Here is a 42,631-nt window from a genome sequence, read left to right as displayed (position 1 = left end):
CAATCTGGTCCCACATGAGGCCGGGAAGCACTGCGGCTTTCCGCACCTTTGGGGTACGTATAGATACATTACGGTCCCCACGCCCACCCGTCAAAACGCCACCCACCCGGGCGTGTCGCCAGCCAGCATCTGCCACGGCGACCGGGCCCACCCTATGAACGTGGGCCCGGTTTAGAAACTGCGCCCACGTTCCGGGCCAAGGCCCCGTCCATGAATGCGGGGGCTAGTAGCGGTAGTGGTCTACTTTGTACGGGCCCTCAGCGGGAATGCCGAGGTACGCGGCCTGCTCGGGGGTCAGCACGGTGAGCTCGACGCCGAGGGCGTCGAGGTGCAGACGGGCCACCTTCTCGTCGAGCAGCTTCGGCAACACGTACACACCGACCGGGTACTTCTCCGGTGAGACGAACAGCTCGATCTGTGCGAGCACCTGGTTGGTGAAGGAGTTGCTCATCACGAACGAAGGGTGCCCGGTGGCGTTGCCGAGGTTCATCAGGCGCCCCTCCGACAACACGAGCACACTGCGCCCGCTTGGCAGACGCCACTCGTCGACCTGCGGTTTGATCTCCACCTTGACGGCGCCCGGCAGCGACTCGAGCGCGGCCATGTCGATCTCGTTGTCAAAGTGACCGACGTTGGCGACGATGGCGAGGTGCTTCATGCGCAGCATGTGGTCGACGCCGATGACGTTGAAGTTCCCGGTGCCGCTGACGAAGATGTCAACCTGTTCGACGACGGAGTCGAGGCGCGCGACCTGGAATCCGTCCATCGCGGCCTGCAGCGCGTTGATCGGGTCGATCTCACTCACGATCACGCGAGCACCCTGTCCGCGCATCGCCTCGGCGGCGCCCTTGCCGACATCGCCGTAACCGGCGACGAAGACAACCTTGCCGCCGATCAGCACGTCTGTGGCCCGGTTAAGGCCGTCGGGCAGCGAGTGGCGAATGCCGTACTTGTTGTCGAACTTGCTCTTGGTGACCGAGTCGTTCACGTTGATGGCCGGGAAGAGCAGTTCCTTGCTCGCGGCGAGCTCGTAGAGGCGGTGCACCCCGGTGGTGGTCTCTTCGGTTACGCCCATCAGGTCGGCCGCGACCAGGGTCCAGCGCTCAGTCGACTCCGCGAGCGACCGACGCAGGGCGGCGAGAATGACGCCGTATTCGTGACTGTCACCGGCGGCATCCGCTGGAACGGCGCCAGCCAATTCGAACTCGCGCCCCATGTGAACGAGCATTGTGGCGTCACCGCCGTCGTCGAGGATCATGTTCGGGCCGGTCCAGCTGGCTCCGGCGGCAGCGGCTTCGGCACTCCAGTCAAAGATCTGCGCGGTGCACCACCAGTATTCCTCGAGGGTCTCCCCCTTCCAGGCGAACACGGGAACGCCCGCGGGGGCATCCGCTGTGCCGGTGGGGCCGACCGCGATAGCGGCCGCCGCGTCGTCCTGCGTGGAGAAGATGTTGCAGCTCGCCCACCGCACTTGAGCGCCGAGGTCCACGAGGGTCTCGATCAGCACGGCGGTCTGAACGGTCATGTGCAGGGATCCCGCGATGCGGGCGCCGGCGAGTGGCTTGGACGCACCGAATTCGGTGCGCAGGGCCATGAGTCCGGGCATCTCGTTCTCGGCCAGGCGCAGCTGGTGGCGTCCAGCCTCGGCGAGCGACAGATCGGCGATCTTATAGGTGAAGGTGGAGGGCGCGGTGGCCGAAGCGACAGTCATGGTGCTATCTTGCCAGTCCCGTCTGGACAACCTCCACATTGTTTCGTTCGCGGGTCGAGTATGCAAAACAGCGGATACCGCTGGCCGGCCGGGATCGGTCGACGATCAGCGGACCGAGTCGGGGTCGTCGGCCAGGAGACGGTGGCGCATCAGCTGCCAGCCCTGGGGAGCGCGCGTGCGTTCCGCGTGCCGTGAACACAGGTCGAAGCTGTGCGGTTCTTTGCGACCGGAGAGCGGGCCGAGCACTGCAAGGGACTCCCCGTAGTCAAAGGTGAGCGTGGCAACCGAGGGTTCGAGGCAGGCGACGCGAGAACACGGGCGGAATGTCATTGCCTCCAAGGGTACCGGCTGCCGGCCCGCCGTAGGATGGCAGCATGTCTCGATCCCGTCGTTCCGCAGCGCCCGAACCGACCGTGCGCGGGCGCGGACGGGACCGCCACGGCCGCGGCATCCGCAGTTCGGCGACCGGCCCGTTTCTGCCGCCGCTGCGCACCCGCATCGACCTGTTCGAAATGACGATCGCCTCGACGATCGAGTATCTGCGCGGCGTCTGGCCCGAAGAGCTGGGCAAGGCCGTGTTCGAGGTCGCCTCCGGGCCCTCCGCAGTCATACCCGGAGTCGGGGTCGAACGCTGGATGGTGACGCCGGCGACGAATCGGGTGGTGTTCTACCGCCTGCCGATCCAGCGCCTGTCGCGCCTGCACGAAGACGATGAGATGCACCAGCGCATGATGATCGAGACCTGTGTGTTTCGCGGCGTCGCCGAACTGCTCGGCAAAGATCCCTGGGATCTCGCGCCGGATCGCTTTCGCCACTTCTAAAGTTGCCGCGCGGGCATCGTGGCACGCGTTCGAACCAGGGCCGACCTGCGCAACACGTGCGGTGAGCATGCGCTGATCAACGGCGTCGATCCCTGTGCTCGAGCGCGATCGAAGGATATTCGGCGCGCCAGCTTGTCTGAACGTTTGCTGTATTGAGTAACAGAACGGTAACGGATTGGGGCAATTCCAAACCATTTCAGGGGTGGAACCGAACACCATGCAGACCCCAACACCACCTGTTCGATCTACAGAAAAGGATTCGTCCCATGCGCACATTCACCAAGGCCACCATCGGTTTCGCCTCTGCTGGAATTCTCATCGCCGGTCTCGCCGGATGCTCGACCCCAGCAGCGACTCCGGCCCCGGCGCCCGCCGCAAGCTCGTCCAGCTCGGCTGAAGCCGAGCCGACGCCTCTCGCCTCGATCCCCAGCCTGTCGGGTGTCGACACCGCCGTATTGCTCGACGCCGACTTTGGCGCTGCCCTCACGAGCCTCGGCCTCGCCGCCGGAACCGTGGGAACGGCCACCCTTGAGGAGGGCAGCCTGCACTTCCCGATCACCGGTGGGAACGTTGATTACTACGACCCGCAGGAAGACTACCGCCCCTACGTTCAGGGCTCCATTGAGCACGAGGGATCGGGCTTCTCGCTGACGGCCGGCGACATCGTTGTCGAGCTGACCAACTTCACCATCAACCCGGGTACCTCGGAGCTCTTCGGTGACGTCTCGGTCAATGGTGAGTCCGCCGCGACCCAGGCCCTGCTGTTCAACCTCTACGGCGGAACCCTCGAGCCCCTCCAGATGGACGGCGACAACGCCATCCTCACCGGCACCACGGTTCACATCTCCTCCGTCGCCGCCGGCCTGCTGAACTCCACGTTCAGCACCGACGCCGTCGCTGACCAGATGCTCGTTGGTATCGCGACCATCACCGCCGCGACCAAGTAGTCGATCGGAAGGTAATCAGTCGGCTCTTCAGAAGAGGGCCAACTTCACAACACAAATCGGGGCCCGCCGCACGGCGGGCCCCGATTTTTCGCGTGCCCGGCGGGCTCGCGGAACGTTCTGTACCTGGCCGGTATCCGCTCAGCGCCTCAAACAAATGCCCCCAGCCGGCTGCGCCGGTCGTCCCGCACGATGCCGGCGAGGTCGGGGTGGTCGACGAAGACCCCGTCGATGCCGTTGCCCATGACGGCGGCGAACTCGCCGCACCAAGTCCCGCAGTTTCAGGCCGCCCTCGGCGAGTTCGGCGATGCTAGTGCCGGGCAGGTTCTGCTGCTCGGGCAGGTTCTGCTGCTCGGGCACGTTCTGCTGCTCGGGGTAGCCGGGCAGCTGCCGGTAGCCGCAATCGAGGGTCTGAATCTGAGCCAGGGACGGTGCACGCACTCTTGCGCCAGCGTAAGGGAATGCCGGGTCGGTGCGGGACGCGGCATCCGCGGCATTTGCTTTTGGTGAGGTGGCCGACACCCGCTGGGCAGCCGTCCGGTGGATGAGCGCTGTGCTAGCACACGCCTCGTGGCACGGCTCAGGCGGGGCGGGAGCGCAGCGGGTGCAGCATCCGCTCGAGGTTGCCGTGGCCGGCGCGGTGCAGCGAGACGGCAACGATGACGATGACCGCGATCGCGATCGACGCCCGGGTGAGCGGCACGCTCGGCACGAGCAGCCGCAGGGTCAGCGCCATCGGCACGAGCAGCCATTCCCAGCGGCCGCTGAGCGCCACGAACGGCAGCAGCAGCAGCGCATACCAGGGGTAGCGGGGGCTGAGCACGAGCAGAGTCGCGCCGATCATGACGAGCTGGCCCACCCAGGGCTGGTTCTGGTCGGTCTTAAGAATGACGAGCACTGCGACGATCGCCAAAATGAGGCCGGCGACGATCACAGCGGATGCCCCCGGTGCGACCAGGGACACCAGCGCGAATCGGGAGCCGTCCTGGTAGCCCTCCTCGCTGAGGTACCCGGGCAGGTAGCCGAGCACCCCGATGCCGGTGGCCAGCACATAGGGCACGTAGAGCACGGTGAAACTCAGAACGGATGCCGCCACCATGCGCCACCCGCCGCGCCGAAGCAGAGCCGGCGCCGCCAGCACCGGGATGAGCTTGGTGCCGATCGCGATGCCGAGCATGATGCCGCCGCGCCAGACCTGCTTCGACGACACCAGGAACACGGCGGCGACGACGAAGATGACGCCGAGCATGTCCACGTGGGAGTTGGTGATGGCCTCGGTCGCCACGAGCGGGCACCAGGCCCAGAGCGCCGCGTTTCGTTCGTCGAGGCCGCGGCGGCGCATGCCGACCAGCAGCATGGCCGTCGTGCCGAGACTCAGCAGCAGCCCGACGACCTGCAACGGCCAGTAGGTCGGCTCGGGGCCGGTGAGAAAACGAACGCCGGCAAAGAGAATTTCACTGGCCGGCGGGTAGATCGTCGGCACGGTCGTGCGGTTGAGCGCCGAGCAGAGACGGTCGCCGTCGGTCGATCGGGTGGTGGCGATGCGTTCGCCAACGCACACCTCGTTGCCTGCGGCCGTGGTCTCGGGGGCGGGAAAAAGCCAGTCGGGTCTCAGGGAATCGAGGCGGTCATCCGCTGGGGTGAGGGCGTAGGGGCTGAGGCCGGCATTTTGCACGATACCGTCCCAGGCGTAGCGGGCGGAGTCGGTGCTCGTGTTGGGCGGGCCGATCAGCGCCGCGCCGCCGATGAGGGCCGAGCCGGCAAGGACCAGGGCGATGACGGCGCGGCCGTTGACCCGGCGCAGCAGCCAGTACGCGAGGCCGAACAGCAGCCAGAGCGCACTCGTGACGAGCACGAGTTGCACCTCGTCGCGGTCGGGTTCGAACAGGTCGAGGGCGCTGACGCTGAACGCCGTGAGGGCAGCGCTGAGCGCCAGCAGGGCCGCGATGATCATTGTGCGCACGATTCAGTCTGTCTCATGGTGCTGTGTCGCAAGGAATCCGCCGCCGAGACACCCGCACACTGTAAGGAGTTTCGTTCGGTTGTGACCGCGTTGCGGTGGTGCAATAGAGGTATGCGGAGATTAATGTACGAGGCCCAGCGGGCGCTGGCGTCGCCGGTGCGCAATCCGCGCATGGCGACAGTGATCGGCCGGCTGCTCGGCGCCGCCTTTCTGATCTGTTTCGGCACCGGCCTGTACAGCCATTTTCTGCAGGAACCGCTCGGCTGGATGCGCTTTGCGACCCGACCGGAGTTTCTCTACCAGGTCACCCAGGGCACGCATATCGTGGCCGGCATCGCCTGTCTTCCGCTGCTGCTGGCCAAGCTGTACATCGTTTTTCCCGAACTATTCGCGTTTCCGCCGGTGCGCGGCCTGGTCCATTTTCTCGAACGCGCGTCGATCGCCCTATTCGTGGGCGCTTCGCTCGTGCAGATCACGATCGGACTGCTCAACACCTACCAGTGGTATCCGTGGCCGTTTCCGTTTCGGCAGGTGCACTTCGCGCTCGGCTGGGTGCTGATCGGATTGCTGGTCATTCACATCGGGGTGAAGCTGCCGGTGATCACGCGCTACTGGAGCAAATCTGCTCCGAATATTGGGAACGGTTCGGGTTCTTCGGGGGACGGCATGGGTTCGGGCGACGCGGACCATCTGGTCGCCGCTGTGTCGGGCAACCGGGCTTTTAATGCGGAAGCGGTGCGGCTGTGGGGTTCGACGCGGCCGAGCGGCGTGACCGGGCGGGTTCTCGACTACATCGATGCAACACCGCGCGTTGCCAACGGTGTCAGCCGCCGCGGCTTTCTCACGACGGTCGGCGTGGCCACCACGGCGGTCGTGGGGCTGACCGCCGGTCAGACTTTCACCCCGCTGAACGCGGTCAACCTGTTCGGGCCGCGCAAGAAGGGCGTAGGCCAGCAGGGCGTTCCGGTGAACCGCACGAGCGAGCAGGCCCAGGTAGCGGATGCCGCCCTCGCGCCGGCGTGGGCCCTCACCCTCGTGGTCGCCGGCACCGAACGCGCCTTCACCCGGGCTGAGCTGCTCGCGCTGCCGCAGACGTCCGTGCGGTTGCCGATCGCTTGCGTCGAGGGCTGGAGCCAGATGGCTTCGTGGCGCGGGGTGCGGTTGCGGGACCTCGCCGATCTGATGGACGCCGACCCGGAAACCTCGTTTCGCTTGATCAGCCTCGAAGAGCGCGGCAGCTTCAGCAAAACCCAGATGGGCCGGGAATATGTGCGCGACCCGCTGACGCTGGTGGCGCTCGAGCTCAACGGCGAAACGCTCGACCTCGAGCACGGGTATCCGGCGCGGATGATCGCGCCCGGGCGTCCCGGCGTGCTGCAAACCAAATGGCTGAGCCGAATCGAGGCGATCTGATGGGCGCGGATACGAATGGGTCGCTTGGGCCTGCTTTCGGCGGGCCTGCTTTCGGCCGACCTGGCAATGTGGGAGTGGGTGGCGCCGGGATCAGCCTGCTGAATCCACCGCCGGCAGGAATTGCGGCGTCGACCAGCCAACGGATGCGCGGCATTCGCTTGGTGCTGGTGAGCATCGGACTGCTGCTGCTCGCTTGGGGCACGTTTGTGATGTTCGATTCGGTGCGACTTACTCGCATACCGGGAGTGGCGCTGTGGATCGCGGCCGCGATCGCGCTGCACGACGCGATCCTGGCGCCGATCGTGTTCGCGTTCGGGATCGCGCTGCGGCGGGTGGGTCGCCGGGCGACCGGAACGGTGATTGCGATCATACAAAGCGGCATCGTCGTCGGGTCGATCGTGTCACTCGTGGCAGTGCCCCTGATCGTGGCGAAGAACTTCGCGCCCGCGAATGCGACGGTGCTGCCGCTGAACTACGGCCTGAACCTGGGGCTCTTCTGGGTCGTACTCGCTCTGGTCACCGTGGGGCTGTCGGTATTGGCGTTCGTGCGCTGGCGACAGCCGGTCGAGGCTTTCCCGGACGACTCCGGGCGGTGAAGTTCTGACGCGGTCCTCGTCGGAACTGCGGTGCGTGTCGTACCCGCAGCCCGGGCGGTAGGGGGGTTAGGCGCGGGTCAGTCGGGCGAAGGAACGGCCGCCGCAGGTCCACTCGGCGACCAGTACGAGTCCTGATCTCTCGGCCCGACGGCGCAGCGCGCCGCCCCCGATTTCAGCCCACGGGAATGCGTCGCTCGTGTGTCCGGCTGCGTCGTGCAGCGTACCCTCGTAGACAAGGTCATGCTCGGGGTCACGGTGTACCTCGACGACAAGCACACCGTCGGCGGCGAGCAGCGACACGCAGCGCTCCAGCAGCGCGTCGGGGTCACCTCCGATGCCAATGTTGCCGTCGACAAGCAGCAGGGTGGCCCAGGTTCCCTCTCGCGGAATAGAGTCGAACACGGAGCGGTGCAGCACGGCAAGTCCGGCCGCGAGCGCGATCCGCACGGCGGTCGGCGAGACGTCCACTCCGAGCGCGTCGAGTCCCTCGTCGATCGCGGCCTGGATCATGCGACCCGGACCGCAGCCGATGTCGAGCACCGGCCCGGCGACGCCGGCGACCAGGGATCGGTCGATCGCATCGGCACCGGCACTCCAGCGCCCGGCATGCATGGTCGACACGCGCGCCGGCGTTCCCGGATCCGCGTCGGCCCGATGACCGTGCAGGTACAGTACGTTGTCATCGCTCTGCAGGGCCTGGGCGTATGGTTCGGATCCGCCCGCGCCGAACGTGGTCGCGTGGCGAAAGCGTTCCACTGACTGGCCGACGAAGTCAGGCGTGAAAGTGTCTGCGGTTGCGTCGCCGTTCGCCCAATCCGCAGGCTGATCCCACAACCGCGGCGACACGAGGGTCATGAGCGTTCCCCACTCAGGGCGCGAATCTCGGCAGCGTGCAGATCGGCGGGATCGCGCAGAGCGGATGCCCGCACGTCAGCGAAAGCACGCGCGAAGCGCGTGTGGGGGGCAATGGAGGCGACGGTGCGGGCATCCGCTATGGTGTCGATGTCCGTGAGCGAGGGCAGCAAACCGACGGTGAGGCCGGCCCGGTCGAGGCGTTGCAGCTGGTGCGCGCCGGTGTCGGAACGGCTCATTGGGATGCCGCGGAGCAGCGCGCCGGTCGGTTTTTTCAGGGCGAGCGCCCAGAAACCGCCGTCGTCTGCGGGACCGAACCAGGCGTCCGTTTCCTCACCCCAGCCGGTGAAAACGGGCGCAAGCGCTGCGGCGCTGACCTGCGGGGTGTCCATCCCGAGCAGCAAAGTCGGTTCGTCCTGATGGTCGAAGATGGCAGCGAGGCGCTCGTCGAGGCCGCCGCCGGTCTGTGGCAGAATCTCCCAATCGGCAGCCTCGAGCGGCGGCGTCATGCCGTCGAACGCGAGGATGTGGTGGGTGGCGGGCAGCCGTGACGCGACCGTGAGGGTGTCGGCGAGGCTGGCGGCGGCGAGATTGGCGGCTTGCTCGAGCGAGAGCGGCGGGTGTAGGCGGGTCTTGACTTTGCCGGGCAGGCATTCCTTGGCGATGACGACGATCGCGGTCATGCGCGTGCCTCGCTGACGCTGTCTGCTGTTCCGACGGTGCCCGGTGCAGCATTACGGCTTGCGCGGTCGGTGGCGAGCAGGGCGGACATGTCCTTGATGGCGGTGAGGGTGCCGCGCATGGTTCCGGTTACCTTGCTACGGCCGACCCGCGGCGCGTAGCTTGTGTCGACTTCGAGGATGCGCCAATTGGCCGCGGCCGCGCCGAGAAACATCTCGAGCGGGTAGCCGCTACGGCGATCGATCAGGTCGAGGGCAAGGAGGTGGTCGCGGCGGGCCGCTCGCATGGGACCGAGGTCATGAATGTTCACACCTGTTATTCGGCGCAGTCGCCAAGAAAGATAGGTATTTGCCAAACGGGCGTGCGGAGGCCAGGCGTTGCGAGTGGTTGGGCGACGGCGGCCGAGCACGAGATCGGCCGTGTCGTCGCTGATCGGGTCAACCACCCGGGGCAAGTCACGGGGGTCCATCGAGGCGTCGGCGTCGCAGAAGGCCACGATCGGAGCGGTCGCGGCGAGGAGCCCGGCGTGGGCGGCGGCGCCAAAACCGCGACGGCTTTCATGCACGACCTGCGCGCCGAGGGCTCGGGCGATGTCGGCGGACCCGTCGGTCGACCCGTTGTCGACGACGATCGCGCGGTATCCCATGGGCAGGCGTTCAAGGATCCACGGAAGTGCCTGCGCCTCGTTCAGGCAGGGCAACACCACGTCTACCCGAATGTTCATCATGAATCGACCCTAAGCGGGGGGTCTGGGCCTTCGGGGCGAAAGAGGTTACAAACCACTGAAAGAAGCTGGGAGGTCGGTGTGAGTCATCGTCGTGCGAGACGGATACCGGCGGTCGTGGGGAATCGGGGTGGTCGGGGTTTCTTCGCGGTGCCGGGGTCGCGCACCTAGTCTGAGGGGGTGTCCCCCTCCCAATATTTTGCGCCGCCCCGAGCGGATGCCCTCGCCGGCCGCCGCGTGCTCGTGATCGAGGACGATCCGATGGTGTCCGAGGTGGTCGGGCAATACCTGCGCGCCGCCGGTTTCATCGTCGACGAAGCCGTTGACGGGCTCGCCGGACTGCGCCAGGCCGAAATCGCACAGCCCGACCTCGTCGTGCTCGACCGCATGCTTCCACTGCTCGACGGCATCGAGGTGTGCCGACGTATCCGCGTGAACTGGGGCGCGCTGCCGGTGATCATGCTGACGGCGCTCGGTGAGGAGGAACACCGCATCGAGGGTCTCGAGGCGGGGGCCGACGACTACCTGGTGAAACCGTTCTCGCCGCGGGAACTCGTGCTGCGGGTGCAGTCGGTACTGCGGCGAAGCGGCACCGAGTCCATTCCGGAAGGGATTCTCGACGCTGGCGAGTTCTCGCTCAACCTCGCCGCGCATGAAATTCGACTGCGCGGCAAGCCGCTCGTGCTCACCGCGCGGGAGTTCGACCTGCTCGCCTATCTGATCTGGCGCCCGTCGAAGGTGCTCACCCGCGAAGAACTGCTGCGATCGGTCTGGGGGTGGGAATTCGGCGACCTCTCGACGGTCACCGTGCACGTGCGGCGGTTGCGGGAGAAGATCGAGGCCGACCCGGCACATCCGCTGCTCGTGAACACGGTCTGGGGCGTCGGGTACCGGTTCGATCCGGTTCCGCTCGGGGCCGGTGCAGATTCCTCAGCGGTCGGCGCGGAATGAGTGCGGCCGTGTTTGCGACCGTTGCCGGTATCGCGCTCGGCTGTGCGCTCGTCGCAGGAGCGCTGGGTTTGCTTGCGCTGCGTCTGCTGTCGCGGGGATCGCTCGCGGCGCAGCTCATCGTCGTCGCCTTCGCGACGGTAGTGTCGGTGGTCAGCGGCACGGCAGTTGTCGTTTCGCTCATGTACTTGTCAGCGCACGACCTGACCGTGTTCTACTCCGTTGCGGTCGTGGCCGGAATCGTGTCGCTCGTCATGGCATCGTTGCTGGTGCGCTCGCTGGTGCACCACAACCACTATTTTCGGGCTGCGACGGCGAGAATCGGTCGGGGCGAATCGGTCATATCCCCGGATCGGCATACGAGTACGGAATTCGCCACCCTCGCCGGGGAGCTGGCAGCGACGACCGACCGGCTCACCGAATCCCGTGAGCGGGAGGAGCGCATCGAGACGTCCCGGCGCGAGATCGTGGCGTGGATCTCGCACGACCTGCGCACGCCCCTCGCTGGCATTCGGGCCATGGCCGAGGCCCTCGAAGACGGCATGACGCCCGACCCTGAGCGGTATTACGTGCAGATTCGTGGGCAGGTCGACCGGCTCAGCGGCATGGTCGACGACCTGTTCGAGCTGTCCAAGATCCACGCCGGGGCGCTAAAGCTTAGCTTTGAGCGAGTGGCCCTATACGACCTGATCAGCGATATCGTCGCCAACCTCGCGCCGGTTGCGCTCGCCAAATCGCTCGACCTGCGGTTCGAGGGTGAGCGCGGCCTCACCCTGCAAGCGGATGCCCGCGAGCTTGCCCGCGCGGTCGGCAACCTGGTCATGAACGCCATTCAGCATTCCCCGGCCGGGAGCGTCATCGTCGTCTCGGTCACCCGGCACGACGACGGGCGGGCGGTGATCTCGGTCGTCGATGCGGCCGGGGGGATTCCCGCGCAGGACCTCGGCCGGGTGTTCGAGGCCGGGTGGCGGGCGAGCGAGCCGCGCACCGCGTCCACCTGGGGAACCGGGGCCGGTCAAAGCGGCGGCGCCGGGTTGGGGCTCGCGATCGTCGAGGGAATCGTGCGGGCCCATGCTGGGCAGGTGACCGTGACCAATGTGGGGGACGGCTGCCGGTTTGAGTTGCTGCTGCCGCAGCATCCACTGGGGTGATCGCTACCTGGCGGCCGCCAGCGTGCGCCCGATAGCCAGGGCGTTACTCAGAACTGCGCAGTTTTTCGTTCAAATCCGCTGAGATTGGTTGCGGTGACCCGTCGTTTTCGGATAGTGAATTTCACACTCTTCTTCTGAAATCTGCGCAGTTATGCACGCCGGGTCACGGCGGCGCGCAGGGGTGCCGTGGCGAACTCGACCATGCCTTGCTCGAAGGATACCTGGGCCGACCAGCCGAGTTCGTGGCGCAGGCGCTCCGAGGATGCGGTGATATGCCGCACATCGCCGAGTCGGTATTGTCCGGTCACGATCGGATCCAGGCCGCCGGACGCCTCGGCGAGGGCTCTCGCCATGTCGCCGATGGTGTGCACGATTCCGCTGCCGACGTTGAACGGGCGGAATACTCCCGAATGGGAATGCGCGGTCTGCGGGGGTGAAGCAGGATCCGGCGTAGCAGGGGCGGCAGCATCCGTCATAGCCGGTCGCCTGACCGATCGCGGCACCCAGTCGAACGCGGTGAACTCGAGCGCGGCGATGTTGGCAGCGGCCACATCACGTACGTGCACGAAGTCGCGGCGCTGCCCGCCGTCCTCGTAGACACGCGGAGCCTCACCGCGCTCGATCGCCGAGCGAAACAACGAGGCCACCCCCGCATACGGCGTGTTCTGCGGCATGCCCGGGCCATACACATTGTGGTATCGCAGCGCGGCGACGCGCCCACCGGTCGAGCGGGCCCACGCCGTGGCGAGGTATTCCTGGCCGAGTTTGCTGCTCGCGTAAACGTTGCGCGGGTCGAGCGGATCCGTTTCGCTCACCAGAACAGGCTCGAGCGGCTGCCCGGTCGCCGGGTCGAGCGGGTCGAACTGCCCGGAGTCGAGGTCGCTCACGAGCCGCGGTCCCGGCCGGGTGAATCCGCTCGGGCCGCGGTAACTGCCCTCGCCGTAGACGACCATGGACGACGCCAAAACCAGGCGACGGATGCCCCGCTCCGCCATCGCGGCCAGCAACACCGCGGTTCCCACCTCGTTGCTGTGCACGTAGTCGGGGGCATCGGCGAAGTCGACGCCGAGTCCTACCTTGGCGGCTTGGTGGCAGACCACGTCGATGTCTTCGAGGGCGCGGGCGACCGTCTGCGGGTCGGTGACGTCGCCGAGCACGAACTCGACCCGTAAGTCGAGCCCCGCCGGAGCATTGTTCCGGGCCCGGAATGTGGGCCCATGTTCTAACCCGAGCCCGGTTTCCGGGCTTGCGCCCGGGCCCGGAACGGTTTGGGGTACCGGCGCAGAGCCGTGCACGTCGGCGCGCAAGGAATCGAGCACCCGCACGTTATAGCCTCGTGCGAGCGCGGCGTCGACGATCGCGGATCCGATGAAGCCGGCACCCCCGGTGACGAGGAGATGTTCGCCGGTCATGAGATGTCTGACACCACGGCGCGCGCGAGCACGGCGTCTACCTGGGCCGGGTCGATCAGCTCGCGCGAGGCAAAGTCGGTCGGCAGGGCACGCAGGATCCCGTCGATCGCGGCCAGGATGCGCGGCTGGGCGTCGCTGAGGCGACGGAACACGGACGAGGCGGTGACGGCATCCGTTTCGCGGGTCGTGCCGCCAGGCACCGACGCGAGACCGGCGTCCGCGTCGGTCACGAAAGAGACGTTGACCGTGCCCATGTTGAGCTCGCCGGCCAGCACGATCTCGGGATAGGCGGTCATATTGACGATGTGCGCGCCGATCGACCGGAACCAGACCGACTCTGCCCGGGTCGAGAACCGCGGTCCCTGGATGACGACAACGGTTCCGGTGGGCGCGAAATTCTCGCCGAGGTCCTCGAGCGCGCCCAGGGCGTACCCGCGCAGCGCCGGGTCGAACGGGTCGGCGGCGGAGAGATGCTGCACCGATTCCCGGTCGTAGAAGGTGTCGGGCCGGCCATTGGTGCGATCGATGAACTGATCGGTGACGACGAGCACGCCCGGCGGATACTCCGGAGTGACGCCGCCCACCGCCGAGGATGAGATGATCGCGCGCACACCGATCGAGGCGAGCGCCCAGATATTGGCGCGATAATTGATCAGGTGTGGGGCCACGCTGTGTCCGCTGCCGTGTCGGGGAAGGAACGCGACACGGCGACCGGCGCGCAGGCCGATCGTGACCGGGGCGGTTCCATACGGCGTCGGTACCTGGTGCGTCACGGCGCCGGCTGGGTCGAGGAGCTCGTAGAGTCCGGAGCCGCCGATCACGGCGATCTCCGCGCGCGCGGTCGGGTCGACCAACGAGGCAGTCGGGTCAGGTGTCACAAGCGGCTCCCAGCGGGTTACAAATCGAATATTCAGTGTGCCATCGAAACCTGCGTACCCCCGGACACCCGCCCGCGGACCCCCTCACGCGTTCCGGGCCCGGGCCCCATATAAGAAGAGGGACTAGTGCGTGTAGACCTGAATCGACGAAGCCAGCGGCCCGGGCGGGTTCAGCGCGAACGACGACAGCACTCCATCGCCGGAGTAGTCGACGAGCGCCCATAGTTGCGCGCCTCCGCTCACGACGTAGACGGCTCCGCTCGACAGTGGCACCGTGGCGCTGGCCCCGGCGCTAACCCGAAGTTCCACCGAGGTGCCGTTGGACGGCGTGAGGGTGAGCAAGGCATCCGCTGCCCGGCTGTTGACGAGGTGCAGGGTCGGCGACGGGCCGTCGGCCACTGCGACCGCAAACGATCCTTCGAGCGGCGCCGACGCCGAGAACCAGCCGAAGTCCTTGCCGCCCGCGCTGTCGGTGGCCGTGCGGGCAGCCGCGACGATCGGCTCGTCGGAGCGCAGCTGCACCGAGAAGCTGCCAACGGCCAACGGCGCGAGCGGAATCTCCGTGGCGATCCCGGGCTCAACCTCCACCTGCGATGACGTTCCCTCAGCGGTTCCGTCGGCGCTCGTCACGCCGATCTGCACGGTCGCCGCGACGGAACCCGGTACGAATACCCGAATCGACGGGGTGTCGGCGTTGAAGCCCTCGCCCGTTGTCACGGTCTCCTCGGTCACGGCCGCCATGACGCGAACCCCGGCAATGATCTGGTTCGTGGCGGGGGTCGCGGTCGTGCCGATAATCTCGACCCCGCCCGGTTCAATGCCGCGGATGCTGCTCTGCTCGAGCGACGCCGCCACCTGCCCGCCGCGCGACTGCACGTGCAGCACCGGTGACTTCAGGTTCGGGGCGAGGCCGGCGAGCGAGATGACCCGCTGCTCGCCCGGCTGCACCAGAATGCCCGTCGCGCCGGGCGCGTCGACGAGGCCGCTCTCACCGGAGACGGTCACGTCCACCGTCGCGAGCACGGTGGTCGGGTTGCTCAGCAGCAGCAGGCTCGTGCGCCCGATGTCGGTGGAGCCGCCGACGATCCAGCTGTCGCTGACCGCCTCGGCGCACGCGGCGACGGCGAGCCCGCCGATGGTGTCGGTCGCGGCGACCTGCGACTGGCTGCCGGCCACGAGCGGCGGCAGCGAAGCGCCATCCTCCACGGGCACGGTCAGCAGCAGCGGCGGCTGCCGGCTGTTCGAATCGTCGACCGCGCTGATCTCGGTCACCTGCGGCCGAATCTGCTCCAGTGCGAGAGCGTCGACCGCACCATACACAGCGGATGCCGCCCCCACACTCGACGCCGCCTGCGCCTGCGTCGAATCCTCGGCCAGGGTCATCACCGGTCCGGGGCAGACCCGCTGCTGCTCGCTCGGTAGCGGCTCGATCTCGCTCGATTGCGGGTCACGTTCAATGCTCGGCAGCGTCACCAGGGCGGCCGCGCCAAGAGTCGCGACAACGACGGCGATGCCGACAAGGCCAAGCACACCGCGTCCGGCCCGGCCGCCGATGCGGGCGAGTTGTCTTCTATCGGGCATTGTCGTCCTCCACGGGCTCCGCGGCAGCGGGGTTGGCAGACCTGGGCTCGGCGCCCGCGGTCTCGACTGCACCGGACTCCGCCGGCTCGGCAGCAACGTCATCGGTGGACCCGTCGGTGGATTCCAGCCCGGTGCCGACACCGCTTTTCCGGTCGATGGCGAGGTCTGCTTCGAGGTCGGTGCCGAGCGGCACGTCCAGATCGGCATCGAGGTCAGAGACAACCTTCGACCGCCGCACGCGTTTCGGCTTCTGTCTCGCGTCGGCGCGGGCCGCCCGGCGAATCGCATCGCGGTTGGCCTGCCGCACGGCTTCGCGTCCGGCGCCGATCGGAAGCGACAGCAGCACGGCGCTGCCCACCACGGCAAGGACGATCAGCAGGGTCACGAGACCGAAAACGCCGCCGGCGCGAGCCGGAATCGGGGTGGAGGCGGCAGCATCCGTTTCACCGAACTGCCACAGCCGGCCGAACTCGGTGTCGCCGACCGGGGCCAGTGCCGCGTTGCCGTCGAGGGCCGTTTCGGTGCGCAGGGCAGTGTCGGCAGCATCAACGCTGGTTTCGGCCGGCTGCAGCACGATGAAGCGGATGCCGAACTCGGCCAGATCCGCGCTGGTCTCGAGCCCGCTGCGTGAGGCCAGGTTGCCGGCGAGCTCCGCGAGCGCTTTCTCACGGGCGCTGACAGTCTGGTCGGTGCTGTCGAGGGTGGATTGCTGGTTTAGGGTGGCGCCGATGCCACGCTCGATCGTGGCGAGCAGGCCGCCGTCAGCCTGCGGAACGAGTTGCAGGGTGCCGACCCGGGGGTCGATCTGGGCTTCAGCGGCGACGAAAGCCGGCTGGGTCTGCCCGGTGCCCTTGCGCACGGCGGCGGTGCCGAGGTGCAGCGACGCGAGGAGGGGCAGCACGACGACGGTCAGGGCGAGGGCAGCGACCACTCCGGGCGTCGACGCGAAACGGTGCAGGGAGCGCAGGCCGATGACGAGGGCACCGACCAGGCCGAGCCAGTACAGGCTGAGGCCGGCGCCGGTCCAGACGCGCACCGGTTCGGCACCGATCGCGGCGAGCACGAGCTGGTTGGCGGCGAGGGCGGTGCCGAATCCGAGCAGCGCCACGAGCCAGGCGCCGCCTGCGAGGCGCGCGCCGGGCAGCAGCAGCGCGAGCAGGGCGAGCACGGCGAACGGTGCGAGCAGAATGGGCACAAACAGCTGCGGGTCGAGGCCGACGACCCCGAACCGGTCGAGTACCCCGGCCCAGCCGTCGGAGCCTGGCAGACCGAGCAGCAGTTGCAGGCTGGGAGCGTGGGCGCTTGGCACGGGCAGGCCCGGGTCGGCGATGAGGTCCAGCCAGCTTCCGCGCAGGCCCTGGTCGGCAATAAGGGGCAGCGCGAGCGCGAGCGCCGGCAGCGGGATGCCGATGAAGCGCATCACGCGGCGGCCGGCGACGGCCACGCTGAGCGCCCAGACCACGAGCAGGGCCGGGGCCAGCGACGGCGCGCAGGCCACGACCGCCGCGAACAGCAGGGCAGCGGATGCCGACGCCGACCAGGTGCGCGCGGCGGCAAACCAGGCGAAGAACAGCCACGGCAGCAGCAGGTGCACGAGGATCGCGGCCGGGCGACCGTCGGCGAGGGCAATCAGGAAGGTCGGGGCGAGCACCCAGAGGACGGCCACCAGGGCTCGCAGGCTGCCGCGGTCGGTCAGGCGGGACGCGCCCATCCACGCGCCGACGGCAGCGAGCGGAAAAGCGAGCGCGTAGACCAGCACAAGGGCGAACGACGGCGACCAGAACGCGATCGAGCCGAGCACGGCGACGACCGCGCCGAACGGATCAGCCGCGCCGACGAAGCCGAGCCCCAGGTCGCGCCAGCCGTAGCCGACGCTCGCCCACAGTTCGGGCAGGCTCGGCGAAAGCGGCAGCACTCCGCCGCCGGTGAGGGTGTCGGCGCCGAGCAGCGGCACCATCATGATGATGCCCACGACGGCAGCGGCCAACATGGTCCAGGCGCCGCCGCCGGAGAAGAAGCGAATTTCGGGGCGTTCGCCGTGCAGGCCGAACAGGCTCGCTTCCCGCTTGAGCGAGTGGCGTCGACGCACTTCGGCCGAGGGAACCCGCAGGGTGGAGATAGCATCCCAGCCGAGCGTGCGGGTCTTGGCGAAGGCGCGGCGAGCGTTGCCGACGCGCATGCCGTTGAAGGCTGCGCCGAACGCGGCCGAGAATTCCCCAACGATCGCGCCGGGTTCCTTGCGCAGCAGTTGGCCGATTGAGCGCAGGAAGGCGAGTGGCAGCAGCGACAGCCAGTGAAAGACCAGGGCCCCGGCAGGCGCGTAGACCAGGCGTCGATGCAATTGCGCTGAGCGTTCGGCCCGCACCCGGCGGCGGCGCAGCCGGCCCCGGGAAGACTGGTTCGGCCCGGCGACACCGTCACCGGCCGACGCGACGCGGGCGGCCGGAACGACCGACACGCGATGGCCGGCCAGGCGCACGCGCACGCAGAAGTCAAGTGAGTCGTCAACGACCGAAAGGGCCGGGTCGAACCCGCCAAGCTGTTCCCAGACGGTGTGGCGCACGAGCATGCCACCGGCGCTGACGGCGAGCACGTCGCTCAGGCCGTCGTGCTGGCCCTGGTCGAGTTCACTTTCGACCAGGGTGACGGTGGCGCCACTCGGCGTCATCGATTCGCCGAAGTTGTGGATGTATTCGCCGGCGATCCACTCCATCACCTTGGGTCCGGCGACGGCCACAGATGGAGCGATCTCGAGCGCGTCGACGAGTATTTCGAGGGCGTTCGGTTCGGGCGCGCTGTCCTGTGCGAGCAGCCAGAGCAGCTCGCGATCGTGCGTGGGCGGTGTCGTCACGCGCACGGCGGCGGTAATCGCCTGCCCGAAGTTCAGGTCTGCGTCCGAGGCGATGAACTGCGTCGGTCCGAAGTCGGCGAGCATCTTCGCGGTCGCATCGCTCGAGCCGCAGTCCACGGTAATGACAATGTCGGGTTGGCGGGTCTGCAGCGATAGCGCCCTGAGAGTTCGCTCAAGGTGTTTCGCGCCGTTTCGGGCGACAAGGATGGCGGTGACTCTCGGTTGCATAACAGCCCCAGCCTAGGTCGGTATCGGCCGGGGGCCCTGAACCGAGAGGGCGCGCCCCCGATATTGGGCCGGCAATAAGCGGATGTCACGGGATCCGCTCCGGGAAACGACCCCGTCAAGCGGATGCGTCAGTATTCTCGCGAAGGCAGCGTCGTATTATGCGCGAGCATCCGCTCAGAGGGGCGGCACGTTGAGAGGCGGCGCAGGCATGCGCTCACGCCGTCGCATGCGATCTACGCGCGCTTGCGTAATTTGCGGCGCTCGCGCTCGGAGAGTCCGCCCCAAATGCCGAACCGCTCGTCGTTGCCGAGCGCGTATTCGAGGCATCGGTTGCGCACCTCGCAGCCGGAGCAAATCTTCTTGGCGTCACGGGTGGAGCCGCCTTTTTCGGGAAAGAACGCCTCGGGGTCGGTCTGCGCGCAGAGCGAGTCGGCCTGCCAGGCCAGAAGGTTCTCGTCGCCGAGATCTTGTCGTACTCCCGGAACACCGAGGGTGACGGGGTCAACGAACCAGTCCTCTGGTACTCCGGAACGATAGTCAGGTATAGCCACATCGTCTCCCAGCGCCCGCTTACGCACCGTTTGGTGCCTCAGCTAATTACACCGGTGTAATTCAATATCGTCAAGTCGCAGATCGTAAACCCTCAATACGGGCTGGAGAGTTGCGACGCGCCGATGGCGACAAAGTCGGCCATTTGGGGGGTTGTCCCGCGTGCGTGCCAACGTTGCAAACGTAGCTCGATCGCCGTACGCGACGGCGTGTCGCGCGCTCATTTTGCGGCGGCGCGTGACGAATCCCAGGCGCTCTGCACCATCTGCTCGAGCGTGTGGCGCATGCTCCAGCGAAGGTCGCGGGCCGCGAGCGCGCCCGAAGCCACAATGCGATCGGGGTCGCCGACCCGGCGCGGGCCGATTTCGGGCGTGAAGTCGATGCCGGTGACGCGGCGCACGGTCGCCATGATCTCCCCGACCGAGACGCCGTCGCCGCTGCCGAGGTTGTAGACCGGTTCGATCGATTCACCGGCGTCGAGGCGGCGGGCCGCGGCGACGTGCGAGAGCGCGAGGTCGGCCACGTGAATGTAGTCACGCACGCAGGTACCGTCGGGCGTGGCATAGTCGTCGCCGTTGATGCGCGGGGTGCGACCGTCGAGCAGCGCGGCAAAAACCAGGGGAAACAGGTTGTGCGGGCTCGTATCGCTCAGGGCGAGGTCGCCGGCGCCGACGACATTGAAGTACCGCAGCGAGGTGTGCCGGAGCCCGGTCGCCACGGCCTGGTCGCGCAGCAGCCATTCGCCGATCAGCTTGGATTCGCCGTAGGGCGATTCCGGGCTCTTCGCGGTGGTTTCGGTCACGAGGTCGGTGCGTGGAGTTCCATAGACGGCGGCGCTCGACGAGAAAACGATGCGGTCGATCTCGGCCGTGTTCATGGCGGCGAGCAGCGTGGCCGTGGCCGTCACGTTCTGTTCGTAGGTGTGCAGTGGGCGCTGCACCGAGACACCGGCGTACTTGAATCCGGCCACGTGCACGACGCCGTGCACCGCGTGCTCGTCAAAGGCATGCACCAGCAGGCTACCGTCGAGCACGCTGCCGCGCACGAACGCAACGTCTGCCGGCACGAACGATTCGTGGCCGCTCGAGAGGTCATCAAGCACGACCACGTCGAGGCCCTCGGCCTGGAATGCCCGCACCACATGCGAGCCGATGTAGCCCGCTCCGCCGGTTACCAACCACGCCATAACGTCCCGCTCGTTTGCGCGGCACGTTCTGCGCCACCGCTACAGGCTAGCGCCAGCGAATGAGCGAGTCATGGTCGTGGGTGACCCGGGCGGGCTGACGACGGTAGCCGTCGCACCGAGTGGCGCGAATGGTGGCGACAATACCGGCAACGGCGAGGACGGTGAGAAGAATCATCAAGATGGTCATGGCAGAAACTCTATGTATTGTGCTTTTCTGCCGCGAGTGGCAGAATCGGCATTGTTCGACACATTCCTGCCAAATTCGTACACCACCAGCAGAGCGGATGCCCATGCTCCAGAAAATCGTCTGCGTCACCCTCCCCGGTCTGGCGCCGTTCGAATTCGGCGTCATCTGCGAGGTCTTCGGCATCGACCGCAGTGCCCACGGCGGGCCCGCCTTCGACTTTCACGTCGTCGCCGCCGAACCCGGCCCGATCCGCACCAAGATCGGATTCGACATCGTCGTGCACGACGACCTATCGGCTGCGGCCGATGCCGACCTCATCGCCATTCCCGCCTACGAGGCGGGCGCGGCGATCGACCCGCGGGTGCTGCAGGTCGTGCGCGACGCCGAAGCCCGCGGAGCCTGGGTGCTCAGCGTCTGCAGCGGCGCGTTCGTGCTGGCCGAGGCTGGCATCCTCGATGGGCGCCGCAGCACCACCCACTGGATGTACACGGACGCCCTCGCCCGGGCCTACCCCGACACGACCGTCGACCCCGACGTTCTGTTCGTCGACGACCGCCACGTCGTCACCGGCGCCGGCACCGCCGCCGGCATCGACGCTGCGCTGCACATCGTGCGTAAGGAGCTCGGCGTGACCGCCGCCAATGTCATGGCCCGCCGCATGGTCGTGCCGCCCCAGCGCGACGGCGGCCAGTCGCAGTACATCGAGGCACCGGTCGTCGACTGCCAGGACGAATCCTTCGCCGCCGTCACCGAGTGGATGCTGCGCCACCTCGACCAGGACCTGCCGGTCGACCTGCTCGCCCGCAAGTCGCTCATGTCATCGCGCACCTTCGCTCGCCGGTTTCGCGCCGAGCTCGGCACGACGCCGACCCGCTGGCTCAATCGTCAGCGCCTGCTCCGAGCGCAGGAACTGCTCGAGGACTCCGCGCGCAGCCTCGAGGAGATCGCCGCGGACACCGGCTTCGGCGGGGCCGCGGTCATGCGTCACCACTTTTTGCAAGTTCTGCAGACCACGCCAACGGCCTACCGCCGGGCCTTCGGCCCCCGCAAGGTCGGCTAGCCTCCGCGTGACCCGGCTCCCGCTTGGCTGCCGCCAGCCGCAGGAAGCGGGCGACACCACGGGACGTGCCGAAAGCTAGGCGCCGGTCGTCGCCAGAAAGACCTCGCCGGTGCCGGCGAAGGTCAGCGTGCCCTCGTCGGGAGTGACGAACACGGCCTGCCCACGCTTGAGTGGCCGCGACGACGAGCCTCCGGCCACGAGAAATCCGCCCGCCGTGCAGATGGCGATGGCCGGACCGGTCAGGGTGATCTGTCGCATCGGGACGGGCGTCGAAGACTCAGCGTCGGCATCCGCTTCGATGTGCACGAGCTCGAAGTCGGTCACGCCGGGGCGATATCGCGAGACGCCATCCGCGAGACTGACCGGCGCGAGGTACGGCGCCACGCCGGCGGTGAAGTCGAGCACCGAGAGCAGCTCGTCGATGTCGATGTGTTTGGGGGTCAGCCCGCCGCGCAGCACGTTGTCGGAGGCGGCCATCAGCTCAACGCCGTGCCCTGACAGATACGCGTGGATGTTGCCGGCCGGCAGATACAACACCTCACCACGCCGCAGCGAGACCCGGTTGAGGAGCAGGGCGATCACGATTCCCGGGTCGCCCGGGTATTCAGCGGCGAGCGCGCGCACCGTCGCCAACTCCAGCGCATAGCCGATGCCTGCTCCCCCGCCGGCTAAGAACTCGGCGTGCTCGGCGAGCGCGACCACCCGCTCGACCAGCCATTCCACTTCGCCGGAGTCGTCGCCGCGGCCATCGCGCAGCAACCAGTCGACGGTGTCGCGCAGGCCCTGGGCAAGGTGATTCTCAAGCAGGTCGAGTGCGGCCGCCTGTGGGTTCTCTGTCGCGAAATCGAGCAGGCGCAGTTCGGCGATGATTCCGCGCACCTCGGCAAGTGGGCGGAATCCGCATAGCGCTTCAAAGGTGTCGCTTAGCGCGAAGATGAGCTCGGGCTTGTGGAACGGGTCGCGGTAGTTGCGGTTGCCTGCATCGATGGCGATGCCGGCCTCGTTCTCAAGCTCGAATCCGGCGCGGGCCTGCTCGGTCGTCGGGTGCGCCTGCAGTGACAGCGGGCGGCCGGCGGCCAGAATCTTCAACAGAAACGGCAGACGCGGTGCCGGGCTCGCCGCGGCCGAAACCACGCCGCCGTTCCCCTGACCGGCCGGCGAGGTCGCCGATGCAGCAGCCGAGCCGCCAGCATCCGCCTCGCGCGCGGCCCACCCATTACCGAGCGCCAGCTCCGGCACCGCCGCGATCCATTCGGCGAGGTTCGAAAAACCGCCAACCTGCGCCGTATCCTCGATCACCGACGGCGAGCCGGCGTGGGCGCCCAGCCACAACTCGGCCTCAGGTCCACCCGACGGCGCGCGTCCGAGCAGGTCGGCGATAGAGTGCGTGGACCCCCAAGCGTAATTGCGCGGCGTGTTGGTGATGCCCACAAACATTTTCGGCTCCCTCTTCAACTGTTTAGACCAAACTACCAACCGACTTCGAGCGTTACGCCAACGACCCTAGGCTGGCGGCCAGCCCGGTCGCGTACCGATCGCCCAATCTGCAACGGAGCATCCATGACCTTTGAACTACTCGGCAGCGACTTCTTCGGCTACGAAAACCTCCTCACCACGCCCGAGCAGGCGGCCATCGTGAAGCTGCGCTCCTACCTCGAAGACGAGGTGCGGCCGATCGCAAACGAATGCTGGGACCGCGCCGAATTCCCCACCCAGATCATCAAGCCGCTCGCCGAGCTCGGCATGTACTCGTTCGGCTGGGACGAGACGAAACCGTTCGCGAATTCGGCCGTGTTCCGCGGGTTCGTGGCGTTGGAACTGGCGCGAGTGGACGCATCCGTCGCCACCTTCGTCGGTGTGCAGAACGGACTGTCGGCCGGGTCGCTCGCCGCCTGCGGCTCCGCCGAGCAGCGCGCCGAGTGGATTCCGCGACTCGCCTCGGGCGAAATCGTCGGGGCGTTCGGGCTGACCGAGCCGCTAAGCGGCTCCGACGCAGCGCAGGGCCTGCGCACCACCGCCACCCGCAGCGGCGACACCTGGACCCTGAACGGCGCCAAACGCTGGATCGGCAACGCCACCTTCAGCGACATGACCATCATCTGGGCCAAGGACACCGCCGACAACCAGGTGAAGGGCTTCATCGTTCCCACCGACACCGCCGGGTACTCCGCCACCAAGATCGAGGGCAAGATCAGCCTCCGCGCGGTGCAGAACGCGGATATCACCCTGACCGACGTGGTGGTGCCCGAGCGCCTGCGCCTGCAGAACGCCAACTCGTTCAAAGACACCGCCAAGGTGCTGCGGGCCACGCGCGCCGAGGTGTCGTGGGCGGCCGTCGGCAACGCCATCGGCGCCTATGACGCGGCCGTCGCCTACGCGAAACGGCGCGAGCAGTTCGGCAAGGCCATCGGCGGGCACCAGCTCGTGCAGGACCTGCTGGTAAAAAGCCTCGGCAACATCACCGCGAGCCTCGGCATGGTCGTGCGGGTGTCGCAGTTGCAGGACGAGGGCGTGCAGCGCGACGAGCACTCCGCGCTGACCAAGGCTTACACGACGAGCCGCATGCGCGAAAGCGTGGCCTGGTGCCGCGAGCTGTTCGGCGGCAACGGCGTCACCCTCGAGTACAACGTGGCGCGCCACTTTGCCGACGCCGAGGCCATCTACTCCTACGAGGGAACCCAGGAGATGAACACCCTCATCGTGGGCCGCACCATCACCGGCCAGGCCGCTTTCGTCTGACCGGCGCCAGCGATGCCAGCGGATGCCCCCCCCTTGCCTCCAAAACACCGCTGGCGCCGCCTCTGAAACTGCCCCGCTGGCTGCGCGCAGCCCCGCCCCGGGATACGGTGTCGAAATGACATCCCATCGCTTCGGCCCGGTCACCGCGTGACGACCGAGCAGGGGCTCGACGCGATCGTCGTCGGATCCGGCCCGAACGGCCTTGCCGCCGCCGTCACCCTCGCCCGCGCCGGCCTCAGCGTGCGCGTCTACGAGCGCAACCCGGCCATCGGCGGCGGGGCGGCGACCGCCGAACTCACCCTGCCCGGGTTCCGCCACGACGTGGGGTCGGCCGTGCATCCGCTCGCGCTCGCCTCAGAATTCTTTCAAAAGTTCGGCCTCAAGGACCGCATCGAACTCAGAGTTCCCGAGATCTCCTTCGGGCATCCCCTGCCCGGCGGCGGGGCCGGCGTGGCCTGGCACGACATCGAACGCACGGCCGCGGGCCTCGACCGTGACGGCCCGGCCTGGTTGCGATTGCTCGGGCCGCTCGTCGACAACATCCAAGCCATCGCCGAGGTCACCGGGGATACGCTGCTGCGCGTGCCGCGACATCCGCTCACGCTGGCCCGCTTCGGGCTGCGCACCCTCGAGCAGGGCAGCCCGGCCTGGAACTGGCGATTCACCGGCGAGACCGCGCCGGCGTTGCTCACCGGAACGTTCGCCCACTCGATCGGGCGGCTGCCGAGCCCCTCGACCGCCGGTGCCGGGCTCACCCTCGCCGCGCACGCGCACGCTCGGGGCTGGCCCATTCCGATCGGCGGAAGCGGCGCCATCGTGCGGGCTCTCGCCGACGACCTGCTCGCGCACGGCGGTGAAATCGTGACGGATGCCGACATCACCAGCCTGAAAGAGCTGCCGTCGGCCCGCATCGTGCTGCTCGACGTGACGCCGCGCGCACTCGTCGACCTCGCCGACGGAGCGTTGCCGGACCGCTATGCGGCATCGCTCAAAAGTTTTCACTATGGCAACGCGGTCGCCAAGGTGGATTTCGCGCTCTCCGAACCGGTTCCCTTCACCGCGACCGAGCTGCGGCGAGCGCCGACCCTACACGTGGGCGGCACCCGCGCCGACCAGGCCCGCGCCGAGAACGCCGTCGCCCGCGGGCGGCACGCTGACTCCCCCTATGTGCTCGCCGCGCAGCCGAGCATTCTCGACTCCACTCGCGCTCCTGCCGGAAAACACACGCTCTGGGCCTACACGCACGTGCCGGCGGGCTCCACCCGCGACCAGACCGAGCAGATCACCCGGCAGATCGAACGCTTCGCCCCGGGATTTCGCGACACCATTCTCGCCTCCTACAGCCAGACCGCCGCGCAGATGCAGAACCACAACCCCAATCACGTGGGGGGCGATATCGCGGCCGGAGCGATCAGCATGGCTCAGCTCGTGCGCCGCCCGGTGTTCTCCAACGACCCGTGGCGCACCCCCCTCGACGGTGTCTACCTGTGCTCCTCGTCGACCGCGCCCGGCCCAGGCGTGCACGGAATGTGCGGCTACCGCGCCGCCCTCAGCGCTCTCCGCCACGAATACAACATCGTTGAGCCGCCCGACCTCTCTCCCCTGCAATAACCCACCCGGCCGCGAGAGCGCAAAAAGTGCCCGATTGCGAGGTCCAAATGGGCACTTTGTGCGCTCTCGCGAAACCCATCAGATCAACACCGGTAATCTGAAGCCATGCCCGCCGTTCAGAGTCGCCTCGTCATTCGACTCTTCGCGACCTTCGTCTGGTTCACCGTTCTGGCCGGCCAGTTCTGGCGCAACCTCGGCGGCTGGTGGGGTTTCGGCGCCATCGCCGTGATCGTCGTCGTCGGCAGCATCATCGGCCTGAGCACCCAGCGCACCAATGCCCGCAACCGGGCCGCCGCTGAAGCGCAAGCGTCTGTCCCGGCACACGCAGGCGCCGCAACCACGAACACACACGCCACCGCACCACCGCCTTCCGACGACACGCCCACCGACCGCGATGTCGCCCGCGGCCACACCTATCGCGCCGCCCTCGCCCCGCCGCTGAACTGGCGTAAGTTTCCCAAGACCATCACCGCGTTCCTGCTGCTGTCCACCCTGTCGATCGCGTGGTCGTATTACCCGGGGGCATCCGCTCTGGGAATCACCCTGCAGCTCATCACCACCCTCGCCGCCCTGTTTTTGGCCGTCACGCTTACCTGGTCGGAACTGCTGCGCACCCTGGCGGGCGCGCTGCGCTGGGTGCTCGCGCTCAGCCTCGTGTTCGAGCTGTTCGTGGCCGTCATCATCCAGCATGAAGTGCTGCCGTTCTTCGTCGACTACGGTACGAGCGACGTGCCCGGTGCCTTCTACTGGTCGCGGGGGCTGCTGCTGTCCGGCGGCCCGATCGAGGGCATCGTCGCCAACCGCAACCTGCTCGGATTCGTGGCCCTTCTCGCCATCATCGTCTTCATCGTGCAGTTGCGAGCCAATACCGTCAAGCGCAACGCCGGTCTGGTCTGGTTCGCGCTGGCCGTGGGGATGCTGCTGCTCACCCGCTCCGCCACGGTCACCGTGTCGCTCGTCGCGGTCGTTGCCGCCCTGCTGTTCGCGCTCTGGGCCAGGCGGGTGCACGACCAGCACCGGCGTCCGCTGTATGCGGTGGCGGCGGCATCCGTTTTAGCGGTAGGAGTAGCGCTCGCTCTGTTCTCCTCGCAGCTGTTCGGGCTGCTCGGCCGCAGCGATGATCTCACCGGGCGCTTCGACATTTGGGCCAGCGTCACCGAGCTCGCCCGGGAACGCCCGGTGTTCGGCTGGGGCTGGGTGAGCTACTGGGTGCCGTGGGTGGAACCGTTCAACGATCTCGCTGTGCGCAAGGGCGTCACCTACCTGCAGGCGCACAACGCCTGGCTCGACGTGTGGCTGCAGCTCGGCATTGTCGGCGTCGTCCTGTTCGCCGCCCTGGTCTTCTCGACCCTGTGGCGGGCCTGGTTTCTCGCCGTGGACCGCCCCCGTCTTGCCGTGCACGACACCGAACCGTTGGCCGTCTCGGCGCTGCTGCCGCTGCTGCTGATCGCCGCGCTGATCGCACAGAGCGTGGCCGAAAGCCGCCTGCTGATCGAGAGCGGCTGGGTGATTCTCATCGTGCTCGCCGTCGTCACCAAACGTCAGCAACACGCGCCTCGACCAATGCCCTAGGCCCGGCGCGGTAAATTAGAGGATGCCCACCCTGCACGACGCCCTGCGCCGCGTGCTCGCGTCGCCGAAATTCGCGGCCGCGCTCACGCTCGCCATTCTGGCCACCGCGTTCAGCACCCACCTGCTGCGCAGCGTCATGGGCTGGCCCGGCCTCATCGGTATCCTCGGCGGCCTCGTCGTGCTCGCGGTGCTCTCGCTGCTGGCCCGCCGCCCGATCGTGGAATGGCACGGTCTACTGCCCATCTCGATTATCGTGTTCGTGGCCTGGTGCGCGCTCTCCGGCGTGTGGAGCGGCTACGTCACCGAGACCATCGTCGGAGTCAGCTACCAAGTCACCGTCGGATTCCTCGCCATCTACGTGGCCCTCGTGCGCGACACGTTCCAGGTCGTGCGCGCCATCGGCGACGTGCTGCGGGTGTTGCTCGGCCTCTCCATCGTGCTCGAGGTGCTCTCCGGGCTACTGCTCGACCTGCCGATCGCGTTCCTCGGCGTGGTCGGCGGCATCGACCAGCTCGGCCCCATCCAGGGCGTGTTCGGCTCGCGCAACGTCTTCGGGCTGATCGCCCTCATCGCCGCCGTCACCTTCTACGTGGAGCTCCGCGCGCGGTCCATTCCGCGCGACCTCGGCATCGGCTCCATGTGGCTGGCCGGCATCTGCTTGGTGCTCACCCGCTCCCCCGTCATCGTGGTCGTCGCCGTCTGCGTCATCGTGGCTGCGCTCGCCCTCTACCGTTTGCGCCGCACGCCCGTTGAAGGCCGGTGGAAGCTGCAGCTCGGCCTCCTGAGTGCGGCTCTCGTTGCCGTCGGCGCGGCTTGGCTCGGTCGCACGACCATCATCGACACCCTCAATGCTGGCAGCGAGTTCGAGGCGCGCTACTCGCTCTGGAACGAGATGTGGCGGCTGGTGAAGCTGCATCCGCTCGAGGGGTGGGGCTGGGCCGGATTCTGGCCGCAGGACGTGACCCCCTACGGTTGGCTCGAATTCACCACCGGGCGCCTGCACGCCACCGGCCTCAACGCCTACCTCGACGTGTACTTTCAGGTGGGGCTGATCGGCTTTCTCGCCTTTCTGGTCCTGGTACTGCTGGCCTTCGTGCGCTCCTGGCTGCTCGCTTCGAACAAGCGCTCGCTGGTCTACGTCTGGGCGCCGCTCATGCTCGTGACCCTGCTGGTGACCAGCGCGGCGGAGAGCACGATTTTGTTCGAATTCGGCTGGCTGCTGCTGGTGATCTGTTCGGTCAAGGCCGCGCAGGGCCTGAGCTGGCGCAGCGCCCTGCCGCACAAGCCCCACCCCGACGCCCCGTAGGGGCAAGACACGCCGACAGCACTCGGGTCAGACCGGCTGCACCAGATCCCGCAGCACGTCTTGCAGGCCTAGCCCGAACCGGGAATAGTCCCCCGCGCGCAAGCCGCGCACGATCGGCCCCACGCGCAACAGCCGTGCCGCTGGCAGCGTGCTGCGCCGCCGCTCGTGCGCGAGTTTCGCATCGATCAGCGCCAGCACAGAAGCGGATGCCGCCGGCTCGAACCCCGACGCCCGTTGCTGCAGCACTGCAGCTCGCGCCAACAGCCGCGCGTTCCGTGCCGTGCGCGGCGCCCGCAGCCGGCCGAGTCGGCTGGAGGCATCGAGGCTGGTCACGCCGATCTGGTTGCCGCCGTGCTGCCGATAGTCGGTGAGCGGCTCGTCGATCAGGTCGACCAGACCGGTCGCGGCGGCGACCATGGCCATCCACTCGTCATGCACCCACGCGGCCGGAAACGGACGTGATCGCTCCACCAGCTCGCGCCGCACCATCATCGTCGCCCCGGTCACGATGTTGCGGCGCAGATAGGCGTCGATGGCATGGCCGGCGTGTACGGCAGCACGGTCGGCATCTGACACACCCAGGGTTTGCAGCAGTGTGAGCCCGAGGGGTTCTTTCCCAGCATCAACGAGTCGGGCGTCTGCGTGCAACATCCGCAGTGCAGGCCGCTGGGTGAACTCGGTCACCATGCGCTCCACCCGCTCCGGCCACCAGACGTCGTCCTGGTCACAGAGCGCGATGAGGTCGCCTGAACAAGCAGCGAGCGCCTGCTCGAAGTTCGCCGTCACTCCGAGCGCGGTAGTGTTCCGCAACACCACGACGTCGAGATCAGGCCGCCCAGCCGCGATCCGCTCGAAAGTGGAAAGCGTATCGTCTGTCGATCCGTCGTCGGATAAAACGATCTCGCTCACGGGCAGAGACTGCGCCAAAATGCTAAGCAGCTGCTCTTCGAGATAGGCGGCGCCGTTGTAGGTGCACAACGCCACGGAGACCCTCGTTACCATTAGCTGCGCTTCACGCCAACCGAGAGAACACCGAGAAACATTCCGGCCATGATCGTCTGGGAGCCGAGCATCATGAGCAGGGCAGCCGGAATCGCCGCGCGCAGAGTGGCACCGGCTTCGAGGGGGCCAAAGTCGTTCGAGGCCCAGCCGATGAATTGCGCGATGGCAATGCCAAGACCGATTAGAAAAAGCAGCAGCCCTACAATGGCCCCGCTCTCCAGGCTGATGCGTTTCTGAAGGCGGTCGAAATTTCGACTTCGCGGAATGCGGAATCCCTCTTGCTGTGCGTAGATCTTGGTGAGTACCGCAAACAGCACTGATTGATAACCGACCACTGTGAGCGCCGCCAAATAGAGCTGACTGGAGTAGGTGAAACCGATGCGCCCGAGGACGACAGGGCCAAAACTCAGCAGCATGACGCCGACAAAGCCCAGCATAAACGCGGCCGCGCCGGGAATCAGGAACAGCCAGCGCGGGCTGAAGATGAGTAGAAAACGCAGGTGGCGCCATCCGTCTCGCCAGCTGCGCAGGTGCGGTGGTCGGCTGCGGCCGTCTTTCGCGAGCGTGGTCGGCACCTCACTGACCCGGGAACCGCCAAGGGTGGATTTTACGACCATCTCACTGGCAAATTCCATGCCGGTGGTCTGCAGGTGCAGGTCGAGCATGGACTGACGGTTGAAACCGCGCAGTCCGCAGTGAAAGTCCTTGATCGGCGAGCGAAACAGCATGCGGCCGATCCAGGACAGCACGGGGTTTCCAAGGTATTTGTGCAGCGGCGGCATGGCGCCGGGTTCGATGCCGCCCCGAAAGCGGTTGCCCATGACAAGTTCGTCGCCGGCGCGCAGGCGTTCGACGAATCCGTCGAGACTGCTGAAGTCGTAGCTGTCGTCAGCGTCGCCCATGATCACATAGGTACCGCGCGCATGCTCGATACCGCCGTTGAGCGCGCTGCCGTAGCCCTTCTCTGCAATGGCGACGACCCGAGCGCCAAGCGCCTCGGCGATTTGCTGCGATCCGTCGGTGCTCCCGTTGTCTGCAATCAACACTTCGCCTACCACGCCGCTCCGCGCGAGATAACCGAGGGCCTTGTTCACGCACATCTCCAGCGTCTCTGCTTCGTTCAGACAGGGCATGAGGATCGTCAATTCGATTGCCGAAGTTTGCTGCATGTGAGTATGGGTCCTGTCTATGTTCTGTAGTGCGCCCCCAATCGTACAGACTTAGTGCACTATGAATATTGGCCTCGTCATCACCACCCTCGGTCGAGAGCAGGGTTTGCGCCGTCTTCTGCGGTCTTTGGTCGGCCAGGTCACACGCGGGGACGTTATCGTGATGGTCGCTCAACGCAATCTCCAAGCCGTCGAACGTCTCGCAACGGAGTTCGCCTCGATCGACTGCAAAATCGTCGTGACGACCTCGCCACTCGGAGCCTCACGCGGACGCAACGCCGGCGTGGCGGCTCTCCCCGCGGGGGTCGACTACCGCTTGCATTTTCCCAATGACACGACTTGGTTTCCGCCCGACACCATCGCTGGCATCCGTTCTACTTCCCCGGAAGCCGGCGCCGGCGCTCTCACGGTCACCGACGAGAACGGCCCAAAGTTCAAGCTCCCGGTGCCGGGCACCCCCTTGGACAGATGGAACGTCTGGACCGTTATCGAGATGGGCCTCGTCATTCGCCGCAGCGTGTTCACAGAGATCGGCGGGTTCACGGAGTCGATCGGAACCGGAGCATCCACGCCGTGGCAGTCAGGTGAGGCCACCGATCTACTTCTGCGCCTGATCAAATCTGGCCAGGCTGATTCCTTTGCCTGGCTACCGGCAGACATAGCGATCGGCGGTATCTCCGACCCGCACGGGCTCTCCGACGGAGAGCGCCGACGCAAGTTGCGCACCTACGCCCGCGGCTTCGGTCGTCTGCTTAGCGTCTGGCGCTACCCGTTGTACTGGCGAGCAGCCGCGCTGGCTGGCGGGCTGCTCTTCGGCGTGCGAAATCGGTCATCGTTTCACGCAGCGGATGGCTGGTGGGTCTTCGTGGGCCGTTTCGAGGGCCTTACCGGTCGCTGCTTCGGCAACAAGATGTCGATTGCGGTCGATCGGTGAGTATCTCCCTCTCGCCGCATATTCGCCTGCGCGGCGCAGCAATGTCCCTCATCACGCTGCTTGGCGGCGTCTCCCTGGCCGTGATTCCGGCCGCCACGGTAGCGATCTCAGCCCGCCAATTCACCCTTGACGAACAAGGTGCCATCGCCGTCGCTGTCATGCTAGCCACATTTGTTGGCCAGGTGACATTTGCTGTCGTCGTCGAATCACGACTCAGTTCGGCCGCGACCGCTCGCCGGGTGACCTTTCCACTCTGGCTGGCCGCGCTTTCGGTCTTGACGGCGATCATCGTGGGATTCAATTCGAGCAATGCGGTGGTGCTCTGTGTTGCCCTCCCGATTCTGTTGGCCTCACTCGAGGTTGGACGTGGGGTTTCCGTTGCCGAGCGCCTCGACACTCGCGAAATCTGGGCATCCGTTCTGGTCGGCTCGGGGGCGTTGGCTGGCGTACTTGTGGCCTTCACCGCACAGACCTGGGGAATGATTCCGTTGGTAGCCGGGATCGCCGCGGCCACCTGCGTGCGCTCCCTTCCGGTTTCACACCAGCCGAGTCGGCCCGACCCGGCAGTCATGGGCTGGGTGGTTGCAGACACCTCTATCACCGGCGTCATCTATCCACTTCTAAACGTGATGATTCTCGCGTTTATCGGCCCGGCTCAGGCCATCATCTTCACCGCAATCTCAACGGTGTCAGGGTTGCTGGCAATACCGCTCAATTTTCTGCGGCTCCGGCTGCTAAAAGAGCACTCTCGACTGGATATTGCGGTCTCCGCGCTCGCTCTGCTGGCGGCCATCGTCGCGCTCGGCATTTTCGAAGCGACCGGAACGTTCGGTTTCATCTTCGGGTCGGCCTGGTCGCTCTCCGACACCGCGCTGCCGCTCGCCGTCGCCTGCGCTTGGCGAGCCACATCAATTCTTACGACAATCCCCTTTGCTGCCCTGCGCCGCATAGGCGCGGTACGCCTACTGACCGGATTGCGTGCGATCGTCGCCGCCATCACATTTGCTCTTGCCGGACTGGGCCTCGTAACTCAGAACATAGTCTGGGTCTTCGCCGGAATGCTCGTGGCCGAACTGATTTCCGCGGTCATCTACGAAGGTGCACACCGCTCCCGAACCGCTCTGGTATTCAAGGACTAACTCGATGCCGATACCACTTATCTTGGTCGACCTGCTCTTCTTCACGGGGAAGAAGGGGGGCATGGAATCGTATGTTCGCGAGATCTACAGTCGAATGCCGCGTGAAAATTCCGGCGTGCAGTTCATCGCCCTCGCGTCGAGCGAACTCGCCGCCGGCGACACCTCGTGGTTTCCCGGCGACGTCATCGATTCCGGCATCAGCGGCGAGGACCGCATCGCTTGGGCACGAGGCGAGTTGTTCAGCGTTGCCGGGTTCGCGCGAAGCCGCCGCGCCTCCCTCATTCACTGCCCGGCAAACCTGGGCCCGCTATATTCACGGATTCCGGTCGTCATGACGATTCACGACCTACTGCCTTTTCGGCATCCGGAATATGTCCCTGGCGCCTATTCGCTCATCCTCCGCACATTGATTCGTTTGGGTGCGCGCACCGCCCACCGCGTACTCACAGTCAGCAAAGCTTCCCGCACCGACATTCGGCGCTACCTGCGCATCACGCGCACTGCCATCGACGTCATCCCGTTGGCCGGAGAAACGCCGGCCACAGGCGCAATCCCAACCAGGGTGCGCCGCGCCGACCAGCTGCTGGCCGTCGGCAACCGGATGCCGCACAAAAACTTCTCGACGCTGCTCGCGGCGCTCGCGCGACTCCCCGAAAGCACCCGACCGCACTTGGTCGTCACCGGCAGCCACGGCGACGACCCGTTGTCGCCACTCGTGGCCGAACTAGGTCTGCAGCGGTGGGTGTCGCTGCGCGGCTGGCTCACGCCGAAAGAACTTGACGCGCTCTATTCCGAATCAACCCTGTTCGTGTTCCCAACGTTCTTCGAGGGCTTCGGGCTGCCTGTTCTCGAAGCGATGGCGCATGGCTGCCCGGTGCTTTGCTCCGACATTCCAGTGCTGCACGAGGTCGCCGGTGATGCGGCCGGGTACGTTGACGCTCACGACGCCGCCCGTCTCGCCGAAAGCATCGGCGAGCTCATATCGTCGCCCGATGAGTTGGCGCGTCTTACGATCAGTGGGCTCGCTCGAGCCGCCGAGTTCACCTGGGACCGCACTGCGCAGCAGACGCTCGAGTCGTTTCAGCGGGTCTTGGCCGAGCGGTAGGCCTGCAAGATCTCGTCGATGGATCGACCGAGACCACCCGCCGTGCGTTCCTGCTCGAACCAAACCTGCGCGGACCGTCGCAGCGGCTCACCGGCCGTCACGACCGTGACGATGGCGGATGCAAGGTCGTGTGGCGCCACAGAGGCGGCGACAAACCCATTTACTCCGTTGTGAACAAGTTCGGCCGCCGCATTGTCGGGGCCAGCCACGACGACGCTCGGCGTGGCAACGGCAGCTGCCTCGGCGACGACCAGCCCAAATCCCTCACGGCGTGACGGGTTGACCAGCGCGCGCGCACCGGCGAGCAGGGTGTGAAGCTCGGCATCGCTGACTCGACCCGCCAGAGTGACAATCTCGTCGAGGCCCAACTCCGTAATGCGCGCGGTCACGGCGGCCGTTTCGGGCCCGGAACCGACAATGATGAGCCGCAGGTCACTAATCTGCCTACGCGCCTCCAACAGGGCGGGCAGCAGGTCGATGAGTCGCTTGTCGGCGATGTGGCGGCCGATGAAAATCAGGTAGGGCTCGTCGCCGCGTTCGGTGGTGACATCGGGTGCCGCACCGACCAGGTCGATCAGCCCCAGCGTGACCGGAGTGGCTCCCCGCCGATAGCCCCGAATACGTGAGCCGGTGAAGAGACTGTTGACGGTGTGCAGGTTTCCGACGCGAATGGCTACGAACTGAAGCACCGAGGCGACGGTGCCCATCAGCGCGCCCGAGTACGCGCGCCACTGTCGCCAGCCCCACACCTCCAGCCAGTCAGACACGATGAAGGTCTTGCTCCCGGTCAGGGCTAGCTGCACGGCAAACACGTTGAGAAAGGGCAACGCGCTGACAATAACCACGTCGTAAGCGCCGCGCCGCGCGCGGAAGTGGCGAAATAGCGCAACCGCAAATTTGACGGCGCTGACCGGTGTTCGCGTGCCTGAACTGTCGTAGATGGCCCCGCGCCACACTGGCACGACCGAAAAGCCCGCTTTTGGGGCCGGGCCATCCCACTGGGCTCGCGTTACATAGTCGACCTCGCTCCCCCGTTCGGTGAGCAACTCGGCCATTCGCCGATACACACGCTCACCACCGCCCGAGTTGATCGGAAACAGGCAGTCGTAGGCGATCGCTACGCGTGGTTCAGCCACGAAGAGCGGGCTTAGTCGATGAATCCGCCGCTGCATCGCTCACAGTCCGGTCGCCGGCATCGTCGAGCCGGGCGGCGCGGGCGGCCATCCACCGCGTCCAGACAACGAACATAATCGAGACCAGGGCATAGAGGGCGACCAAAGTCGGCCAACCAAGCGGCGGCTGCCAGGCCGGGTTTTTCCACATCTCGCTGATCGGCTCGCCGCTGCCAACTACGTAACGCCACATCACAACGACGAAAGCCAGCAGACCGTACGACGCGATCATCGCTGAGCTGATCCACGTGACTCGTGTTGAAAGGAACGCCACGCGATTCCCTTGTTTGGCAGAAAGCAGCCAGGCAGCCAGAATCGTCACGCCGAGATAGAGGAAGAGGCCATATCGTCCCTGCCAGATAATGCCCGTCTGGCTCACGCTGTAGCCCTGCACCAGGGCAGGCACGAAGACGGCAGCGGCAGTCATCACAGCGATGGTGACCAGGCCGCGCCACCTGGAGGCGGTAAAGGCGAGAACAATCAGAATGCCAAACGGTATGACAAACAGCCAATAAGCGGATGTTGGCAGTGGCGCGTCGAACCAGCCAAAGTATCCAATTGCCTGCTGAAAGAAGTCCGGGGTGGTGCGAAGCACGTGCACAAAGCCCTGAAGGGAGGAGGCACCCACCAGCGGCGCGTCGGATTTGTCAGCCTGGCTTGAGAGACTGCCGCCGCTCAGCGTCCACACGATCGAGAAGATACCTCCGGCCGCGACGATCCCGAGCGGAATATATGAGCGCGCGGTTGTGAACAGCGCCTTGACCGGATTCCACCCAGTCGCGATGAAACAGATGCCGACGACAATGATCAACCACAGTGGGCCCGTTGCGCGAGCCGTCGCGAGCGTCACGGAAGCGATGGCAACGATCATCCAGAGATACCAGCGCGACAGCGACGACACCTCTCTTGCGCCTCGTCGGGTGTCGAACCGTTCGAGCAGACGCGGCAGGGCCGCCCAGAGGGCGACAGCCGAGGCGATTTCTATGCCATTGGGGTTGACCGACCCGAAGAAATAGACAACCATCGGGGCTGCCACAAAGGCCAGGCCCAGCGGCATCCACCGCGACCTGCGCACAGACATCGCTGCTTGAAACCCCCAAGCAACGAACACTGCCGCGAGCAAGCCGCTCACAATACGCATGGCATAGATGCCGGCCGACCCGTCCAGGATCAGGCTTGGCCATCCGACCGCGTAGTAGTACAGGGGGTTGTAGGCGCCGACCCAGGTATTGAACCAGTCTGTTCCACCCTCGTCACCAAGTTCAACGCCACAGTTTGCAGGCTGATCAGGGTGATAGGCGAAACAAAGAATGTGCGGCGCGTAGGAGTACCCCTCAGGAAGGTCAACCACGGTGTGCTTGATACCTGGCACTTGATACCCGATGACCTGACCATGCACCTGGGCGATGGCCTTGGTCGCATGGGCATTCTCGTCCGGAACCGAAAAGATCGGGCTCGCCAGCGACCACAGGGTAGAGAGTGCAGCCAAGATCAGGAAGGCGACCCCGAAGATGTGGCGCGTATATGCAGTCACTCGCCGACTTTGATTCATGTTGGCTTCCGCGTCAGGCAGTGCGGCAGTTTCATGCACGTGGTGTCTCCCTATGAATAGACCATCGCAGAATTTAGAAGTCCGTCTTGATGGCGGCTTCGAAGTTTTTCCGAGTCTTGTGCTTAAGCGTAATAGTTGCGTTGGCATTCAATACGCAGCACGATCTTGAGAAGCACCGGCCGAATTTTATCTTGTGCCGCACCGGCCCCAATGCTTAGTTGCCTTCGAGTGGGGAGTTGCTCCCTCAAGAACAAAAACGATGTGCCAACGGAAGTCACGGCGGTTTACTCACTGGCTTGCTGTTACCGAGTCCAGCAACAAAATTGTTTGTTGACGCGAGCGAGCATAAGCCCACGGCTCAACGCTGAAATGACCGTTGGTGCCAATGATCCCTGGCCTCTTGCACTTACCAAATCGACGCACCGCAATTGCCGCGATTTCCAGATACGAAACAGTTGATTCGCGTCAAACATTAACGTATGACCTTCCGACACCATTACACGATGTCCCTACGTGTTAGGTGTCGCAGAGGTAACCAGCGCCCCCCTTCAGTGCACCACTACGAGCCGCCAAATGGTGAGCCGGGGCGCTTTTCACATTTGGCGCCAAGGGCGCTGAACCTAAGAGGGCCGCTAAACCGAAACCTGTATTCTACGACCGGACTGCCGAGGATTCCCGTTCCAAGCTGCCACCCTCCGGCCCAAACCCATAAGCCTCGTCTGAGTGGAACCGGGCGGCGTCCAATGCAATCTTTTTTCGCAATGTAATGACGAAAAGCACGGCGACTCCAGCTGCGAGGAGGTCTGCCGCAGTGAACATCATCCGCGAAACAAGGCTCATTGCTGTGCCCTGCGGAATCGTCAACAGAAGAGTCATAACCCCCACAAGGATGGCTTCGCGCACACCGACACCTGATGGGAACACGAACGCGAAGAGGCCCACCGTGAAGCCAAGCGCCATGGCTCCCGTCAGTAGGACGAGCGTACCGAAATCCGGATCAACCAGCGAGTTCACCAAAATCCACAGGTGCACGCCGTAGAGGGCATAGGACACAAGCGCCCAACCGACTGCCTGGCCCACTACACGAAAAGTCACCTTATGTTCCAGCGGCTGACGGCGAAACATCTTCAACACCAGTGATGCCAACCAGGTCATAACCAGTGGATGCAGACACACCAGCCCGATTGGCAGCAGAAGGAAGAGCCACAGTAGTTCGGAATGCCCATCCAAGACAACCGGTAGCGCCAGCGCACCGAGAATCAGCGACGCCACGACACCAATCCCCGCCGCGTAAAGTCCCGCCACAAGCACTCGAGGTCGAAGAATGCCGTGCTGACGCCCGAGTTCCATCTGCATGACATATGACCACACGGAACCGGGAACGTACTTACCGAGCTGGCCCACGAGCATGACTTGTGCGGCACGGGCGACGGGAACTCTCGGTCCCAGCCCATTTAGGACAGAGACCCAGCTCATCGTGCCAGCGGCGAGCCCGAACAGCAAGACCACGAAGGAAAGGGTGAACGATTGCCAAGAGATCTCAGCCATAGCCGCCGACACGGCGCTCCACTGATTCACAAGGTATAAGACTGCGAACCCAACAACGGCAGCGAGGAGCACATAGCGCATTACTAGAAAAATGCGCGGGGCGATCGATTTAAAGGTCGTCATTTAGTGAGCGCCTCACGGTACCAAATGAGTTCCGATTCGACCTCGTTCAAATCTGCCAGATTTTCGGGGTAGTTGGGTACACCGGCGAGTTGTTCGATTTGGGCGACGGTCTGGGCACTTAGTCCCGCTCGAGCTAAGCCCACAGTGTTCACTCCCTTAGGGCGGCACGGACTGCCGAACGCCTTCATGAACGGCGGAATATCGCGAGTTACGACCGAAGACATACCGACCATAGCGAGTGCACCAATGACCCGACGCTGGTGGACAGTCGTCCCCAACCCTAGATTTGACGCCCGACCAATCCGTACGTGGCCACCGATGGCAACGCCAGAAGCCAGAGTAACATCATCTTCAACTACGCAGTCATGCGCGACATAGGCCTGGTTCATAACAAACAGCCGGCTGCCCAGCCTGGTTCGATCTCGCCAACCGCCGTGGATCTGCACGCCCTCCCGGAAAACGTTGTCGCTGCCAATGGACACACCCGGACCGTCGCTGGACTCGACCCAGTTCATGTGTGGGAACGACCTCACTTCCGGCGGACAACCAATGCTGACTCCCGACGCGATCCAGTTGTTGTTTCCTATGTCGACGACGCCACCGACAACAGTGAACGGGCCTAGCGTGTTTCCTGTTCCGAGGGTGACGTATGGGCCTACAATGGCGGTTGGATGGATTGAATTCATCGGTGACAGACTCCTTGCCCTATGTTGGTTCGACCCCTGCCGAGAGTGGGCGTAACGAGCCGCGTTTCGTTACGCCACTAGGATTAACGGGAGTTTGTTCCCAGAGTTGCATCCAAAGCGAGTAGAAGAAGTAGGTCTCATGATACCCATCACGGTCGTCGAGTTTGGTGAGGCTGAAGAGAAACTCGTTCTCGAGGTGCTTCGTTCGGGCAACATCGCGCAGGGTCCAAAGGTCAAGGAACTCGAGGACTCGTTCGCAGAGCTAGTCGGTGTCAAACACGCTGTGGCAGTGAGCAATGGAACAACTTCTTTGGTCGCCGCGATCGAGGTTCTCGATCTCAAGCCGGGCGACGAAGTCCTCACGAGCCCTTTCACTTTTGTTGCCACGCTCAATGCAATCCTCGAAGCGGGCGCCACTGCAACGTTTGCGGATATTTCGGAAGACGACTTCAACGTCACGGCGGACACGTTGGCCGCCTCGGCTTCCGATCACACTCGCGTCCTCATGCCAGTTCATCTGTATGGCCAGATTTCGGACATGGATGGAATTTCTCGGCTCGCTGCGGATAACGGGTACGCCATCGTCGAAGACTCAGCCCAGTCGCACGGTTCCAGCCAGAATGGACGCAGCTCGGGTTCTTTTGGGCTCGGCTCGTTCTCCTTCTATGCCACGAAGAATATCACCACGGGTGAGGGCGGAATGATAACCACGAACGACGACGTTCTCGCCGGTCGCCTCCGTGTACTGCGCAATCAGGGAATGCGTGCGCGGTATCAGTATGAAGTCGCCGGACACAACTACCGAATGACGGATCTTCAGGCGGCTGTCGGTATACCTCAGGTTGCTCGGTACGGTGGAACCGTTGCCGCCCGGCAACGCAATGCGCAGTATCTTAGCGCCGGCATCGAACGAATTCCAGGGATTGTCGTCCCACGTCAACTTTCCGGTCGGAGTCATGTTTGGCACCAGTACACCATTCGCGTTACGCCGAGTGCTGGAATATCTCGTGATGAATTTGTGACGAAGCTCGACGAACAAGGAATCGGTGCGGGCATTTACTATCCCAAGCTGGTCTTTGACTATGACACCTACCGCAACCGCGCTGACGTGCGGATCGGGGCCTACCCGGTCGCAGAGCGCATTGTGAAGGAAGTTGTCTCACTGCCCGTTCATCAGAACCTGTCGACCGGGGACATGGACCGCATTATCGAGGCCGTCGCACGCGCGGCCTCTACCAACTGAAAGAGAATCTTCGACATGTCAAAACCCCGCATCCTCTTGATCGGTGCAGGCTCAATGGGATCGCTACATGCTCGCGTCATCAGCCAGTCGCCGCTTGTCGAATTGGCCACAGTGATTGACCCGCGAAAAGACGTGGGTGGTGCACTTGCTGACCGCTTCGGTGCCACCTGGGCACCCGCTTTCTCGAGCCTCGCCGGAGTCGACGGCGTCGTTGTTGCGGCCGCAACGGAAGCGCACTTTGAACTAGCAATGGAAGTCATCGAAGCTGGAATTCCACTCCTAGTTGAGAAGCCCATGTCAGATGGTCTCGAAAAAACCATGGCGATCTTGGACCGCGCGGAGACGCTGAACGTTCCGATAATGTGCGGGCTATTGGAACGCTTTAATCCAGCTGTCGTCACGGCCAAAGCGCTCCTCGACTCGCCCCTTTATGTGACAGCGACCCGTCACTCTCCGTATGTCCCCCGCATACGAACCGGCGTGAGCTGGGATCTTCTGGTTCATGACATTGATTTGGCAATTGGCATTCTCGGCGGCACCCCGACATTGGTAACCGGCACGCTTTCGCAATTTCACCCATCATCCATCAGCGGCGCCGAAGACGTTGCCGAAGTCGTGCTTGGCTTCGAATCGGGTGGAACTGCCCACATCTCGGCCAGCCGGATTGGCCAACGGAAAATTCGCACGCTCAGCATCCACGAACTGGATCGAATGGTAGAAGTCGATTTGCTGCGACGTGACGTCACCGTGTACCATCACGTCTCCGGTCAAGCCGACGACGACGGTCGCGGATACAAGCAACAGACCGTGATCGAAATCCCTGAACTCTTAACCTCTCAGGAACCCCTCGCCGCTCAACTCGATCACTTCACGGCGCTCATCGCTGGCACTGTGGATGCTGACGCTGAACGTAATTCCATCATCCCAAGCCACCGTGTTGTGGACAAGCTCAAGAACGGGCGCCCAGTCGGTCCCCCGGTGCTGCGACCCTAATTTAAGTCCGAGGGGTCCCATCAGTGGCTCGAGTGGCCTTTCGTGCTGCCCCGTTAGCTTATTCGTAACCTCAGATGGTGTGAATATCTGAAAGAGTTGCCCTGTCCAGTCCGGCATGATTGTTGACCCCAGTCGTTAATGATCCGGGGGGTGTTGTCACCGGACTCCATTGGCGTAGGGTGATCGCAAATGGGGGCTCGACTAGGCGTAAAGCCGAGGTCGTTCTTGACGTGGATGCCGAGACTTGACGCCGTAAACCAGGCCGCCGGACAGCGAGTGGATGGGAGCAGTCATGATCGAAAACTATGACAACGTCGACGTGTTCGTCGGTGTCGACGTCGGCAAAGGCGCACACCACGCCGTCGCTCTGAACCGGGCCGGCAAGGTCCTCTTCGATAAAGCACTACCAAACGACGAAGGCGAGATGCGGACGGTGCTGCAGAAGCTGAAACAGTCCGGCGCGGTGCTTGTCACCGTCGACCAGCCAGCCACGATCGGCGCCCTGCCGATCGCCGTCGCCCAAGCCGAAGGAGTCCTCGTCGGCCTGGCAATGCGGCGCATAGCCGACCTTGGCCTTGCCCCCGTTGAGTGCNGTACAAAAACGAGGCCGTGAAGCTGGTGATCGACACGGGCAGGGCGGTCGCGACTGTGGCCCGCGACCTCGGTATCAACGAAGCATCGCTGGGCCGGTAGGTCAGCGCTTTCAAGGCCCGAAATGACACCGGCGAGACCGGAGTCACCGAGTCGGAACGGGCCGACCTCCTCCGGTTGCGGAAAGAGAACGCGGACCTGAAACTTGATCGGGCGTTTCTAAAAAAGCGTCTATCTTCTTCGCCCAGGAAGCGTCGGATACGAGCGCAAAGCGTTCGAACTGATACTGGCGGAGAAGATCAATTTCACGATCACCCGCATGGTTCGCCTGCTTGAGGTGTCCCGATCGGGCTACTCCGTCTGGCTCGACCGGAAGCTCTCGGACCGCATGATTCGGCGGGACGGCATCG

Annotated in this window: 38 protein-coding genes and 1 pseudogene; 19 read left to right on the top strand and 20 right to left on the bottom strand. The window is 65.4% G+C overall.

Features of this window, described 5'->3' with window-relative positions; genetic code table 11:
- Window positions 1-223: 223 nt before the first annotated feature.
- Together ahcY and E3T47_RS05910 are read right to left on the bottom strand one after the other, a co-directional pair.
- Entirely contained in the window at window positions 224-1,711 is a 1,488-nt protein-coding gene (gene ahcY, locus E3T47_RS05915) for an adenosylhomocysteinase (protein ID WP_134555217.1), read from the bottom strand.
- A 105-nt stretch (window positions 1,712-1,816) separates the two neighbouring features.
- A complete protein-coding gene (locus E3T47_RS05910) occupies window positions 1,817-2,041 on the bottom strand; it encodes a DUF3499 family protein (RefSeq protein WP_134555215.1) in 225 nt (74 codons plus the stop codon).
- 44 nt (window positions 2,042-2,085) lie between these two features.
- On the opposite strand from E3T47_RS05910, the gene E3T47_RS05905 reads away from it, so the two are divergent.
- From E3T47_RS05905 to E3T47_RS15815, 3 genes are all read left to right on the top strand, one after another.
- Window positions 2,086-2,532, top strand: a complete 447-nt coding sequence (locus E3T47_RS05905; protein ID WP_134555213.1) for a metallopeptidase family protein — start codon at window positions 2,086-2,088, stop codon at window positions 2,530-2,532.
- Between the two features lie 266 nt (window positions 2,533-2,798).
- Window positions 2,799-3,479, top strand: a complete 681-nt coding sequence (locus E3T47_RS05900; RefSeq protein ID WP_134555211.1) for a hypothetical protein — start codon at window positions 2,799-2,801, stop codon at window positions 3,477-3,479.
- A gap of 228 nt (window positions 3,480-3,707) precedes the next feature.
- The gene (locus E3T47_RS15815; RefSeq protein ID WP_166805630.1) at window positions 3,708-3,986 is read left to right on the top strand and encodes a hypothetical protein; all 279 of its coding nucleotides are present in this window, start codon (window positions 3,708-3,710) and stop codon (window positions 3,984-3,986) included.
- 70 nt (window positions 3,987-4,056) lie between these two features.
- On the opposite strand, the gene E3T47_RS05890 is transcribed toward E3T47_RS15815, so the two are convergent.
- Complete coding sequence (locus E3T47_RS05890) at window positions 4,057-5,430, bottom strand: glycosyltransferase family 87 protein (RefSeq protein WP_241981995.1); 1,374 nt, start codon at window positions 5,428-5,430, stop codon at window positions 4,057-4,059.
- Window positions 5,431-5,562: 132 nt separating this feature from the next.
- On the opposite strand from E3T47_RS05890, the gene E3T47_RS05885 reads away from it, so the two are divergent.
- Both E3T47_RS05885 and E3T47_RS05880 read left to right on the top strand, forming a co-directional pair.
- Window positions 5,563-6,852 (top strand): molybdopterin-dependent oxidoreductase, encoded by a 1,290-nt coding sequence (locus E3T47_RS05885; RefSeq protein ID WP_241981993.1) that lies wholly within the window; start codon window positions 5,563-5,565, stop codon window positions 6,850-6,852.
- On the top strand, window positions 6,852-7,448 hold the full coding sequence (locus E3T47_RS05880) for a hypothetical protein (protein WP_134555203.1): 597 nt from the start codon (window positions 6,852-6,854) through the stop codon (window positions 7,446-7,448). Before E3T47_RS05885 ends, E3T47_RS05880 begins: the two co-directional genes overlap by 1 nt.
- A 66-nt stretch (window positions 7,449-7,514) precedes the next feature.
- Here E3T47_RS05880 and E3T47_RS05875 read toward each other — a convergent pair whose 3' ends face one another.
- From E3T47_RS05875 to E3T47_RS05865, 3 genes are read right to left on the bottom strand one after another with little or no spacing between them, the layout of a single operon-like run.
- Window positions 7,515-8,303 (bottom strand): class I SAM-dependent methyltransferase, encoded by a 789-nt coding sequence (locus E3T47_RS05875; protein WP_134555201.1) that lies wholly within the window; start codon window positions 8,301-8,303, stop codon window positions 7,515-7,517.
- Complete coding sequence (locus E3T47_RS05870) at window positions 8,300-8,983, bottom strand: TIGR04282 family arsenosugar biosynthesis glycosyltransferase (protein ID WP_134555199.1); 684 nt, start codon at window positions 8,981-8,983, stop codon at window positions 8,300-8,302. The genes E3T47_RS05875 and E3T47_RS05870 overlap by 4 nt, the downstream gene beginning before the upstream one ends.
- Window positions 8,980-9,708, bottom strand: a complete 729-nt coding sequence (locus E3T47_RS05865; RefSeq protein ID WP_134555197.1) for a glycosyltransferase family 2 protein — start codon at window positions 9,706-9,708, stop codon at window positions 8,980-8,982. The genes E3T47_RS05870 and E3T47_RS05865 overlap by 4 nt, the downstream gene beginning before the upstream one ends.
- A 177-nt stretch (window positions 9,709-9,885) precedes the next feature.
- Between E3T47_RS05865 and E3T47_RS05860 the strand changes: the two genes are divergently transcribed.
- Together E3T47_RS05860 and E3T47_RS05855 are read left to right on the top strand one after the other, a co-directional pair.
- Window positions 9,886-10,656, top strand: coding sequence for a response regulator transcription factor (locus E3T47_RS05860; protein WP_134555195.1), 771 nt, complete (start codon window positions 9,886-9,888; stop codon window positions 10,654-10,656).
- 8 nt (window positions 10,657-10,664) lie between these two features.
- The gene (locus tag E3T47_RS05855; RefSeq protein WP_241981992.1) at window positions 10,665-11,804 is read left to right on the top strand and encodes a sensor histidine kinase; all 1,140 of its coding nucleotides are present in this window, start codon (window positions 10,665-10,667) and stop codon (window positions 11,802-11,804) included.
- Between the two features lie 149 nt (window positions 11,805-11,953).
- Here the strand turns inward: E3T47_RS05855 and E3T47_RS05850 are convergent, their stop codons facing one another.
- The 7 genes from E3T47_RS05850 to E3T47_RS15810 all read right to left on the bottom strand — a co-directional run bounded on the left by E3T47_RS05850 (window position 11,954) and on the right by E3T47_RS15810 (window position 20,676).
- A complete protein-coding gene (locus E3T47_RS05850) occupies window positions 11,954-13,216 on the bottom strand; it encodes an NAD-dependent epimerase/dehydratase family protein (protein ID WP_134555191.1) in 1,263 nt (420 codons plus the stop codon).
- Window positions 13,213-14,094 carry an MTAP family purine nucleoside phosphorylase gene (locus tag E3T47_RS05845; protein ID WP_134555189.1) on the bottom strand — a complete coding sequence of 294 codons (882 nt, stop codon included), beginning with the start codon at window positions 14,092-14,094 and terminating at the stop codon, window positions 13,213-13,215. Before E3T47_RS05845 ends, E3T47_RS05850 begins: the two co-directional genes overlap by 4 nt.
- 123 nt (window positions 14,095-14,217) lie before the next feature.
- Window positions 14,218-15,675 (bottom strand): DUF5719 family protein, encoded by a 1,458-nt coding sequence (locus E3T47_RS05840; protein ID WP_134555187.1) that lies wholly within the window; start codon window positions 15,673-15,675, stop codon window positions 14,218-14,220.
- Complete coding sequence (locus E3T47_RS05835; protein WP_134555185.1) at window positions 15,665-18,754, bottom strand: glycosyltransferase family 2 protein; 3,090 nt, start codon at window positions 18,752-18,754, stop codon at window positions 15,665-15,667. Before E3T47_RS05835 ends, E3T47_RS05840 begins: the two co-directional genes overlap by 11 nt.
- Window positions 18,755-18,987: 233 nt before the next feature.
- Window positions 18,988-19,299, bottom strand: a complete 312-nt coding sequence (locus E3T47_RS05830) for a WhiB family transcriptional regulator (RefSeq protein WP_422386474.1) — start codon at window positions 19,297-19,299, stop codon at window positions 18,988-18,990.
- Window positions 19,300-19,523: 224 nt separating this feature from the next.
- The gene (gene galE / locus E3T47_RS05825) at window positions 19,524-20,489 is read right to left on the bottom strand and encodes a UDP-glucose 4-epimerase GalE (RefSeq protein WP_134555181.1); all 966 of its coding nucleotides are present in this window, start codon (window positions 20,487-20,489) and stop codon (window positions 19,524-19,526) included.
- A gap of 46 nt (window positions 20,490-20,535) precedes the next feature.
- Window positions 20,536-20,676, bottom strand: coding sequence for a hypothetical protein (locus tag E3T47_RS15810; RefSeq protein WP_166805629.1), 141 nt, complete (start codon window positions 20,674-20,676; stop codon window positions 20,536-20,538).
- Between the two features lie 103 nt (window positions 20,677-20,779).
- Between E3T47_RS15810 and E3T47_RS05820 the strand changes: the two genes are divergently transcribed.
- Window positions 20,780-21,736, top strand: a complete 957-nt coding sequence (locus tag E3T47_RS05820) for a GlxA family transcriptional regulator (RefSeq protein WP_134555179.1) — start codon at window positions 20,780-20,782, stop codon at window positions 21,734-21,736.
- 75 nt (window positions 21,737-21,811) lie between these two features.
- Here the strand turns inward: E3T47_RS05820 and manA are convergent, their stop codons facing one another.
- A complete protein-coding gene (gene manA, locus E3T47_RS05815; protein ID WP_134555177.1) occupies window positions 21,812-23,173 on the bottom strand; it encodes a mannose-6-phosphate isomerase, class I in 1,362 nt (453 codons plus the stop codon).
- A gap of 123 nt (window positions 23,174-23,296) precedes the next feature.
- Between manA and E3T47_RS05810 the strand changes: the two genes are divergently transcribed.
- The 4 genes from E3T47_RS05810 to E3T47_RS05795 all read left to right on the top strand — a co-directional run bounded on the left by E3T47_RS05810 (window position 23,297) and on the right by E3T47_RS05795 (window position 28,964).
- A complete protein-coding gene (locus E3T47_RS05810) occupies window positions 23,297-24,475 on the top strand; it encodes an acyl-CoA dehydrogenase family protein (protein ID WP_134555175.1) in 1,179 nt (392 codons plus the stop codon).
- 147 nt (window positions 24,476-24,622) lie between these two features.
- Entirely contained in the window at window positions 24,623-26,086 is a 1,464-nt protein-coding gene (locus E3T47_RS05805; protein WP_134555173.1) for a phytoene desaturase family protein, read from the top strand.
- A gap of 105 nt (window positions 26,087-26,191) precedes the next feature.
- Window positions 26,192-27,658, top strand: a complete 1,467-nt coding sequence (locus E3T47_RS05800) for an O-antigen ligase family protein (RefSeq protein ID WP_134555171.1) — start codon at window positions 26,192-26,194, stop codon at window positions 27,656-27,658.
- A gap of 22 nt (window positions 27,659-27,680) precedes the next feature.
- Window positions 27,681-28,964, top strand: coding sequence for an O-antigen ligase family protein (locus E3T47_RS05795; RefSeq protein WP_134555169.1), 1,284 nt, complete (start codon window positions 27,681-27,683; stop codon window positions 28,962-28,964).
- Window positions 28,965-28,991: 27 nt separating this feature from the next.
- Here the strand turns inward: E3T47_RS05795 and E3T47_RS05790 are convergent, their stop codons facing one another.
- Window positions 28,992-29,966, bottom strand: coding sequence for a glycosyltransferase family 2 protein (locus tag E3T47_RS05790; protein WP_134555167.1), 975 nt, complete (start codon window positions 29,964-29,966; stop codon window positions 28,992-28,994).
- Window positions 29,966-31,099 carry a glycosyltransferase family 2 protein gene (locus E3T47_RS05785; RefSeq protein WP_241981990.1) on the bottom strand — a complete coding sequence of 378 codons (1,134 nt, stop codon included), beginning with the start codon at window positions 31,097-31,099 and terminating at the stop codon, window positions 29,966-29,968. The genes E3T47_RS05790 and E3T47_RS05785 overlap by 1 nt, the downstream gene beginning before the upstream one ends.
- 97 nt (window positions 31,100-31,196) lie before the next feature.
- On the opposite strand from E3T47_RS05785, the gene E3T47_RS05780 reads away from it, so the two are divergent.
- From E3T47_RS05780 to E3T47_RS05770, 3 genes are read left to right on the top strand one after another with little or no spacing between them, the layout of a single operon-like run.
- Window positions 31,197-32,069, top strand: coding sequence for a glycosyltransferase family 2 protein (locus tag E3T47_RS05780; protein WP_134555163.1), 873 nt, complete (start codon window positions 31,197-31,199; stop codon window positions 32,067-32,069).
- The gene (locus E3T47_RS05775; RefSeq protein ID WP_134555162.1) at window positions 32,066-33,208 is read left to right on the top strand and encodes a hypothetical protein; all 1,143 of its coding nucleotides are present in this window, start codon (window positions 32,066-32,068) and stop codon (window positions 33,206-33,208) included. Before E3T47_RS05780 ends, E3T47_RS05775 begins: the two co-directional genes overlap by 4 nt.
- 4 nt (window positions 33,209-33,212) lie before the next feature.
- Window positions 33,213-34,313: a glycosyltransferase family 4 protein gene (locus E3T47_RS05770; RefSeq protein ID WP_134555160.1), complete on the top strand. Its 1,101-nt coding sequence runs from the start codon at window positions 33,213-33,215 to the stop codon at window positions 34,311-34,313.
- Here E3T47_RS05770 and E3T47_RS16305 read toward each other — a convergent pair.
- The 4 genes from E3T47_RS16305 to E3T47_RS05750 form a co-directional block, all read right to left on the bottom strand.
- A complete protein-coding gene (locus E3T47_RS16305) occupies window positions 34,289-35,449 on the bottom strand; it encodes a glycosyltransferase family 4 protein (RefSeq protein WP_166805628.1) in 1,161 nt (386 codons plus the stop codon). The genes E3T47_RS05770 and E3T47_RS16305 overlap by 25 nt on opposite strands.
- Window positions 35,442-37,076 carry a DUF2142 domain-containing protein gene (locus E3T47_RS05760; protein ID WP_166805627.1) on the bottom strand — a complete coding sequence of 545 codons (1,635 nt, stop codon included), beginning with the start codon at window positions 37,074-37,076 and terminating at the stop codon, window positions 35,442-35,444. The genes E3T47_RS16305 and E3T47_RS05760 overlap by 8 nt, the downstream gene beginning before the upstream one ends.
- A gap of 612 nt (window positions 37,077-37,688) precedes the next feature.
- Window positions 37,689-38,708, bottom strand: a complete 1,020-nt coding sequence (locus E3T47_RS05755; RefSeq protein WP_134555154.1) for a lysylphosphatidylglycerol synthase domain-containing protein — start codon at window positions 38,706-38,708, stop codon at window positions 37,689-37,691.
- The gene (locus tag E3T47_RS05750; RefSeq protein ID WP_134555152.1) at window positions 38,705-39,394 is read right to left on the bottom strand and encodes an LbetaH domain-containing protein; all 690 of its coding nucleotides are present in this window, start codon (window positions 39,392-39,394) and stop codon (window positions 38,705-38,707) included. Before E3T47_RS05750 ends, E3T47_RS05755 begins: the two co-directional genes overlap by 4 nt.
- A gap of 139 nt (window positions 39,395-39,533) precedes the next feature.
- On the opposite strand from E3T47_RS05750, the gene E3T47_RS05745 reads away from it, so the two are divergent.
- The 4 genes and pseudogenes from E3T47_RS05745 (at window position 39,534) to E3T47_RS16765 (ending at window position 42,323) form a co-directional block, all read left to right on the top strand.
- The gene (locus E3T47_RS05745; protein WP_134555150.1) at window positions 39,534-40,637 is read left to right on the top strand and encodes a DegT/DnrJ/EryC1/StrS family aminotransferase; all 1,104 of its coding nucleotides are present in this window, start codon (window positions 39,534-39,536) and stop codon (window positions 40,635-40,637) included.
- A 15-nt stretch (window positions 40,638-40,652) separates the two neighbouring features.
- Window positions 40,653-41,630, top strand: coding sequence for a Gfo/Idh/MocA family protein (locus E3T47_RS05740; protein ID WP_134555148.1), 978 nt, complete (start codon window positions 40,653-40,655; stop codon window positions 41,628-41,630).
- Between the two features lie 292 nt (window positions 41,631-41,922).
- Window positions 41,923-42,201 (top strand): annotated as a pseudogene (locus E3T47_RS05735) (IS110 family transposase); the annotation flags it as partial.
- Between the two features lie 17 nt (window positions 42,202-42,218).
- Window positions 42,219-42,323 (top strand): transposase, encoded by a 105-nt coding sequence (locus tag E3T47_RS16765; RefSeq protein ID WP_134555146.1) that lies wholly within the window; start codon window positions 42,219-42,221, stop codon window positions 42,321-42,323.
- Window positions 42,324-42,631 lie beyond the last annotated feature (308 nt).

The sequence above is a fragment of the Cryobacterium ruanii genome (assembly GCF_004404055.1).
GTDB classification, from domain to species: Bacteria; Actinomycetota; Actinomycetes; order Actinomycetales; family Microbacteriaceae; genus Cryobacterium; species Cryobacterium ruanii.
Note: the sequence above shows the minus strand (reverse complement) of the source record. Positions and strands in the feature narration are given on the sequence as shown.

What these genes read in the sequence shown, in the direction of transcription:
- E3T47_RS05740 (WP_134555148.1), top strand. Translation starts at nt 40,653, where the DNA reads ATGTCAAAACCCCGCATCCTCTTGATCGGTGCAGGCTCAATGGGATCG.
- ahcY (WP_134555217.1), bottom strand. Translation starts at nt 1,711, where the DNA reads ATGACTGTCGCTTCGGCCACCGCGCCCTCCACCTTCACCTATAAGATC.
- E3T47_RS15810 (WP_166805629.1), bottom strand. Translation starts at nt 20,676, where the DNA reads ATGACCATCTTGATGATTCTTCTCACCGTCCTCGCCGTTGCCGGTATT.
- E3T47_RS05905 (WP_134555213.1), top strand. Translation starts at nt 2,086, where the DNA reads ATGTCTCGATCCCGTCGTTCCGCAGCGCCCGAACCGACCGTGCGCGGG.
- E3T47_RS05870 (WP_134555199.1), bottom strand. Translation starts at nt 8,983, where the DNA reads ATGACCGCGATCGTCGTCATCGCCAAGGAATGCCTGCCCGGCAAAGTC.
- E3T47_RS05885 (WP_241981993.1), top strand. Translation starts at nt 5,563, where the DNA reads ATGTACGAGGCCCAGCGGGCGCTGGCGTCGCCGGTGCGCAATCCGCGC.
- E3T47_RS05850 (WP_134555191.1), bottom strand. Translation starts at nt 13,216, where the DNA reads ATGACCGGCGAACATCTCCTCGTCACCGGGGGTGCCGGCTTCATCGGA.
- E3T47_RS05790 (WP_134555167.1), bottom strand. Translation starts at nt 29,966, where the DNA reads ATGGTAACGAGGGTCTCCGTGGCGTTGTGCACCTACAACGGCGCCGCC.
- E3T47_RS05910 (WP_134555215.1), bottom strand. Translation starts at nt 2,041, where the DNA reads ATGACATTCCGCCCGTGTTCTCGCGTCGCCTGCCTCGAACCCTCGGTT.
- E3T47_RS05840 (WP_134555187.1), bottom strand. Translation starts at nt 15,675, where the DNA reads ATGCCCGATAGAAGACAACTCGCCCGCATCGGCGGCCGGGCCGGACGC.
- E3T47_RS05875 (WP_134555201.1), bottom strand. Translation starts at nt 8,303, where the DNA reads ATGACCCTCGTGTCGCCGCGGTTGTGGGATCAGCCTGCGGATTGGGCG.
- E3T47_RS05810 (WP_134555175.1), top strand. Translation starts at nt 23,297, where the DNA reads ATGACCTTTGAACTACTCGGCAGCGACTTCTTCGGCTACGAAAACCTC.
- E3T47_RS15815 (WP_166805630.1), top strand. Translation starts at nt 3,708, where the DNA reads ATGCCGTTGCCCATGACGGCGGCGAACTCGCCGCACCAAGTCCCGCAG.
- manA (WP_134555177.1), bottom strand. Translation starts at nt 23,173, where the DNA reads ATGTTTGTGGGCATCACCAACACGCCGCGCAATTACGCTTGGGGGTCC.
- E3T47_RS05800 (WP_134555171.1), top strand. Translation starts at nt 26,192, where the DNA reads ATGCCCGCCGTTCAGAGTCGCCTCGTCATTCGACTCTTCGCGACCTTC.
- E3T47_RS05900 (WP_134555211.1), top strand. Translation starts at nt 2,799, where the DNA reads ATGCGCACATTCACCAAGGCCACCATCGGTTTCGCCTCTGCTGGAATT.
- E3T47_RS05745 (WP_134555150.1), top strand. Translation starts at nt 39,534, where the DNA reads ATGATACCCATCACGGTCGTCGAGTTTGGTGAGGCTGAAGAGAAACTC.
- galE (WP_134555181.1), bottom strand. Translation starts at nt 20,489, where the DNA reads ATGGCGTGGTTGGTAACCGGCGGAGCGGGCTACATCGGCTCGCATGTG.
- E3T47_RS05890 (WP_241981995.1), bottom strand. Translation starts at nt 5,430, where the DNA reads ATGATCATCGCGGCCCTGCTGGCGCTCAGCGCTGCCCTCACGGCGTTC.
- E3T47_RS05780 (WP_134555163.1), top strand. Translation starts at nt 31,197, where the DNA reads ATGAATATTGGCCTCGTCATCACCACCCTCGGTCGAGAGCAGGGTTTG.
- E3T47_RS05865 (WP_134555197.1), bottom strand. Translation starts at nt 9,708, where the DNA reads ATGATGAACATTCGGGTAGACGTGGTGTTGCCCTGCCTGAACGAGGCG.
- E3T47_RS05795 (WP_134555169.1), top strand. Translation starts at nt 27,681, where the DNA reads ATGCCCACCCTGCACGACGCCCTGCGCCGCGTGCTCGCGTCGCCGAAA.
- E3T47_RS05770 (WP_134555160.1), top strand. Translation starts at nt 33,213, where the DNA reads ATGCCGATACCACTTATCTTGGTCGACCTGCTCTTCTTCACGGGGAAG.
- E3T47_RS05785 (WP_241981990.1), bottom strand. Translation starts at nt 31,099, where the DNA reads ATGCCCTGTCTGAACGAAGCAGAGACGCTGGAGATGTGCGTGAACAAG.
- E3T47_RS05750 (WP_134555152.1), bottom strand. Translation starts at nt 39,394, where the DNA reads ATGAATTCAATCCATCCAACCGCCATTGTAGGCCCATACGTCACCCTC.
- E3T47_RS05880 (WP_134555203.1), top strand. Translation starts at nt 6,852, where the DNA reads ATGGGCGCGGATACGAATGGGTCGCTTGGGCCTGCTTTCGGCGGGCCT.
- E3T47_RS05755 (WP_134555154.1), bottom strand. Translation starts at nt 38,708, where the DNA reads ATGACGACCTTTAAATCGATCGCCCCGCGCATTTTTCTAGTAATGCGC.
- E3T47_RS05820 (WP_134555179.1), top strand. Translation starts at nt 20,780, where the DNA reads ATGCTCCAGAAAATCGTCTGCGTCACCCTCCCCGGTCTGGCGCCGTTC.
- E3T47_RS05835 (WP_134555185.1), bottom strand. Translation starts at nt 18,754, where the DNA reads ATGCAACCGAGAGTCACCGCCATCCTTGTCGCCCGAAACGGCGCGAAA.